Origin of the sequence: Campylobacter sp. BCW_6889, assembly GCF_001762535.1 — a bacterium.
GTDB classification, from domain to species: domain Bacteria; phylum Campylobacterota; class Campylobacteria; order Campylobacterales; family Campylobacteraceae; genus Campylobacter_D; species Campylobacter_D jejuni.
Window position 1 is genome coordinate 1 of sequence record NZ_MJWZ01000065.1, and the last position, 57,671, is coordinate 57,671.

General features: G+C 29.7%; 60 protein-coding genes and 3 pseudogenes (1 of these 63 running past the window's edge). 34 read left to right on the forward strand and 29 right to left on the reverse strand.

What is annotated here, in order from left to right:
- The 3 genes and pseudogenes from AJ939_RS06775 to AJ939_RS06785 form a co-directional block, all read left to right on the forward strand.
- A partial coding sequence (locus AJ939_RS06775) for a methyl-accepting chemotaxis protein (protein WP_250540826.1) occupies positions 1-903 on the forward strand: 903 nt, incomplete at its 5' end.
- A gap of 79 nt (positions 904-982) precedes the next feature.
- Positions 983-1,702, forward strand: coding sequence for a class I SAM-dependent methyltransferase (locus AJ939_RS06780; RefSeq protein ID WP_070233288.1), 720 nt, complete (start codon positions 983-985; stop codon positions 1,700-1,702).
- A gap of 55 nt (positions 1,703-1,757) precedes the next feature.
- Positions 1,758-1,972 (forward strand): annotated as a pseudogene (locus AJ939_RS06785) (hypothetical protein).
- A gap of 31 nt (positions 1,973-2,003) precedes the next feature.
- Here the strand turns inward: AJ939_RS06785 and AJ939_RS10765 are convergent.
- The 6 genes and pseudogenes from AJ939_RS10765 to eptC form a co-directional block, all read right to left on the reverse strand.
- Positions 2,004-2,182 (reverse strand): annotated as a pseudogene (locus AJ939_RS10765) (dihydroorotase); the annotation flags it as partial.
- Between the two features lie 178 nt (positions 2,183-2,360).
- Complete coding sequence (locus tag AJ939_RS06790) at positions 2,361-5,513, reverse strand: type ISP restriction/modification enzyme (protein ID WP_070276433.1); 3,153 nt, start codon at positions 5,511-5,513, stop codon at positions 2,361-2,363.
- Between the two features lie 9 nt (positions 5,514-5,522).
- The gene (gene pyrC, locus AJ939_RS06795) at positions 5,523-6,518 is read right to left on the reverse strand and encodes a dihydroorotase (protein WP_070276435.1); all 996 of its coding nucleotides are present in this window, start codon (positions 6,516-6,518) and stop codon (positions 5,523-5,525) included.
- Positions 6,508-6,753, reverse strand: coding sequence for a replication/maintenance protein RepL (locus AJ939_RS06800; RefSeq protein ID WP_002861043.1), 246 nt, complete (start codon positions 6,751-6,753; stop codon positions 6,508-6,510). The genes pyrC and AJ939_RS06800 overlap by 11 nt, the downstream gene beginning before the upstream one ends.
- Complete coding sequence (locus AJ939_RS06805) at positions 6,750-7,106, reverse strand: diacylglycerol kinase (protein ID WP_044778744.1); 357 nt, start codon at positions 7,104-7,106, stop codon at positions 6,750-6,752. Before AJ939_RS06805 ends, AJ939_RS06800 begins: the two co-directional genes overlap by 4 nt.
- Positions 7,103-8,638: a lipid A/FlgG phosphoethanolamine transferase EptC gene (gene eptC / locus AJ939_RS06810; RefSeq protein ID WP_070276437.1), complete on the reverse strand. Its 1,536-nt coding sequence runs from the start codon at positions 8,636-8,638 to the stop codon at positions 7,103-7,105. Before eptC ends, AJ939_RS06805 begins: the two co-directional genes overlap by 4 nt.
- A 117-nt stretch (positions 8,639-8,755) precedes the next feature.
- Here eptC and AJ939_RS06815 point away from each other — a divergent pair, with 117 nt between their 5' ends.
- The gene (locus tag AJ939_RS06815; RefSeq protein ID WP_002869154.1) at positions 8,756-9,514 is read left to right on the forward strand and encodes an exodeoxyribonuclease III; all 759 of its coding nucleotides are present in this window, start codon (positions 8,756-8,758) and stop codon (positions 9,512-9,514) included.
- 18 nt (positions 9,515-9,532) lie between these two features.
- Here the strand turns inward: AJ939_RS06815 and AJ939_RS06820 are convergent, their stop codons facing one another.
- From AJ939_RS06820 to moaC, 3 genes are read right to left on the reverse strand one after another with little or no spacing between them, the layout of a single operon-like run.
- Entirely contained in the window at positions 9,533-10,693 is a 1,161-nt protein-coding gene (locus AJ939_RS06820; RefSeq protein ID WP_079860515.1) for a hypothetical protein, read from the reverse strand.
- A complete protein-coding gene (locus AJ939_RS06825) occupies positions 10,683-10,946 on the reverse strand; it encodes a DUF493 domain-containing protein (protein ID WP_002869152.1) in 264 nt (87 codons plus the stop codon). The genes AJ939_RS06820 and AJ939_RS06825 overlap by 11 nt, the downstream gene beginning before the upstream one ends.
- Positions 10,924-11,397, reverse strand: a complete 474-nt coding sequence (moaC, locus tag AJ939_RS06830; protein WP_070276441.1) for a cyclic pyranopterin monophosphate synthase MoaC — start codon at positions 11,395-11,397, stop codon at positions 10,924-10,926. The genes AJ939_RS06825 and moaC overlap by 23 nt, the downstream gene beginning before the upstream one ends.
- 92 nt (positions 11,398-11,489) lie before the next feature.
- On the opposite strand from moaC, the gene AJ939_RS06835 reads away from it, so the two are divergent.
- Positions 11,490-11,645 (forward strand): highly acidic protein, encoded by a 156-nt coding sequence (locus AJ939_RS06835; RefSeq protein WP_002851965.1) that lies wholly within the window; start codon positions 11,490-11,492, stop codon positions 11,643-11,645.
- A 61-nt stretch (positions 11,646-11,706) separates the two neighbouring features.
- Here AJ939_RS06835 and cheQ read toward each other — a convergent pair whose 3' ends face one another.
- Complete coding sequence (gene cheQ / locus AJ939_RS06840; protein WP_079860118.1) at positions 11,707-12,186, reverse strand: cheVAW transcriptional regulator CheQ; 480 nt, start codon at positions 12,184-12,186, stop codon at positions 11,707-11,709.
- Between the two features lie 27 nt (positions 12,187-12,213).
- The gene (gene cheP / locus AJ939_RS06845; protein ID WP_070276442.1) at positions 12,214-13,077 is read right to left on the reverse strand and encodes a cheVAW transcriptional regulator CheP; all 864 of its coding nucleotides are present in this window, start codon (positions 13,075-13,077) and stop codon (positions 12,214-12,216) included.
- A 172-nt stretch (positions 13,078-13,249) separates the two neighbouring features.
- On the opposite strand from cheP, the pseudogene AJ939_RS06850 reads away from it, so the two are divergent.
- Together AJ939_RS06850 and AJ939_RS06855 are read left to right on the forward strand one after the other, a co-directional pair.
- Positions 13,250-14,122, forward strand: a pseudogene (locus tag AJ939_RS06850) (FIST N-terminal domain-containing protein).
- A 29-nt stretch (positions 14,123-14,151) separates the two neighbouring features.
- A complete protein-coding gene (locus AJ939_RS06855; protein ID WP_222555548.1) occupies positions 14,152-15,225 on the forward strand; it encodes a methyl-accepting chemotaxis protein in 1,074 nt (357 codons plus the stop codon).
- Positions 15,226-15,278: 53 nt separating this feature from the next.
- Here AJ939_RS06855 and rplT read toward each other — a convergent pair whose 3' ends face one another.
- Positions 15,279-15,632: a 50S ribosomal protein L20 gene (gene rplT / locus AJ939_RS06860; RefSeq protein WP_002861032.1), complete on the reverse strand. Its 354-nt coding sequence runs from the start codon at positions 15,630-15,632 to the stop codon at positions 15,279-15,281.
- Between the two features lie 93 nt (positions 15,633-15,725).
- Positions 15,726-15,917 (reverse strand): 50S ribosomal protein L35, encoded by a 192-nt coding sequence (rpmI, locus tag AJ939_RS06865; protein ID WP_002777995.1) that lies wholly within the window; start codon positions 15,915-15,917, stop codon positions 15,726-15,728.
- A 156-nt stretch (positions 15,918-16,073) separates the two neighbouring features.
- On the opposite strand from rpmI, the gene AJ939_RS06870 reads away from it, so the two are divergent.
- From AJ939_RS06870 to AJ939_RS06885, 4 genes are all read left to right on the forward strand, one after another.
- Positions 16,074-17,240 carry a hypothetical protein gene (locus AJ939_RS06870; protein WP_070276446.1) on the forward strand — a complete coding sequence of 389 codons (1,167 nt, stop codon included), beginning with the start codon at positions 16,074-16,076 and terminating at the stop codon, positions 17,238-17,240.
- Between the two features lie 138 nt (positions 17,241-17,378).
- Complete coding sequence (locus tag AJ939_RS06875) at positions 17,379-17,780, forward strand: hemerythrin domain-containing protein (RefSeq protein WP_044778739.1); 402 nt, start codon at positions 17,379-17,381, stop codon at positions 17,778-17,780.
- A 177-nt stretch (positions 17,781-17,957) separates the two neighbouring features.
- Positions 17,958-19,139, forward strand: a complete 1,182-nt coding sequence (locus AJ939_RS06880) for a NifS family cysteine desulfurase (RefSeq protein WP_070276448.1) — start codon at positions 17,958-17,960, stop codon at positions 19,137-19,139.
- 9 nt (positions 19,140-19,148) lie between these two features.
- Complete coding sequence (locus tag AJ939_RS06885; RefSeq protein ID WP_002861028.1) at positions 19,149-20,120, forward strand: iron-sulfur cluster assembly scaffold protein NifU; 972 nt, start codon at positions 19,149-19,151, stop codon at positions 20,118-20,120.
- A 22-nt stretch (positions 20,121-20,142) separates the two neighbouring features.
- Here AJ939_RS06885 and AJ939_RS06890 read toward each other — a convergent pair whose 3' ends face one another.
- Positions 20,143-22,026: a mechanosensitive ion channel family protein gene (locus AJ939_RS06890; RefSeq protein WP_070276450.1), complete on the reverse strand. Its 1,884-nt coding sequence runs from the start codon at positions 22,024-22,026 to the stop codon at positions 20,143-20,145.
- Positions 22,023-22,658: a carbonic anhydrase gene (locus AJ939_RS06895; RefSeq protein ID WP_002851887.1), complete on the reverse strand. Its 636-nt coding sequence runs from the start codon at positions 22,656-22,658 to the stop codon at positions 22,023-22,025. Before AJ939_RS06895 ends, AJ939_RS06890 begins: the two co-directional genes overlap by 4 nt.
- 160 nt (positions 22,659-22,818) lie before the next feature.
- Here AJ939_RS06895 and AJ939_RS06900 point away from each other — a divergent pair, with 160 nt between their 5' ends.
- The 7 genes from AJ939_RS06900 to AJ939_RS06930 all read left to right on the forward strand — a co-directional run bounded on the left by AJ939_RS06900 (position 22,819) and on the right by AJ939_RS06930 (position 27,978).
- Positions 22,819-23,514 carry a Bax inhibitor-1/YccA family protein gene (locus AJ939_RS06900; protein WP_002851668.1) on the forward strand — a complete coding sequence of 232 codons (696 nt, stop codon included), beginning with the start codon at positions 22,819-22,821 and terminating at the stop codon, positions 23,512-23,514.
- Between the two features lie 103 nt (positions 23,515-23,617).
- Entirely contained in the window at positions 23,618-23,986 is a 369-nt protein-coding gene (gene secG / locus AJ939_RS06905) for a preprotein translocase subunit SecG (protein ID WP_070233472.1), read from the forward strand.
- Positions 23,987-23,995: 9 nt separating this feature from the next.
- Entirely contained in the window at positions 23,996-24,559 is a 564-nt protein-coding gene (gene frr, locus AJ939_RS06910) for a ribosome recycling factor (RefSeq protein ID WP_079460285.1), read from the forward strand.
- A gap of 2 nt (positions 24,560-24,561) precedes the next feature.
- The gene (gene pyrE, locus AJ939_RS06915; RefSeq protein WP_002854423.1) at positions 24,562-25,170 is read left to right on the forward strand and encodes an orotate phosphoribosyltransferase; all 609 of its coding nucleotides are present in this window, start codon (positions 24,562-24,564) and stop codon (positions 25,168-25,170) included.
- Complete coding sequence (locus tag AJ939_RS06920; protein WP_002870659.1) at positions 25,171-25,581, forward strand: RDD family protein; 411 nt, start codon at positions 25,171-25,173, stop codon at positions 25,579-25,581.
- Positions 25,582-25,595: 14 nt separating this feature from the next.
- Entirely contained in the window at positions 25,596-26,618 is a 1,023-nt protein-coding gene (locus AJ939_RS06925) for a ribonucleotide-diphosphate reductase subunit beta (RefSeq protein WP_002870660.1), read from the forward strand.
- Positions 26,605-27,978 carry a nicotinate phosphoribosyltransferase gene (locus AJ939_RS06930; RefSeq protein WP_074470018.1) on the forward strand — a complete coding sequence of 458 codons (1,374 nt, stop codon included), beginning with the start codon at positions 26,605-26,607 and terminating at the stop codon, positions 27,976-27,978. The genes AJ939_RS06925 and AJ939_RS06930 overlap by 14 nt, the downstream gene beginning before the upstream one ends.
- On the opposite strand, the gene AJ939_RS06935 is transcribed toward AJ939_RS06930, so the two are convergent.
- A complete protein-coding gene (locus AJ939_RS06935; RefSeq protein WP_002861022.1) occupies positions 27,947-28,495 on the reverse strand; it encodes a gamma carbonic anhydrase family protein in 549 nt (182 codons plus the stop codon). The two genes, AJ939_RS06930 and AJ939_RS06935, sit on opposite strands and share 32 nt — an antisense overlap.
- An 88-nt stretch (positions 28,496-28,583) precedes the next feature.
- Between AJ939_RS06935 and AJ939_RS06940 the strand changes: the two genes are divergently transcribed.
- Positions 28,584-29,213, forward strand: coding sequence for a protein-L-isoaspartate(D-aspartate) O-methyltransferase (locus tag AJ939_RS06940; RefSeq protein WP_002861021.1), 630 nt, complete (start codon positions 28,584-28,586; stop codon positions 29,211-29,213).
- Positions 29,214-29,232: 19 nt separating this feature from the next.
- On the opposite strand, the gene AJ939_RS06945 is transcribed toward AJ939_RS06940, so the two are convergent.
- From AJ939_RS06945 to AJ939_RS06990, 10 genes are all read right to left on the reverse strand, one after another.
- The gene (locus AJ939_RS06945; protein ID WP_079860136.1) at positions 29,233-30,420 is read right to left on the reverse strand and encodes an aspartate aminotransferase family protein; all 1,188 of its coding nucleotides are present in this window, start codon (positions 30,418-30,420) and stop codon (positions 29,233-29,235) included.
- Positions 30,421-30,423: 3 nt separating this feature from the next.
- Complete coding sequence (gene argB, locus AJ939_RS06950; protein WP_079396354.1) at positions 30,424-31,269, reverse strand: acetylglutamate kinase; 846 nt, start codon at positions 31,267-31,269, stop codon at positions 30,424-30,426.
- Positions 31,270-31,272: 3 nt separating this feature from the next.
- Positions 31,273-31,719, reverse strand: a complete 447-nt coding sequence (locus AJ939_RS06955; RefSeq protein WP_002861018.1) for a GNAT family N-acetyltransferase — start codon at positions 31,717-31,719, stop codon at positions 31,273-31,275.
- Positions 31,720-31,728: 9 nt separating this feature from the next.
- The gene (gene argC / locus AJ939_RS06960; RefSeq protein ID WP_002861017.1) at positions 31,729-32,757 is read right to left on the reverse strand and encodes an N-acetyl-gamma-glutamyl-phosphate reductase; all 1,029 of its coding nucleotides are present in this window, start codon (positions 32,755-32,757) and stop codon (positions 31,729-31,731) included.
- 163 nt (positions 32,758-32,920) lie between these two features.
- The gene (locus tag AJ939_RS06965; RefSeq protein ID WP_002870664.1) at positions 32,921-34,012 is read right to left on the reverse strand and encodes a DNA adenine methylase; all 1,092 of its coding nucleotides are present in this window, start codon (positions 34,010-34,012) and stop codon (positions 32,921-32,923) included.
- Between the two features lie 38 nt (positions 34,013-34,050).
- Positions 34,051-34,569 carry a translation initiation factor IF-3 gene (gene infC / locus AJ939_RS06970; RefSeq protein ID WP_002861015.1) on the reverse strand — a complete coding sequence of 173 codons (519 nt, stop codon included), beginning with the start codon at positions 34,567-34,569 and terminating at the stop codon, positions 34,051-34,053.
- A complete protein-coding gene (thrS, locus tag AJ939_RS06975; protein ID WP_070276452.1) occupies positions 34,566-36,374 on the reverse strand; it encodes a threonine--tRNA ligase in 1,809 nt (602 codons plus the stop codon). The genes infC and thrS overlap by 4 nt, the downstream gene beginning before the upstream one ends.
- A gap of 130 nt (positions 36,375-36,504) precedes the next feature.
- Positions 36,505-37,308, reverse strand: a complete 804-nt coding sequence (locus tag AJ939_RS06980) for an undecaprenyl-diphosphate phosphatase (protein ID WP_070276454.1) — start codon at positions 37,306-37,308, stop codon at positions 36,505-36,507.
- 73 nt (positions 37,309-37,381) lie between these two features.
- Positions 37,382-39,379 (reverse strand): OPT family oligopeptide transporter, encoded by a 1,998-nt coding sequence (locus tag AJ939_RS06985; RefSeq protein WP_079264657.1) that lies wholly within the window; start codon positions 39,377-39,379, stop codon positions 37,382-37,384.
- Between the two features lie 183 nt (positions 39,380-39,562).
- A complete protein-coding gene (locus tag AJ939_RS06990; RefSeq protein ID WP_002880928.1) occupies positions 39,563-40,909 on the reverse strand; it encodes a CitMHS family transporter in 1,347 nt (448 codons plus the stop codon).
- A gap of 316 nt (positions 40,910-41,225) precedes the next feature.
- Between AJ939_RS06990 and AJ939_RS06995 the strand changes: the two genes are divergently transcribed.
- The 5 genes from AJ939_RS06995 (at position 41,226) to purF (ending at position 46,146) form a co-directional block, all read left to right on the forward strand.
- Entirely contained in the window at positions 41,226-41,573 is a 348-nt protein-coding gene (locus AJ939_RS06995; RefSeq protein ID WP_002861010.1) for a hypothetical protein, read from the forward strand.
- Positions 41,574-41,707: 134 nt separating this feature from the next.
- A complete protein-coding gene (locus tag AJ939_RS07000) occupies positions 41,708-42,835 on the forward strand; it encodes a hypothetical protein (protein ID WP_070276455.1) in 1,128 nt (375 codons plus the stop codon).
- A complete protein-coding gene (locus tag AJ939_RS07005; RefSeq protein ID WP_070276458.1) occupies positions 42,835-44,016 on the forward strand; it encodes a replication-associated recombination protein A in 1,182 nt (393 codons plus the stop codon). The genes AJ939_RS07000 and AJ939_RS07005 overlap by 1 nt, the downstream gene beginning before the upstream one ends.
- 62 nt (positions 44,017-44,078) lie before the next feature.
- Entirely contained in the window at positions 44,079-44,807 is a 729-nt protein-coding gene (dapB, locus tag AJ939_RS07010; RefSeq protein ID WP_070276460.1) for a 4-hydroxy-tetrahydrodipicolinate reductase, read from the forward strand.
- A 1-nt stretch (position 44,808) separates the two neighbouring features.
- Positions 44,809-46,146: an amidophosphoribosyltransferase gene (gene purF / locus AJ939_RS07015; protein ID WP_002866352.1), complete on the forward strand. Its 1,338-nt coding sequence runs from the start codon at positions 44,809-44,811 to the stop codon at positions 46,144-46,146.
- Between the two features lie 2 nt (positions 46,147-46,148).
- Here purF and fliI read toward each other — a convergent pair whose 3' ends face one another.
- Both fliI and folE read right to left on the reverse strand, forming a co-directional pair.
- The gene (gene fliI / locus AJ939_RS07020) at positions 46,149-47,534 is read right to left on the reverse strand and encodes a flagellar protein export ATPase FliI (protein WP_002854283.1); all 1,386 of its coding nucleotides are present in this window, start codon (positions 47,532-47,534) and stop codon (positions 46,149-46,151) included.
- Complete coding sequence (gene folE / locus AJ939_RS07025; protein ID WP_002880936.1) at positions 47,534-48,106, reverse strand: GTP cyclohydrolase I FolE; 573 nt, start codon at positions 48,104-48,106, stop codon at positions 47,534-47,536. Before folE ends, fliI begins: the two co-directional genes overlap by 1 nt.
- Before the next feature lie 143 nt (positions 48,107-48,249).
- Here folE and tig point away from each other — a divergent pair, with 143 nt between their 5' ends.
- From tig to AJ939_RS07075, 10 genes are all read left to right on the forward strand, one after another.
- Positions 48,250-49,584 carry a trigger factor gene (gene tig / locus AJ939_RS07030; protein ID WP_070276488.1) on the forward strand — a complete coding sequence of 445 codons (1,335 nt, stop codon included), beginning with the start codon at positions 48,250-48,252 and terminating at the stop codon, positions 49,582-49,584.
- Positions 49,584-50,168, forward strand: a complete 585-nt coding sequence (gene clpP, locus AJ939_RS07035; RefSeq protein ID WP_002861003.1) for an ATP-dependent Clp endopeptidase proteolytic subunit ClpP — start codon at positions 49,584-49,586, stop codon at positions 50,166-50,168. The genes tig and clpP overlap by 1 nt, the downstream gene beginning before the upstream one ends.
- Before the next feature lie 35 nt (positions 50,169-50,203).
- On the forward strand, positions 50,204-50,731 hold the full coding sequence (def, locus tag AJ939_RS07040; RefSeq protein ID WP_002851936.1) for a peptide deformylase: 528 nt from the start codon (positions 50,204-50,206) through the stop codon (positions 50,729-50,731).
- Complete coding sequence (locus AJ939_RS07045; RefSeq protein WP_070276462.1) at positions 50,728-52,233, forward strand: YifB family Mg chelatase-like AAA ATPase; 1,506 nt, start codon at positions 50,728-50,730, stop codon at positions 52,231-52,233. Before def ends, AJ939_RS07045 begins: the two co-directional genes overlap by 4 nt.
- Position 52,234: 1 nt before the next feature.
- Entirely contained in the window at positions 52,235-52,933 is a 699-nt protein-coding gene (locus AJ939_RS07050; RefSeq protein WP_002826913.1) for an NYN domain-containing protein, read from the forward strand.
- Complete coding sequence (locus AJ939_RS07055) at positions 52,917-54,287, forward strand: bifunctional ADP-dependent NAD(P)H-hydrate dehydratase/NAD(P)H-hydrate epimerase (RefSeq protein WP_070276464.1); 1,371 nt, start codon at positions 52,917-52,919, stop codon at positions 54,285-54,287. The genes AJ939_RS07050 and AJ939_RS07055 overlap by 17 nt, the downstream gene beginning before the upstream one ends.
- Positions 54,278-54,844 carry a phosphoribosylglycinamide formyltransferase gene (gene purN / locus AJ939_RS07060; protein ID WP_002854200.1) on the forward strand — a complete coding sequence of 189 codons (567 nt, stop codon included), beginning with the start codon at positions 54,278-54,280 and terminating at the stop codon, positions 54,842-54,844. Before AJ939_RS07055 ends, purN begins: the two co-directional genes overlap by 10 nt.
- A gap of 71 nt (positions 54,845-54,915) precedes the next feature.
- Positions 54,916-55,635 (forward strand): TerC family protein, encoded by a 720-nt coding sequence (locus AJ939_RS07065; protein WP_002851673.1) that lies wholly within the window; start codon positions 54,916-54,918, stop codon positions 55,633-55,635.
- Positions 55,628-55,837 carry an alkylphosphonate utilization protein gene (locus AJ939_RS07070; RefSeq protein WP_070276466.1) on the forward strand — a complete coding sequence of 70 codons (210 nt, stop codon included), beginning with the start codon at positions 55,628-55,630 and terminating at the stop codon, positions 55,835-55,837. Before AJ939_RS07065 ends, AJ939_RS07070 begins: the two co-directional genes overlap by 8 nt.
- 9 nt (positions 55,838-55,846) lie before the next feature.
- Positions 55,847-57,031 carry a metallophosphoesterase gene (locus AJ939_RS07075; RefSeq protein ID WP_002854511.1) on the forward strand — a complete coding sequence of 395 codons (1,185 nt, stop codon included), beginning with the start codon at positions 55,847-55,849 and terminating at the stop codon, positions 57,029-57,031.
- A 12-nt stretch (positions 57,032-57,043) separates the two neighbouring features.
- Here AJ939_RS07075 and AJ939_RS07080 read toward each other — a convergent pair whose 3' ends face one another.
- On the reverse strand, positions 57,044-57,671 hold the 3' portion of the coding sequence (locus AJ939_RS07080) for a hemolysin family protein (RefSeq protein ID WP_070276468.1). Its footprint extends 731 nt past the window's final position; only the last 628 of its 1,359 coding nucleotides appear in the window; its start codon lies off the right edge, out of view; it ends in the stop codon at positions 57,044-57,046.

Here is a 57,671-nt window from a genome sequence, read left to right on the forward strand (position 1 = left end):
ATCCTTGCTACTAAAAAAGGTTTAGAACAAGACAATCAAGCCGTTAAAGAATCAGTTCAAACCGTATCAGTTGTAGAAGGTGGTAATCTAACAGCAAGAATTACTGCTAATCCAAGAAACCCGCAACTTATTGAACTTAAAAATGTTCTAAATAAACTTCTTGATGTTTTACAAGCTAGAGTAGGTTCTGATATGAATGTTATTCATAAAATATTTGAAGAATACAAAAGCTTAGATTTTAGAAATAAAATCTCTAATGCTTCAGGAAGTGTTGAATTAACTACTAATGCTTTAGGCGATGAAATAGTTAAAATGCTAAAACAAAGTTCAGACTTTGCTAATGCTTTAGCTAATGAAAGTGGAAAATTACAAACTGCTGTTCAAAGCTTAACCACTTCTTCAAATTCTCAAGCTCAATCTTTAGAAGAAACTGCAGCAGCTTTAGAAGAGATCACTTCTTCTATGCAAAATGTTTCAGTTAAGACTAGTGATGTTATCACTCAATCTGAAGAGATTAAAAATGTTACAGGTATTATAGGAGATATTGCAGATCAAATCAATCTTTTAGCTTTAAATGCAGCTATTGAAGCTGCACGTGCTGGAGAACATGGTAGAGGCTTTGCTGTTGTAGCTGATGAAGTTAGAAAACTAGCTGAAAGAACACAAAAATCTTTATCTGAAATAGAAGCTAATACTAATTTACTTGTTCAATCTATCAATGATATGGCAGAAAGTATTAAAGAACAAACTGCAGGTATTACTCAAATCAATGATAGCGTAGCACAAATTGATCAAACTACTAAAGATAATGTTGAAATTGCTAATGAATCAGCTATTATTTCTAGTACAGTAAGTGATATAGCTAATAATATCTTAGAAGATGTTAAGAAGAAGAGGTTTTAATTAGTCATTCAAGCCCAAAAAAGGGCTTGAATTTTAAAAATTTATGCTATGATTTTATATATTTTATCAAGGAAAATATATGAATTTATGGGATAAAAAAGCCAAAACTTACACAAGATATCAAAACACTTTAAACACCATACAAAAGCAAACTTTTGAATATTTACAAAATTTAAAGATTTCTTTTCAAAATAAAAGCATTATAGATATAGGATGTGGAACTGGAGTTTGGACTTTACACTTAGCTAAAGAGGCTAAAGAAATTTTTGCCTTAGATAGTGCAAATGCTATGCTTGAAATTTTACAAGAAGATGCCAAAAAACTAAATCTTAACAATATAAAATGCGAAAATTTGAGCTTTGAAACTTGGATGCAAAACAATCCTAATGCTAAATTTGACCTTGCATTTTTAAGTATGTCCCCTGCTTTACAAAATGAAAAAGATTATACAAATTTCTTAAATCTAGCTAAAACAAAAATTTATCTTGGTTGGGCTGATTATAGAAAAAGTGATTTTTTAGATCCGATTTTTAAATATTTTAATACCGAATTTAAAGGTTTTTATAAAAAAGATTTAGAAAGTTATTTACTAGAAAAAAATATATTTTTTCATAAGATTGTTTTTGATGAAACACGCAAAGTTCAAAGAACGAAAGAAGAGGCTATAGAAAATGCTCTATGGCATTTAAACATTAACAAAATCACAGCTTCTAAAGAAACTGTAAGTTCTTTTGTTGAAAATGATATTATTGAAACTATAGAATCCAAAATAAAACTTTTAATTATAAATAACTTATAAAAACATTAAGCTTATACTTATTACAATTTCACCGATTATTTCAAAGGAGTTTTTAATGGTTAAAAATTTAATCATCAAATTTGGACGCTTGATTCTTGATGCAATTGCAGTGATAAGTTTTGTTGTAGCTTTGCTTTATTCTCTTTTTATGATGTTTAGCATTGGATTTTTAGCTGGTTTATTGTCGCTGATAGTCAGTTTTATTGCTTTATTTCTAAGTTTTTTTGTAATCTATCTTGTTATAGATATCAGAGATGCTCTTGTAAATAAAGCTTAAATTTTCCACCTTTAAGGTGGAAAATCAATGTTTTAATTGAAATTTCAAAATTTCTCCGGCCATATAAGGCACGACTTGATTGTATTTATCTTCATAGACATTTGGCACTTGCCATTCTTTTTCTTCTAAAGTTAAATTTTATCTTCTTTAAATTTCAAATCATAAATTTTACAAGCATTATAGCTTAAAAATTTTTGCAAATTTCTTCAGAGCTATTTTAGCTGAAACAGATTTATAAAGGTAATTTTGAAAATCCTTTGCATATTTTATAAATCATCTGATTATTTTTTTAAATATGCAAGAACTACAGAATTAAATAATTATAAATATCTTGACTATAGAAAAACATTCCTGTTAATAAATATATAAAAATCTAACAAATTATGCTAGATTGATTTTTGAAATTTCATCTTGTATTTTTAAAGTCTCATTTAAAGTTTGTATGATCAAAGTAAAATGCTTATGATCTATGTCTTCTTCTTTGTGGCTTTTTAAGTATTTATCTAGCACAACATAACCACCTATTTTAAACTCATAAATTTCAAGACTTACTTCGTTAAAATACAAACTTTCGTTTATGAAAAGTTCTTTTGTGTCTTTGTTATATTTGATTTTTTGTATTTTGAAATTTTTATTTTTAATGTCTTTAAACAAGGCTTCACCTACATTAAAATCTAACTCATTATTTTTTAACAAATGTAAATTTATAAGCTTTAAACCTAGTTTGCTTAAGTTTTTAAAAGTATTTTTATCTTTTGTAAAAGGAATTTTTGGAAAATCAATTTTTAAAAAGTCAAGATATTTTTCTCTATAGTTTTTATGAAAAAGCACAGCATAGATATAGCCTAGTATGTTTTCAGGTGAGAATTTTTCTTTGTAAAGCTCATCTATGAAAGCTCTAAAGTTTTCTTTGAAATTTTCTATTTTTGAAGTGAAATTTTCTTCATTAAAATTTGGATTTTCTTTTTTTAGGAATTTTTTACTTCTAGTTGTAGGGTAAAGATAAAGTGGATAAATATAGCTACCACTACCCACTAAATGCAAATCTATGATTTTGTTACTAATAAAAATATTATTAATATTATTTAATTTTGTTCCTCTGTCACAAATTAATCCTATATTTTCATTTTCTAAAAAATGTTCCATTGTTTCAATTCTAGGTCTTTCCACTTTTTTTATATCATAATAAATTTTTTGTGTATCAAAAGGTCTGTATGCTATTTCTTTTATATTTTTCTTATCAAATTCATTATAATAATCATGAATTTGCTGTTTTAATTTTTCAGTATTGGTTGATATTAATATAGAATCTTTAGCACTAACAATCCCTACGCTTGATAACATAAAAATATCTTTTACGCTTATGCTTTTGTTGTATTCTTCTAACGAGTCATTATTTTGTGGCAAGAAAAGATAAAAAGGCTCGTTGTTTTTAACTAAAGTCCATTTTATAGAATTTAAGTTATTTTCATATAAAAATTCGTATTTATCTTTTCTTTTGCCGTATAAATCATGATAATAAATTTTTGTATTTTTAGCTTTTGAATTTTGTTTTATAAAGATATTTATACTTACTCCTTGCATGATATCAAAGACATTATCATCTTTGCTTCCATCAGGAGCTTTTTCTTTTTTTCTAGTATCGCCGTGTAAATTAAGTATATAAATTTTATCAAAGCTTTGCATTAGAGAATATCTCATACCTCTAAAGGTAGGATTATCTAAAAAGCTATTATTTGAAATAAAAGCAAAAATTCCACTTTCTTGAAAGTCTATTTTGCTTTGGGCAAAGCGTATGAATTTTACATAATCATCTAAAAGCCATTTTGGATTTTTTTCATTTTCTAGTTTGTGTTTTTCGTATATGGCTTTAAAAGTGCTTGTGTTTTGCTTTGTTTTTTCTTGAAAATATAAATTTATATATTCTTTTTGCTCTTTGCTAAGATTTGCTTTGCTTGGTTCTAAACCATAGCTTATTTTAATCTCATCTTCGTATAAGCCTTTGTTACTACTTGCTCCACTATATGGTGGATTGCCTGTGATGATTAGAATTTGTTCTTCTTTTATTTTTTGTGCTTTTTTGAATTCTTTTGTTAGATCAATGAGAGTAAAAAGCGTGTTTTGATCATTTTGTTCTTTAGATATGCTTTTAGAATATAAAGTATTTGTTAGTGCTATTTTAAAACTTTCATCATCGTTTAATGGAGAGTTAAATTCTTCTTTGAAGCTTTGAGAAAGTTTTAAGTGCGCTATAGTATAAGGTGCTATTAAAAATTCAAAACCGCAAAATTTGCCTATCAAAGCTTTTAGATTGTAATTAACGCTATTTTTGTTTATAGGCTCTAAGGCTTTTCTAAAAGCTTCAAGTAAAAAGGTGCCAGTGCCTGTGGCAAAATCAAGCAAGGTTATATTTTTATCTAAAGCTTCACTTAATCCTTTTTTGTGATTGAAATCTTGTTTTAAAACTTCATCAACAGCATTGATGATGAAAATTACTACAGGCGCAGGAGTATAATACACTCCCCTTACTTCTCTAAGCTTTGGATCATAGCTTGCTAAAAATGTTTCATAAAAGTGCAAATAAGGATCTTTGTGAGTAGATAAAATAGTAGGACGATTAAATAAGTCTTTCTCGCCTGTTTTGTTTAATTCTTTAATAATGCTTGTAATGTCTATATGATTTATAATATTTATGATTTCTTCTAAAAGCCATTTTATATTTTCTAAATTTTCAAAACTATCATCTAAAAATCCACTCATAGAACGGATTAATGGAAATGATTTTGGTATGAATTTTTTAGCATTGTTTAGATCAATTTCTTTTGCGGTATCGTTATTTAATTTTGCTAAGAATAAGCTATAAGTTAAAGTTTGTGCAAAAGAATCGCAAAATTCTTCATAGGATAATTCTTTATAAAGTGTTTCTTTGAAAGTATTAAATAAACTTATCAATGCTTCATTTTCAATTGATAATAAAAGCTCATCTTTTAAAATTCTTGTTCTTAGGCTTAGATGATTTGCAAAATCTAAAGCTGAATTTATGGGATTTGGGATTTTAGAAAAAAATATGCTAAAAAGTTCGTTTAACTCTTGTGTTTTAGTATCTAGTAAAGATTGATTTTTAACAATGCTTTTAATCTCATCAAGAGAGCAAATTTTTACTTCTTTACAAATGATAATTTCATTTTTATCATTTAAACTTAATAATATAAATCTTAAATAATCTGTGAGAATGATATTTGGGCTTAATTTTGTGTATTTTAAAATTTGATCACTTGTTATGATGTTATCAAGATTTGCATTTACTCTTTTGTTTTCTATGTAACCTAGTGTTAGAAAATCTTTTGTAATTAAAAAATCTGGAGCGCCTCTACCTTCTTTGTCATTGTTTGGTTCTTGTTTGATAGAGATTTTATTTTGCTTGTCTTGATTGTCTTTTATAGCTTGCAATAAATTTTGCAAAGCTGTTCTATGTGTGTGTTCCTTATCATTGATAGAAATATCTTTTATGTTTTCTAGATAAGCTTTTAGCATTAATTTCCTTTAATTTGCGACTTTGAAATTTAAAGTTTTCCCTGCCATAAATGGCACTACATCGCCGTATTGTTGCGCTACTTGCCATTTTTTTTCTTCTAAAGTTAAAATTTTATCTTCTTTAAATTTCAAATCATAAATTTTACAAGCGTTATCGCTTAAAAATTTTTGCAAATTTTCTTCGGAGCTATTTTGCTTAAATAATTCAGCTAAAACAGGTAAAATCACTGGAGCACTAAAAACTCCAGCCGCACAACCGCAACATTCTTTAGCGTGCAATGGATGAGGCGCGCTATCACTTCCAAACATAGCCTTTTCATAGCCACTAAAAGCAAGCTCGCAAAGGGCTTCTTTATCTTCATAGCGTTTTGCAATAGGCTTACAAAAAAGATGAGGATTCATTTTACCTCCGATAACATCATCTAAAGTGATGATTAAATGATGTAAAGTGATTGTCGCATATAAATTTTCATAATCTTTTAGCAAATCACACAAAACCTTAGTGGTAATATGCTCCATTACAATTTTTAATTTTGGAAAGTTTTTTGCTAATTTTTCATAGATTTTAGCAAAATTTGCCTCTCTATCCATGACAAAATCATTTGTTTCACCATGCACTAGCAAAGGAATATTTAAATCACTCATAGCCTCTAAAGTAGGTTTTAAATACTCTATATCAAAACTTGAAACTCCACCATTTGAATTTGTTGTAATTCCTGCTGGATAAAGCTTAATGCCAAAAATTTCATCTTTGGCAATTTGAAGAAATTTCTCATCATAATTTTTAAAAAAAAGTGTCATTAAAGGAGTGAAATTTTCATCTTTACAAACCTTAATGATACGCATTTTATAAGCTTTTAGATCTTCTAAATTGCAAAGCGGAGGGATTAAATTTGGCATAATCACAGCTGCACAAAAATCTCTTGCACTCAAAGGTGCAATAAGTTCTAGCATTTGATTATCTCTTAAATGCAAATGCATATCTAAAGGATTTTTAAGTATCATTTTTATCTCCTATATTTAGCTGATAAAATCCATTCTTAAGGCGCTTAAAAAGCTTTTTTTCTTCTAAAAATTTAAAAGTAGCAATGATAGTGGGTTTGCTTTGATGTAATTTTTCTTCAAGCTCACTGATTTTAATCATAATAAAACCATTTTCATCGGCATTTTCACATAAAAATTTTAACAATTCAAAACGCTTTTTTCCTAAAATTTCTCGTATTAAATTTTCAAATTTCATAAGTAAATGCTATATAAAATAAAACCCCAAACAAAAAGAGCTAAAAGCACACTAAAAAACACTGCCGCACTCGCACAATCTTTAGCAATTTTTGCCTTTTCATGCCATTCATTTGTAATCAAATCAACACAAGCTTCAATAGCTGAATTTAAAGCTTCTATAATTAAGATAAGTATTAAAACACTTACCAATAACAAATGTTCCAAAAAACTAACTTTTAAGAAAAAACTAAAAACTATCGCAGGGATAATAATGCAAAGTTCAATTCTAAACGCCATTTCATTTTTAAATAAAGCAAAAACCCCTTCTAAAGCATATCTTGCGTTATTTAAAAAATGATATTTAGGCTTCATGGATTTGCCTTAAGTTTAGGATTTAATAAATCATATTCTGGTTCATAAACACTTGTTTTTACATCAAAATATCCTAAAAGAGTACTAAAAAGATTATCTTGAGAAAGTTTTAAACTTTTATGTTCTTTAGCTAAATTCATTAATTTTTCATCATTACTCCAAAAAATAGCAGGAATATGAGTTTGATAACTTGGTGCTATAGCATAAGGCATACCATGAAGATAAATATCATTTTCGCCCAAACTTTCACCATGATCTGAAAGATAAAATAAAGAACTTTCATAATCTTTTTGCTCTTTTAATAGTTTTATAATCTCACTTAAAAGATAGTCTGTGTAAAGCAAAGTATTGTCATAAGTATTGATTAAAGCCTTACTATCACATTTTGAAAGTTCATTGGTATCACAAGTTGGAGTAAATTTTTTAAACTCATTTGGATAGCGTTTATAATAAGTTGGCCCGTGAGAACCTTGCAAATGAAGAACTATTATATTTTGATCACTCAAATGATTTAATTTTTCTTTAAAAGGAGTGAGTAAATTTTCATCCAAATCACTAGAAAGCTTTTGTTTATAAGCTAATCTATCACAAACCCCTTTACAACCACCAGAATTATTATCAAACCATGCAGCATCTACACCTGTTTTATAAAGTATATCCATGGCATTTTCTTGAAATTCTGAACTCGAATAATCTCTACGCTTGGATATAGAAAACATACAAGGTAAACTTACCGCTGTTGCTGTTCCGCATGATGAAAAATTATCAAAAAAGACTACATTATCTTTTTTAGTATAAAAATTGGTATCATTTTTAGTATATCCACCCAAAGAGTAATTTGCTGCTCTAGCGGTTTCACCCACTACCAAAACCAAAATTTTTTTAGTGTGATTATTTTCTCTATAAGCATCATTAGCTATAGTTTTAAATTCTGGCTTAGCTTTTACAAAACGAACATAATAGCGATATACGGCATAAAATTGATAAAAAGGAGTATTATACATTCTTATTTCATTATAGCTTCTAAAAAAAGGCAAGAAAGTTTTACTTAAAGGGATTAAAACTGCACTAACCACAATCAAACCTGATACTATATTGATAATTTTAATTTTTATATGGGATTTAAAACTACCATAATCAATTTTCACTTGAACAACATAAAAAGCCAACAACAAAGCCAAAACAATAAATAAGATCAATTTTAAATTTAACAAATCTTTTACTTCTTTGATATCTGTTTGAACAACATTTTGTATCATATCAGAGTCTATAAGCACTCCATAAAAACTAATAAAATAAACACTTAAAAAAGATGATATTATAAACAGTATAGAAAAAAATTTAGTAAAAAACTTTATAAAAAGTAAAGAGCAAACCACGTGAACTAATGCAAAATAAGCTATAATAAAAACAAAAGTTATAAACCAATTTTGATTGTTTTTTTCATACACAAATTCAAATAAATTAAAATTTAATATTGCAATCATTAAAGAATTTAAGAAAGTAAACCAAAACCAAGTTAATCTAAGCATATAAATCCCACCTTTAAATTTAAGGTTTTAATTTTATTGAATTTTTTTAAATGGATTGTAGTTTTAAATCTTTTTATGTTATGATTTACACTTTTAATGAAAATTTTAAGGAAAATAATGAAACTGCTTTCATGGAATGTTAACGGCTTAAGAGCCATTTGTGATAAAAATGCACTTGATTGGATAGCACAAGAAAAGATTGATTTTATAGGTTTTCAGGAAATCAAAGCACATGAAGATAAATTTCCTAAAAAAATTTATGAATATCCTTTTAAACACATGTATTTTAATTCTGCCAAAAGAGCAGGATATTCTGGGGTAATGAGTCTTTGTAATTTTGATAGCGAAGTAAAAAAATGTGAATTTTTTGATGATGAAGAAGGCAGGGTTTTAGAACACCGCTTTAAAAATATCGCACTTTTTAATATCTATTTTCCAAATGGTCAAAAAGATGAAGAGCGTTTAAATTTTAAGATGAAATTTTATGCAGATTTTTTAGTGTATTTAGATAAGCTTTTAAAGGATGGGTTTGAAATTATCATTTGTGGTGATGTTAATACCGCTCATAAAGAAATCGATCTTACCCATCCAAAAGCCAATGCCAACACTTCAGGTTTTTTACCTATAGAAAGAGCTTGGATCGATGATTTATTAAAACTTGGTTTTATAGATACTTTTAGAGAAATTAATGGCGAAATCAAAGAAAAATACTCGTGGTGGAGCTATAGAATGAAAGCAAGAGAAAGAAATGTAGGCTGGAGGATTGATTATTTTTTCATTTCAAAGGGTTTAAAAGATAAACTTAAAAACGCTTTCATAAGAGATGATATTTTTGGCTCTGATCACGCACCTGTAGGTATAGAAATAGATATTTAATATCCCAAAAATGGGATATTATTTTTTAACAAATTTTTTTGCTTTTTCCCAAAGTCTTACACCGAGCTTTTTAGCTTTTTTAGAATTTAAATCTTTGTATTTTTCACTAGCAATTTTTTCTAATTCAAAAATTTCCTGTTTAAAATGATTTAATTTTCTTTGAGTAAGTTTATTAAAATCATTAATCTTTGGATTTCTCTTAATATCATTTAAAACTAGTATTAGCTGTTCTCTACTTTCACTCGCAAGACGTCTAAATTTAGCAAAAAGATTATCAAGTTCATGTTCTAGCAAATTCTCAACTATACTCTTACAAGGATCATTTTGCAGTTGAATCTCTTTTTTTAAAAGAGCAATAAAATCATCTTCTATACCTATTAGTTCTTTACTTTTTGAACTAACATCTTCTTCAAAATTTGCATAAGTTAATGAAGCTTTAAATTTTTCCATTGCTAAAACAATACCATCTCTTGTACCTTTAATCACGCCTAAACAAAGATCTTTTGCATAAGCCATAGATTCATTAGCTATTTCAAAAGCGGTATTTAAAATAATACTTGAAATTTTTAAAATTCTTTCTTTTTCAAAATGAGCTTCACAAATAGCATTGTATACGAGATTTTTAGCTATTTCGCTACTTGTAAGTTCTATATCTTCAGCCTTTTCTAATGTGGTTAAAAAAGCACTTTCAGCGGTTTCTTTTAAAATTCCAAGCATTTCTATATCAAATAAAATAGCATCATTTAAACCATCGCTAAATTCATTACAAAAAGAATATTCTTGTAAAATATTCTCAAAATCAAAAAAATTATCACTGATTTGATTTTTAATCAAATTCTTTTGATTTTCAATCTGTTTGTTTAATAATTCAGCTTCGCTAATATACTCATAAAGCGAATTTTGAGCATCTGCAACACTTGCTTTTACTAGAGCCTTAATAACCTTTGAAACATTTTCATCGTCACAAAAATCAAGTTTTTTTAAAATAGTTAAAAATTCAACCAAAAGAGAATTTAAAACTTTTTTTGTTTCATGAGGATTATGTGAAATTTGCTTATATGCAAGATTAAAACTCAAGTCTTCAAGTAAATCGCTTGCTTCATCTTTACCGAGATTTGATAAAGAATTTTCAAAAATAATTAAAGTATTTTTCATTTTTCCTTCTTTCTTAAAGTACAAATTTTGCTTTAGCTTTTAATTTATCAAATATATCCAAACGATCTTTTTTGCTATCAACATAAACATTTAATAAATAACTTTGATATTTTCCGCTCGCACTTGAATTCGAATGTTCAAATTTATATTCTCTTTGACCTAAAATTTCTTGAAAAATTTCACTTGCCCTAACATGCACCTCAAAAATTACCTTATAGTCCCAAAAAGTAGGATAATTGATCTGAGGTTCTTTTTTAAGATCGCACAAATTTACCACTTTTGCCTCCTTCTTTGCTTTCAAGCACTATATCCGTAATCCTCATTGATTTATCTACAGCCTTGATCATATCATATATAGTTAAAAGCCCTATACTAACCCCACTTAAAGCTTCCATTTCAACCCCTGTTTTACCTTCACACTTAACTGTTACAATAAGCTTAAACGCACATTCTTTAACAAATTCCACAATATCAGTTTCGACTTTAGAAAGCATCAAAGGATGGCACATAGGAATAATTTCACTTGTTTTTTTAGCCCCCATTATAGCCGCAACAATAGCTGTTTGAAGAACAGGGCCTTTTTTTGCAGTATTGTTTTTAATTACATCAAAAGCTTCTTGACTCATATATATCATACCACTAGCTGTGGCTATTCTTGAAGTAATATTTTTATCGCTTACATCTACCATTTTAGGATGATTGTTTTCATCTAAATGACTTAATTTCATAAATTCACCTTTTAAAAAATTATAAAAATTATAGCAAAACCAAACAAATTTAAGATAAAATAAGCTTTGTATTTTTATTTAAGGAGAAAACAATGGCTTATGAAGATGAAGAAGATTTAAATTACGATGATTATGAAAACGAAGATGAAGAATATCCACAAAATCACCATAAAAATTATAATTACGATGATGATGATTACGAATACGATGATGATAACAATGATGATGATTTTTATGAGATGGATTAAAATACAAAATTTTCATCTTTAAATTACAAGCAATGTCTTCACAGGGCTTGTAATTTATATCTTAATAATACCCAACGCACATACTCTCAGTGATTTTAATACGCTTTTCAAAAGGAGCTGGACTAAAAAAATGGCATTTTTCTATATAAATATGCTGATGATAATTTAGCCCTAAAAAATCATAAAATTTTTTTAGATTAACAAATTTAATCCCACAAATCTCCTTAAGCTCTAAAAGTTTATAAATAGAAGAATTATTTTTTTCCACTAAATGAGAGGGGGCTAACCCAGTAAAAGAACAAAAAGCACTTGCCAATACAAAACCATTTAAACCGCTACATTGCCTTAAAGCTTGCTGATGTTTTTCTAAAATGCAATTCCTATGCAAAAATACAATTCTTGTTCCTTGATATCTACCTATTTCTACATTTTTCCAAAATTTATAAGCATTTTTTGAAATTCCAGCAAAACGATGAAATTCAGCGTTTAAAATATAGTGATCTAAAAATTCATTAGGAGGCAAGATTAAACTTTTCATCACTACAATTTAGAGCCCTAAAAGAGCTCTTTAATCTTCTTTGTTTAAATTTTCCTTAGCTTTTCTAGGAAGCTTAGATAAAAGATTATTTAAATCAAAATTAATTCCTTGAGTTTTTGCCTCTTCAAGTAAAGCAACTGCAGCTTTTGCGTTAAATGGAGAAGAGCCATCATGTGGAGCAAAAAGATGATCTGTTATTGCTAGAGCATAAGCGGATTTTTTCACTTCTTCGCGAGCAGCGTGAGGAGTGCGAACAAAACATATACTTTCAATCAAAACATCATCAAAATTCCAACGATGCAACAAAAATCCCAAGAAAGAAATATGATCTACACCTAAAAATTCATTCTCCGCTAAAGCAATATTTTCAATTTTAGTTTCATTTAAAAAAGTTAAAAATTCTTTCTCTCTGTGATTTTGTATAAGAAAATTTGAAAAAATAACAATGCCAAGTCTTAAAAGCATTGCACAAGGAACTAAAAGATGAGAAAGTTTTTTATCTTCATTATTGAGCCAATTTGTGATAAAAGTTGCCTCTTCGTTGCAATTTCTTAAAAAAACTTGAGTATCCAAACCATATGGTGAAACATCTATTTTAAAACTATCTTTAATAGAATCAGCAGTAACTATGTTGATGATATTACCAACACCTAATAAAGTAATCACTTGATTTATAGTTGTAATTTCTCTTGTAAAACCATAATAAGGAGAATTTGCAAGTTGCAAAAGCTTAGCCGTCATCAACGGATCACTTGAAATGATTTCAGCAACTTTCATGGTTTCTATATTTGAATTAGCCTCGCTCACATATTTTCTTAACTTACTTACAGTATCGGGTAAAGGTGGCAATACTTCAACGCTTTTTAATAAAAGCTCATTCATATCTCCAATCATATTTGATTTATCCTTGAAGTTAGTATTATTATAATTTATGATTATATCTAAATTTTAATTTACTTATTACATTTTTTGTTACTTTAAGATATAATAAAAATTATAAATACTAAAATTTTATATTATTTTTAATTAACTAACAAATTAAAATAATTTTAACGGAGTTTAATCAATGTTTTTTAATTTTAAAAATAAAAGCTCAGCGCAAAAAGAAGAGAGTAAAAAAGCTTTAGAAGCTCTATTTCTTCAAGAAAATGAACTTGAAGAAAAATTAAAAAAAATAAATATCAAGCCAAAGTTAATCATAGGTTTTGTGTCGTATCAACTTAACCTAGCAATCATAGGAAATAAGATTCAAAATTCTATAAATGAGCAATGTGATATCATCTTAAGCAGTGCTACTGATTTATTGTGCAATCTTGATTCTAACTCAAACATTGAAAACAGCCCTTATAAACAAAATATCCAAGGAATAAGTTTGATGCTTTTTAGCGAAGATATGATAGAAAATCTCTGCACAAATAAAATCAAGCTTTTTAGCAATATAAAAGATTATACAGAAAGAAAAAAACTGATAGAAAAAGAAGTTTTATCTATAAATATACCTTTTGAAGCACACTGCACAAATACTTTGCATTATTTAATTTATGATGGTTTAAGTCAAAGCGAAAGTTCTCTTTTAGAACTTTTATACAAACACAACCCCTATCCTTGTGCTTTAGTAGGAGGTGGATCTAGTGGAAATATGGACTTTAGCGGAACATTTATATTTTATAATGGAGAAATATTAAAAAATCAAGCTTTAAGCATACATGTCCAATTTAAATCTAAATATCGTTTTGATTTAATGAAGTCTCAAAATTTCAATCCTCAAAGCAACATTACCTTTACCATACTTGATGCAAGCTTATATGATAGGACGGTACGTGAATTTATTGATAAAAAAACCTTTCAATCCATCAACGCGGTTGAAGCTTTATGCAATTATTTTAACTGTACTTTTGAAGAACTTAAAATAAAATGCAAGAATATACTTTTGCTTTAAAAATTGGAGAAGACTATCTTATTTCCCCCATGGAAATCAACCCAGATAAAACATTATTTAGTTATTGTGATATAGAAAGCGCTCAAGAATTAAGCTTGCTTAAAAAAACAAATTTTATTGAAGCCATAAAAAAAGATTACGAAAAATTTTCTTTTAATAAACCAAAACCACTTGGAGCAATTTTTAACGATTGTATCTTAAGAAGACTTCACAACAAAGAACATTTAAATCAAATCCATTTTAATGATTTTCCTATAGTTGGTTTTTCTAGTTTTGGGGAAATTTATGGAGTGGGAATTGCAAAAAGTTTAGTGGCAATATTTTTTTATGAAGTTGAAAATTTTAATGATTTCAAACCTAGATATTTAAAAACTTTCATACAAAAATACAGCGATTTTAAATACTATTATCTTAATATAAGAGCTCAAAAACTAGAAATGACAAATGAGATTAATAAAATAATTTTAAATCAACTCAAACAAAATACATCAGAAATTGATAAAAATACAAGTATATTTAAAGAAATTTTTGAAGAACTTGAAAATATAAGAAGAAGTCTTACAACCATTAGTAAAAGTTTTACCAATTTCACTAACTACCTAGAATACAACCTTTACCAAAGTGAAGAAAAAATGAATTTAGAAAAAGAAGTGCAATCTTCTTTGAAAAATATAGATCAATTAAATAGTATTTTAGATCTTATTTCAGGGATTGCTGAACAAACTAGCCTTTTATCTTTAAATGCAGGTATAGAAGCTGCTAGAGCTGGAAAACTTGGTCGTGGATTTGCAGTTGTAGCTGATGAAGTTAGAAAACTTTCAGAAAATACCCAAATGGGTCTAGGTGAAATGGAAGGAGCCATTAAATTAGTTATTCAGACCATACAATCCATTGCAAAAAGTTCCAATTCTAGTACTCAAGAAATGAATTTTATAAGGGATAAATCCAATGAATTTTCCAAAATCATTTCAAATCTTATAAATTCAGGTAAAGAAATTTCAGATAAATTAAAACAAAGAAGCAATGTCGGCAAAGATTTTGAAAAAAATGTAAATCAACTCAAATGTTATGAAGATGTTCTAGCTAAATTAAATCAATACTAAAAAATTAAGAATTTCAAGAAATCAAAAATCTTGAAATTCTTACACTAAAAAAATTAAAGTGCTTTTTTTACAGCCTCTGCAATTTTTGCAAAAGCAGCAGAATCATTCATAGCTAAATCTGCTAGAATTTTTCTATCAAGTTCAATGCCTGCTTTTTTAAGACCATTGATAAATCTTGAATAACTTAAATCATTAAGCCTACAAGCAGCATTGATACGCACAATCCAAAGACGACGGAAGTCTCTTTTTTTGCGGCGTCTATCACGATAAGCATAGACTAGACTTCTTTCTAATTGTTCTTTTGCTTTTCTAAAATGTTTGCGGCGTCCACTATAAAAACCACGCGCTAATTTTAAAACTTTTTTATGTCTGCGGCGTCTAACAACACCTGTTTTTACTCTTGCCATTTTTATTTCCTTTCATAAAGTGGCGTCCAAATTTGGAGCTTGCCCTTGAAATTTTATCTCAGAGGGGAGTTTGAATGACTTTTAGTCAAAAACTTAAATTCCTAGCATTTTTTCAACAGCTTTTACATTTGTGCTATGCACATATTTAGCTGTGCGAAGATCACGCATTCTTTTTGCAGGTTTTTTAGTCAAAATATGACTTCTAAAAGCTGAGCCTCTTTTGATTTTATTTTTACCTACTTTGAAGCGTTTAACTGCGCTTTTAACGCTTTTCATCTTTGGCATACGCTTTCCTTATTTAGATAAATTTTTATTTTTCAAATTAAAAGAAAAGCTAAATACTATCAAATTTTTTCTAATTTTTGACTGAATTTAATTTTTAAAAAACTTGGCACACCTTTTGCTTATAAAAAAATCAGCAATATTTTGGAAAGATTTAAAATGACTATAAATTCGGCAAATCCGTATCAAAATTTAACCTTATCTAATCCTTTACAGAATAGCTCTGCTTTAAATTTGATTAAAGATAGCAAAGCTTTAGAACAAGAAGGAAATGAAAATAGCTTAGAACAATTAAGTTATATTTTTAATAATACCACTTATACTAGTGAATTTGGATTTAGAATCAATGAAGAAGGTTTTTTCAATAAAGATTTAAATAAAATTGCCAATATACCAGAATCTTATGACATCAACATTAAAAGCGTTAGAAGCATAGCAAAAGAACTCACGAAACAAGATGAAATTTTAAATTACAATAAAATTGATCTACCTTATCTTTTAAATAGCTATTATAGTTCATTAAAATCCATAAATTCAGAATTTTTACAAGATGATAATGCTTATTTAAGTCGCGATTTTATTTCAAAACTATCATCAGGTTTTTCAACAGATAATGGAGAATTTTTAGGCCAAATTTCAAGAATTTACAACAATCAAGAAGAAATTGATTTGGCATTAAGCAATATCACAAATTTAAATACTTTAATGTTAGATAATAAAATAACTAATTTTCATTTTAATAAAGCCATAGAAAATACTTCTTCTAATGAAATTTTAAAACCTTATTTAACTAAAAATGCAGAAGTATCAAAATCTGGTCTTTTAATGAATTTTATCTACCATGATATAAAAACCCAAAATGAAAAAGAATTTAACTTTTTTATGAAACCTGTCACTCTAGAACTGAGCTCTCATCAAAATTTACAAAAAATTCTTAAAGGCGAAATGGATATAGAAGATTACATTAAAAAAGAAAATGAAAAAAAGATGAGTTTTGATCTTTATCTTTATGTTAATGGCATAGATAAAAAAACAAGTACTCAAGACAAACTATCTGTATTTTTTCAACAATATATTAACTACCAAAAAGATATGGATTTAAGAGAATTTGCAAATTCAAGCTCAATATTTCAAATTTATATCAATCAAACTCGCAATGATTTTGATGCTTTTAAAAAACAATATCAAAACCAAAGTCAAGACACGCAAAGATTAGAAGAGGTAAATCAACTACGCTCTAATTCTATAGAAAATTTTCTAGATCGTCGCCAAAAACAAGCAAATATAAATAAAATTCTAAACTCTTATATGTCTGTGATGGTTTAAAATAATTTTTACAAAAAATATATAAATTATAAATATTTCAATAATAATAATTTTTATATGAGTAATTAATAAAATTTTAAGTATTGTAACATTATAATTCGCTCCCGAAAAAATATAAATATAAAAGCACTCAAAACCATGATTTATAATGAAAAAATTATTTCAATGAATAATGATCTTTTAGATCATCAACATAAAGAACTTTTTGAAATTTCTAAAAAACTCTCTTTAATGAGCCAACGTCATGTTGAAACAAAAGAATTAAAAATTGTCTTAAGAGAGTTGTTGATAATGATCAATAGACATTTTTCAGATGAAGAAGCCTTTATGAGAGAAATAGAATATCCTTATATCAACCATCATACAAGAATTCACAGAAAAATTATCTTAGAAATTGAAGAAATTATCATCAGTGAAGCTAAATTTGTAAATATAATGATTGAAAAGCTAGATCTCGTTGTTCAAGATTTTATCTTTAAACATACAGTCAAAGAAGATTCAAAAATAGTAAAGTATTACGAAGAAAAATTTAAGAAATAGTATTTCTCATTTTTACTATATAAAATTCACAAAATATTTCACTTTAAAATTTTACTTTAACATTTTATTTTTGTTATAATTTTTAACCTAATTTTTATAAATTTTTGTTATTATCCATTTTCGAATAAAGATAAAAAATATCCTAATTAAAGTTAAGGATAAATTAAGGATTTTAAAGTGAAAGTATATTTAGATAACAATGCAACGACGATGCTTGATCCTAATGCTTATGAGTTGATGCTACCTTTTTTAAAGGATATGTATGGAAATCCAAATAGCCTTCATCAATATGGAAGCACAACACATCCTGCTTTAAGAGAAGCTTTGGACAAACTTTATGTAGGGCTTGGAGCAAATGACTTAGATGATATAGTTGTAACATCCTGTGCAACAGAAAGCATTAACTGGGTGCTTAAGGGTGTGTATTTTGATCATATTTTAGATAAGGAACGCAACGAAGTGATTATTTCTAGCGTAGAACACCCTGCTGTTACCGCTGCTGCTTATTTTTTAAAAAGTCTTGGAGTAAAAGTCATAGAACTCCCTGTAAATGAAGAAGGGGTTTCTACTGTAGAAGATTTACGTAAAGTGATTAGCGATAAAACAGCACTTGTAAGTGTTATGTGGGCAAATAATGAAACAGGTATGATTTTTGATATTAAAGCGATGGCGGAACTTGCACATGAATTTGGCGCTCTTTTTCATACAGATGCTACTCAAGCAGTAGGCAAAATAAAGGTTAATTTGACTCAAGTAGGAGTTGATTTTGCTTCATTTTCGGCGCATAAATTTCATGGACCAAAGGGTGTGGGTGGACTTTTTATAAAAAAAGGACTTAAACTTACTCCACTTTTACACGGTGGAGAACACATGGGTGGTCGTAGAAGTGGAACTTTAAATGTGCCTTATATAGTGGCTATGGGCGAGGCTTTGCGTATTGCAAATACTATGCTTGATTTTGAAGATTCTCATATACGCCGTTTAAGAGATAAACTAGAAGATCAAATTTTAGCCTTGCCTGATACAACAGTGGTTGGAAAAAGGGAACACCGTGTGCCTAATACAATCTTAGCAAGTATTAAAGGTGTTGAAGGCGAAGCAATGCTTTGGGATTTAAATAAAAATGGTATAGCTGCAAGTACGGGCTCAGCCTGTGCAAGTGAAGCTTTAGAAAGCAATCCTATTATGGAAGCTATCGGTGCGGAGCATGATTTAGCGCATACAGCTTTAAGACTTTCTTTGTCACGTTTTAACACTGAAGAAGAAATTGATTATGCAGCAAAACAAATTAAAAATGCAACACAGAGATTAAGAGCAATTTCTTGTACTTATGCTTATAATCCAAATAATTACAAATAAGGATGAAAAATGGGAAAAAATAGTTTAATTGGTGGATCCATTTGGGATGAGTATTCACAAAAAGTTCAAGATAGAATGAATAATCCTCAACATATGGGAGAATTTAGCGAAGAAGATGCTAAAGCACGCAATGCAAAATTGATCGTAGCTGATTTTGGCGCAGAAAGTTGCGGTGATGCAGTAAGACTTTTTTGGCTTGTAGATGAAAAAACTGATAAAATTATCGATGCAAAATTTAAAAGTTTTGGTTGTGGTACAGCTATAGCAAGTAGTGATACTATGGTAGATCTTTGCATAGGAAAAACTGTAGATGAAGCAGTAAAAATCACAAATTTAGATGTGGAATTTGCTATGCGTGATAATCCAGAAACTCCAGCTGTTCCACCTCAAAAAATGCACTGTTCGGTTATGGCTTATGATGTAATCAAACAAGCAGCAGCTCATTATAAAGGTATAAGTCCTGAAGATTTTGAAGATCAAATTATAGTTTGTGAGTGCGCTAGAGTAAGTCTTGGAACTATTAAAGAAGTGATTAAACTTAATGATTTGCATAGTGTAGAAGAAATCACACAATATACTAAAGCAGGTGCTTTTTGCAAGTCCTGTATCAAACCAGGCGGACATGAAAAAAGAGATTATTACCTTGTAGATATTTTAGCTGAAACCAGAGCCGAGATGGATAGAGAAAAACTCAAAAATACAATGAAAAGTGATGTGGCTTTTGATGAAATGACCGTAGTAGGACAATTAAAAGCAGTTGAAAGTGTTTTAGATGCTGAAATTCGCCCTATGCTTCATAATGATGGTGGAGATTTGGAAGTGATTGATATACAAAAGGCTGAAGGTGCAGCAATTGACGTTTATATTCGTTATCTTGGTGCTTGTAGTGGTTGTTCTAGTGGAAGTGGTGCGACACTTTATGCTATTGAAACGATTTTACAAGAAGAATTAAGTCCAAATATACGCGTTATGCCGGTTTAAAAAATAGCAAGATAAAATCTTGCTATTTTATAGCTTTTGCTTGCAAATCAAGAGGTGGTAAATTTTCTATATAAATACTGCGACTTGGGAAAGCAAAAGTTAAACCATTTTTTTCGATTATACGCATAAACTCAAGCATTAAGCTTTGTCTAGCTTCCCTAAAATCTTTTGCGCCTATTTTTTTGGTATAAAAATAAAGCTCTATATTAATACTACTATCTGCAAATTCGCTTAAAGCCACATAACAAGCATTTTTATAGCCTTCTAAATCGTTAATAGATACAAGATTTTGACGATATTTTGTCGTATGATCACCATATTTTAATGCACTATCCTCATCGTGAGCTACCAAATCACTTGTATCCAAAAATTCTTTCAAATCTTTTACACATTGATCTAATTTTTCAGGAGTAGCATCATAACCAACACCCAAATACATTCTAACATGGCGACCCATGCGTCTTTTACTCCAATTTTTGATATTAGCTCCCATAATAGTTGAATTTGGTAAAAATACGAGACAATTATCAAAAGTTCTAATAGTAGTTTTTCTAAGTCCTATTTCAACTACTGTTCCTTCTATACCTGAAACCTCTACCCAATCTCCTTGATTAAAACTATTATCAAAAAGTAAAAGTATAGAAGCAAAGAAATTTGCAATTATATCTTTCGCTGCTAAAGCAACAGCTAAACCACCAATTCCCAAAGATGCAATAATAGCTGAAATATTAAAACCAAGCTGAGCAAGGATATATAATAAAGCTATGATAATAATAACAAAATATAAAATTTTAATAATTAAATTTACAACTTCTTTTTTTCCGCTTTTTTGAGCAAGCTTAGAAACTAGTACCATTCCATAACCATCAAGCATTTTTAAAATAAGCCATGCAATCAAAACCGCATAAATTATGTGGAAAAAATTACTCAAATTAATACTTAAAGGTGCAGGATAAGTTGTTATAGTAAGACAAATCGAAATAGCATAAACAATCAGAAAAAAACTCACTGGTTTTTTAATATTCTCAATAAAAATAACTTTAATATCATCTACATCATTTTTATTTCTATAAAAAAGCCGAACAAGGAAAAAATATACTATATTTGCAAAAAAACGTCTTAAAGATATAAAAAATACTAAAACCAAAGCAGAAATTACTATTTTTCCGATATTAACAAAACTTACCCCAATTGCCTCATTTATACGATCTATCCAAACTTGAAGCTCAAGTAGTGAAAAAATATAATTACTTTCAAGCAAATCTGCATTTGATCGTAAATACTTAAGAATTTCAGAATAAGAATCTAGAGCGTTAGCAATATATCTTTCTTTTAGGGTAATTTTTTCCAATTCTTCTGGATTTGTAATTTTGCTTTTAAAACTATCTAAATTTACACTAGAAGAATTTTGTAAATTTTCCATTGCCTTATCAACAGTAGCAATTAAATCTTCACTACTTGCTGTATTTTTAAAAAGTTTTTCCACTTCAAACAAAGAAGAATAAAAACTTTCCACAATGTTAAAATAAACTAGATTAAGAGTGGCATCTGTATAAATGTAAGGCTTATTAATATTCTTTTTTTGAACATCTAGTAATTTTTCTTTTGCTTTTAAAAATCTAGCCACTGCCTCTTCATTAATCTTTTGTCCTACTATCATATCGGGTATTTTTGCTAAAATAGTCTTTTTGTCTTTTTCAAATTCACTTAAAATACCATTAAAAGTGCTTGAATTTTCATCATTGTTTTTCTTAAATTCTTTAATTTGATTGTTAAGATCAACATATTTTTCAACTAAAGCATAAATTCCTTCATCTTCTTTACTAATATTCGCATCAATAAATTTAAATTCTTGTGCTCCAAGGTATAAAATAAAAAAACATAAACTAAAAATAATTTTCTTCATTGAACTTTCCTATCTTGTATTAAAGTAAAAATTTTTGCTTTAAAATCATACTCATAAATTTCACCTGTCTCTATAATATAATACCAAGCATGTACTTCTATTTTTCCTTCATCTAAAGCTTCTTGCACGCCTGGATAAGTAAGTATATTTTGCAAAGAATTTACTAAATTTAATTTTTCTGTAAGCCATGAACGCATAGCCAAATCGTCTCTTGCAAAAATCATCACATCTTTTTTTATCGGATCTAACATAGTAAGCCATTTTTTTACGTTAGGAATTTTATTTAACTCTTCATCAGAATAATAAAGAGCATTGCAACCTCCACAATTACTATGGCCACAAACGACGATATTTTTAATATGCAATGAATTTAAAGCATACTCTATTGCTGAAGTTGTCGCCAAGTAATCTTCTCCAACGCGATAAGGTGGAACTATATTTGCAATATTTCGTATTACAAAAAGCTCACCTGGACCCGTATTAGTGATCAAATTTGGAATTACTCTAGAATCAGAACAACCTATAAAAAGAGTATGGGGATTTTGCTTATTTTTTAGACTTTCAAAAAGTTCTTCATGCTCCTTAAAGTCTTCTTGCATAAACTTAATCGCACCGCTAATAAGATTTTCCATAAAACCAACCTAAAACTAAAATCTTGAAATTATAACAAAATTTCAGCAAAGATTTCATTTAAGCATTAAGATATTATATAAATTAACTTTTTATTTAGTCTAATATGTTAGATTTCGCTCAAGATTTTAAAAAATCTAACAATTTTGCAAGGAGAATTTTATGAGTCTTTATGATAGAGACTACTCAAGATCAAAAGAATTTGAAAATACACGCTCAAGCGAATTAAGTATTTTTATTAAACAAACTTATCAACTTTTTGCTGCTTCATTATTAGCTGCAACAGTAGGTGCATATGTAGGAATTTTTGCTTTAGCATCATTTTTTATACAATCACAAGTAACTTTTTGGATCCTTTTTGCTGTTGAAATCGGACTTTTATTTGCTTTGCAATGGAAAAAAAGAGAGGCTCCATTAAATCTTGTTTTACTTTTTGGTTTTACTTTCTGCTCAGGTTTAACGCTTACACCTTTACTTATTTCAGTTTTAGCTCTACCAGCTGGAGGAATTATCATCGCTCAAGCTTTTGCTTTAACAACGGTTGCTTTTGCAGGACTTAGTGTATTTGCTATGAATACAAAAAAAGATTTTACTGTTATGGGTAAAGCTTTATTTATAGTATTAATCGTTATTGTAGCAGCATCTTTACTAAACCTTTTCTTCCAAAGCAGTATAGTTAATCTAGCTATTTCAGCAGTAGCTGCAATATTATTTTCATTTTACATTCTTTATGATACGCAAAATATTATCCGCGGAAATTATGAAACTCCAATCGAAGGTGCAGTAGCACTTTATCTTGATTTTGTTAATCTTTTCGTATCTTTACTTAATATCTTAAGAAGCTTCAATAGCAGATAAGTTTTTGTGGGATTTTTCTCACAAAAACTTATCAAGTTTCAAAACTTTTCAAGTTTTATTTAGCTAAAATAATCATTTAAAAATTAACTTTTAGGAATTTTCAATGATCACTCTTTTAATCATTTTACAATTTATCATCGTTGTAGTTATTTGTATAGCAGTTTTACTTCAAAAAAGTTCAAGTATAGGACTTGGAGCTTATAGTGGAAGCAATGAAAGTTTATTTGGCGCCAAAGGACCGGCTGGATTTTTAGCAAAATTTACCTTTATTATGGGAATTTTACTTATTGCAAATACTATTGGTCTTGGTTATTTATACAATAAAGCTAGCAAGGACTCTCTAGCAGAGAAAATTAAAGTAGAAAACAACACTACTATTCCAAGCGCTCCTATTGTGCCTGCTACCCCAAACACAAATTCTATCGCTCCAAGTGCACCACAACTTCCAAGCGATGTTAATTCAAGTAAATAATTAAAGGAAATGATAATGCTAAGTGAAATTTTTAACAAACAAAAAACCCAAAGTGAAAAATCTTTAGAAGCCTTAAAAAAAGACTTCACCACTTTAAGAACTGGAAAAGTTAATACCCATATTTTAGATCATATTACAGTGGATTATTACGGAACTCAAACTCCTTTAAATCAAGTAGCAACTGTTTTAGCAAGCGATGCTTCAACTATTAGCATCACTCCTTGGGAAAAACCTTTACTAAAAACCATAGAAAGTGCTATTGCAGCTGCAAATATCGGTGTAAATCCAAACAATGACGGCGAAAGTGTAAAATTATTTTTCCCTCCGATGACTAGAGAGCAAAGAGAAGAAAACGTAAAGCAAGCTAAAGCTATGGGTGAAAAGGCAAAAGTTTCTATAAGAAATATACGCAAAGATGCCAACGATGCAGTTAAAAAACTAGAAAAAGATAAGGCAATAAGCGAAGATGAAGCAAAAAAAGCTTATGATGAAGTGCAAAAACTTACCGACACCTATACAACAAAAATTGATGAGAGTGTAAAAAGCAAAGAAAGTGAACTTTTAAAGGTTTAACGATGAATTTAGAGCAAATTTATAAAGATTGTGGTGCTTATTTAGAAGGGCATTTTTTACTAAGTTCAGGTAAACATTCGCAATTTTATCTTCAAAGTGCAAAAGTTTTAGAGGATCCAAAATTAGCAGCAAAACTTTGTGATGAACTTGCAAAGATTATTGCAAGCTATAAGATAGAATTTGATAGCATTTGTTCTCCTGCTTTAGGTGGAATTTTAGCAGGTTATGAGCTTGCGAGAGCTTGTAGTAAACGTTTTATCTTCACTGAAAGAGTAAATAAAGAAATGACTTTAAGACGTGGTTTTGAAGTAAAAAAGGGTGAAAAATTTATAATTTGTGAAGATATCATTACTACAGGTGGTAGTGCTTTAGAGAGTGCAAAAATCATTGAAAGTTTAGGTGGCATTGTTGTAGGTTTTGCAGCATTAGCAAATCGTGGTTTTTGTGCGGTAGAAAATCTAAAATCTCCAAGAAAAGATAATGCGAAATTACCTGAAAATTTACCACTCTTTACTCTAGGAAATTTTGAATTTGAAATTTATGATGAAACAAATTGTCCGCTTTGTAAAAAAGGGAGCAAAGCCATAAAACCAGGAAGTCGTGGAAATTAAATGAAAACTAAAGCAAAAATTAGCTCTAGATGGTTAAGATTTAGAGCTTTGCTTATAGATATTTTTCTTATTTATGTTCCTATTTTATATTTATTTTATTTTATATTAGGCTCTAAAGAAGCTTTTTTAAACAACCATTTTATCACAACTTTATGTACTTTTTTATTTGGTTTGATTCAAGCTATTTTTTTAACAAAAAAGGCACAAAGCCCAGGTCTTAAAGCATATGATTTATATCTTATTGATATAAAAACGGGAAAGAAACTAAGTTTTCTTAGAATTTTACTAAGATATGTGATATTTATTATAAGTTTTGGCTTACTCTTTGGTTTATTTGTCAGTTTTGTAAGAAAAGATCGTTTAAATTTACATGATATTTTAACTCAAAGTTGTATAGCCACCAAAGCATAAAGAAAGGTTAAAAAATGCAAAGAAAAAGAATTTACAATCCAAGCTCAAACGAAACCCTAGGAGATCGTAAAGTTTTTGATGGTAACCCACATGGAATTTTAAATTTCACTAAGGCAAAATATACTTGGGCTTTAAAACTTTGGGATTTAATGGAGGCAAATACTTGGTTTCCAAAAGAAGTGGATACAACTAAAGATGCACTTGATTATCGCTGTAATTTAACCACAGGTGAAAAAAGAATGTATGATTTAGTTTGGAGTCAGCTTATTTCTATGGATAGTTTTCAAACCAATAATTTAGCAGATAATATCAACCCTTATATCACAGCTCCTGAAATCAATGCGGTTTTAGCACGCCAAGCTTATGAAGAGGCAAACCATTCAAAATCTTACGCTGTTATGGTAGAAGCGATTTGCGATAATACAGATTTGATTTATGAAATGGAAAAGCATGATGAAACTTTGCGTGAAAAAAATGACTTTATTTCAAGCATTTATGAAGAATTAGCAGGCGATGTAGATGATAATAAACTTCTTTTAGCTATGGTGGCAAATCAAATTTTAGAAGGAGTATATTTTTATAGTGGTTTTACTGCTATTTACGCACTTGCACGTGCAGGAAAAATGCTAGGTTCAGCACAAATGATCCGCTTTATCCAAAGAGATGAAATCACACATCTTTTATTATTTCAAAATATGATCAATTCAGTACGCAAAGAAAGACCTGATTTGTTCCATGATGAAAATATCAATAAAATTTATGATATGTTTAAAAAAGCTGGAGATCTTGAGATCAAATGGGGTAAATACATCACTCAAAATCAAATCATGGGCTTTACTGATGATATCATAGAAGAATATATCCATTATCTTGTAGATCAAAGATTAAGCGCAATCAATTTAGACAAGCTATACAATGCAAAACATCCTATTAAATGGGTAGATGATTTTTCAAAATTTAACGATCAAAAGAGCAATTTCTTTGAAAGTAAAGTAACGAATTATTCTAAGGGTAGTATAAGCTTTGATGACTTCTAAAACTTCTTTAGCCTTACTTTGTGATTTTTATGAATTTACAATGTCTCAAGGCTATTTCAAAAACAATAAAAAAGATCAAATTTGTTATTTTGATATATTTTTTAGAAAAATTCCAGATTCAGGATCTTTTGCTATTTTTGCAGGTCTTGAAGATATTTTAGACTTTGTTGAAAATTTGAGTTTTGATGCAGAAGATATAGAATTTTTAAGAAAACAAGGTATTTTTGATACAGAATTTTTAGATTTTTTAGCTAACTTTAAATTTAAAGGTGAAATTTATGCTATGCGTGAAGGAGAAGTGATTTTTCCAAACGAACCTTTGCTATGTATTAAAGCTACAACCATAGAAGCACAGCTTTTAGAAACTTTTTTACTTTTAAGTTTAAACCACCAAAGCCTTATTGCTACCAAAACCAATCGTATCGTGCGTGCAGCTAAAAACAGTAAAATTTTAGAATTTGGCTCACGCAGAGCACAAGGAAGTGAAGCGGCCTTAAAAGGGGCAAGAGCAGCTTTTATAGGAGGTTGCATAGGAAGTGCTTGTACTTTAGCAGGAAAAATTTATAATATCCCTATCAATGGAACTATGGCACATTCTTGGGTGCAAATGTTTGAAAATGAACTTGAAGCTTTTAAAGCTTATGTGAAAATTTATCCAAAAAATCCTGTTTTTTTGATTGATACTTATGATTGTCTAAATAGCGGACTTAAAAATGCAATTAAAGTTTTTAAAGAATTTGGTATCCAAGAAGGCGGTGTGAGAATAGATTCTGGAAATTTATTTGAGTTGAGTTTGAAAATCAGACAAGAACTTGATCAAGCAGGACTTCAAAAATGTAAAATCATAGTTTCTAACGCCCTTGATGAATGGAGCATTAAAAAACTCAAAGAACAAAACGCACCTATTGATATCTTTGGTGTAGGCGAAAGATTGATCACTGCTTCAAGCGATCCTATTTTTAGTTGTGTTTATAAACTCGCAGCCTTAGAAGATCAAGGTATAAAACCTAAAATAAAAATCAGTGAAAATAACGAAAAATCAACCCTACCTCATTTTAAAAAACTTTTTAGAGTTTATGATAAAAACACGCAAAAAATCCTTTTTGATGAGCTTTATGTTTTTGACGAAAACCCAAATCAAGATGAAAATTTAGAACGCAAAGAACTTTTAGAATTAGTCTACAAAGAAAAAAGACTTCTTAAAAAGTCATCTTTAAATACTATTCAAGATTATACAAAAGAGCAAATCTCAAAACTCGATGAGAGTTTTTTAGATCTTGATCGTTTTGTGAAATTTGAAGTAAAACTCTCGCCTAAACTTCAAAATATCACTGAAGATCTTTTAAAAACTCGTTTTTAAAATCCACATAATTTAAAGCGGATTGTTTTAGAAAGCTTATTTCTTCATCGTTTAATTCACGCACAAATTTTGCAGGATTTCCAAGTATCAAAGAGCGTGGCGGAAATTTTTTACCCTTTGTTACAACGCTTCCAGCACCCACTATGCTATCTTCTTCTATCAAAGCATTATCCATGACAACAGCATTCATTCCGATTAAAACACGATTTTTTATCACACAAGCATGGATAACGCAATTATGTCCTATGGTTACATCATCTCCTATTATTGTAGGAAAACCAGCATCTTTTAACTTTCCTTTTTCGTCAAATTCCCTATGCCAAACATGCACCGTGCTAAGATCTTGAATATTGGTTCTTTTGCCAATTTTTATAAAATTAACATCAGCTCTTAAAACACAATTAAACCAAATGCTACTTTCATCTCCTATTTCTATTTCTCCTATGATTTTAGCTCCCTCTGCAACAAAAACATTTTGACCTAGTTTGGGACTATGATTTTTAAATTTTATAAGCATTTTTTTCCTTTTTATTTAAGTATAGCTAAGTTTAACTCTATTTCAACTTTTTTAGTTACAATTTTTATTTAAATTTATAGGAGAAGTAATGAACGCATTTGAACAAAAAAGATGTCAAAATATGGCTGAAGAAATTGCACAAAAAGTTTTTATCAATGAAGAGCTTTTTAATGCTTTTTGTCAAATTCCGCGTGAAATTTTTTCTCCTTTAAAAGCCCATGCTTATCGCCTTGATGCTTTGCCTTTGGCAAATTCTCAATGGATTAGTTCACCTTTAACTGTAGCTAAAATGACTATGGCTTTAGATTTTAAAAATGCTGATAGTATTTTAGAGATAGGTTGTGGAAGCGGCTATCAAGCTGCGATTTTAAGCAAAGTCATAAGGCGTGTTTTTACCATAGAACGCATAGAAAATTTAGCCAAAAAAGCCGCTCAAACTTTCAGAGAATTAGAACTTTTTAATATCAATGTAAAATTTGATGATGGACAAAATGGCTGGAAAAATTATGCTCCTTATGATAGAATTTTATTTTCTGCTTATGCGACACAAATTCCTGAAATTTTACTCGATCAATTAAGCGATGGCGGGATTTTAGTCGCTCCTATTTTACACAATGGCAAACAATTCATCACACGCCTTAGAAAAAATGGCACAAATTTACAAAAAGAAATTTTAGAAGAATGTTTATTTGTGCCTATAGTAGATGGAAAAGAATAAACTTTTTTTACAAAATTTATTAAAAACTCTTTAGAGCCTTTCTTAACTTTTCACTCATTTCATCAATATGTTCTTTTTGCAAAATCAAAGGAGGTAAAAATCTCAAATCATTCTCCCCGCAACTTATCAGCAAAAGTGCATTTTCTTGGCATTTTTGAATGACCTTGGACACTTTTACACTTTTATCAAGACTAAGCCCTTGCATAAACCCTAAGCCTTTGCGTTTTTTACAAAAATCAAATTCTTTTATCAACTCATCTAAACTTTGCTCTAAATAAGGCGTGAGTTTATTGACATTTTCTAAAATTTTTTCTTCTTTAAAAATTTCAAAAACTGCATTCACTCCTGCGCAAACCAAAGGATTTCCCCCATAAGTGCTACCATGATCGCCTGCTTCTAAAGAATTGCTTGCTACTTTTTGATTTATTACAAAAGCACCCACACTAAGCCCACAACCTAAGGCCTTAGCTGAAGTCATAATATCAGGCAAAATTTGTGCGTGCTCATAGGCAAAAAATTTTCCACTTCTACCCATGCCACATTGAATTTCATCAGCGATTAATAATATATCTTTTTCATCGCAAAGCTTTCTTAAGGCTTTGTAAAAATCTTTATTTGCAGGATTTATCCCACCTTCTCCTTGCACGCTTTCTAAGATAATGGCGCAAGTTTTTTCATTTACTAGTTTTTCAACGCTTAAAATATCATTATATTTTGCAAATTTAACCCCTGAAATTAAAGGTTTAAAAGGCTTTTGATATTTTTCATTAGCAGTAAGCGATAAAGCCCCTAAAGTACGCCCATGAAAAGAATGCTTAAAAGCGATAAATTGTCCGCCCTTAATACCTTTGTTAAAGGCGTATTTTCTAGCTGTTTTCATCGCTCCTTCTATACTTTCTGTGCCAGAATTTGTAAAAAAAACACGCTCTAAAGCACTAGCTTTGGCTAAATTTTTAGCTGCAGCGGCTATGTTTTCATTATAATATAAATTGCTAGTATGTAAAAGCTTATCCACTTGAGCTTTGATTTTAGCATTAAATTTAGCATGATTATATCCTAAAGCACAAACGCCTATACCACTTGAAAAATCAAGATATTTTTTAGCCTTATCATCAAAAAGATAAACCCCCTGCCCTTTTTCTAAAACTATATCAAAACGCTTATAAGTAGGGATAATATGACTTTGTTCTTTATAATCCATTTTCATTCTTTAACCCACCAAAGTGCCTATACCTTCATCAGTAAAAAACTCAAGCAACAAAGAATGCTTCACGCGCCCATCTAAAATATGCACCTTTTTAACTCCATTTTCACAAGCATCAATGCAAGATTTTAATTTTACATGCATACCGCCTTCTATTTTAGGAGCTAAAATTTTAGCTTGTTCAAGACTGATTTTAGAAATCAAAGAATTTTTATCATTAAAATCCTCATAAAGCCCTGCAGTATCGGTTAAAAAAGCAAGTTTTTCAGCCCTTAAAGCCTTAGCAATCGCACAAGCTGCGTCATCAGCGTTAATATTATAAGTATTAAAATCCTCATCCATGCCAATAGGAGCAATGATAGGTAAAAAATCTTTTTCTAAAAGCTCTTCTAAAATTTTCGAATTTACCTTTTGTATCGTGCCAACAAAAGCTAAATTTACATCTTTTTTCACACATTCTAAAAGTGCACCATCTTTACCACAAAGCCCTATGGCTTTAACTCCTAAATTTTGCAAACTATGAACTAAATTTTTATTGATATGATTTAAAACCATGCTTGCTACTTCAGTAGTGGCTTTATCACTAACTCTAAGACCGTTTTTAAACTCACTCTTTACGCCTAATTTTTCACACATAGCAGAAATATCTTTTCCCCCGCCATGTACAATGATAGGCTTTAAACCCACAAGTTTTAAAAGAGCTATATCTTGCATCACACAATGCTTTAGCTCTTCATCTTCCATAGCTGATCCACCGTATTTTATAAGTATAATCTTAGAATTAAATTTGCGTATATAAGGTAAAGCTTCGATTAAGACATTGGCTTTTTCTAAATATTTTTGCATGATCATTCCTTAAACATTAAAGCTGGTTTGATTATACTCATTTAAAGAAAGATCGTAATAATTCGCATCCTCTCTTAAAGTAAAACCATAATGTTTCCAAAACTCATTGCCTAAATCATTGTTTTTAAAAGCGATTAAGGCGATTTTATTGATCTTTTGAGCTTTTAAAGCCTCGAGACAAAATTTTGTCATCTCGTGTGCTATACCCTTTTTTCTATGATCTTTATGCACACATACATGATAAAATCCCCCTGTGCGTCCATCATGCCCGCAAAGTATACTTCCTACAATTTCTTCATCAATCACTGCTACAACGCTAAGATTTGGGTTTCTATCTAAAAAATTTTCTATATTTTCTTTGCTATCATCAATGCTTCTTATCCCAAAGCCTTTTATCTCGCACCAAAGCTTATAAACGACTTCATAATCACTTTTTTGCATAGCTCGTATTATCATTTTTATCCTTTACAAATTTGCAAAGAATTTAAGTCCTTCATCTTCATCAAAATCAAACATTAAATTCATATTTTGAACAGCTTGTCCTGCTGCGCCTTTAATTAAATTATCAATAGCACCAAGCACAATAACACGCCTTGTGCGTTGATCTATACTAAAATTTATATCCGCAAAATTGCTTGATTTAACCCACCGAGTCTGCGGAAACGACTGCGGCGGTAAAAGCCTTATGAATTTATTGTTTTGATAGTATTTTGTATAAATATCGCGTATATCTTGTTCTTGCAAATTCTCTTTTAAATTTGCATAAGCACTGATTAAAATTCCTCTTTGCATAGGTACAAGATGAGGGGTAAATTGTAGAGTGATTTTCTCTTTGGCCGCATAGCTTAAATGCTCTTCAATTTCGGGAGTATGGCGGTGCGAAGCCAAACCATAAGCTTTGATATTTTCATTAACTTCGCAAAAAAGATTTTCCATCTTTGCACTTCTTCCTGCTCCGCTTACTCCACTTTTTGCATCAATGATAACTGAGTTAAAATCGATGATTTTTTCTTTAAAAAGCGGATAAAGACTTAAGATAGAACAAGTGGTATAGCAACCTGGATTTGCCACCAAACTTGCTTTTTTTATCTCTTCTTTATAAAGCTCGCAAAGTCCATAAACTGCATTTTGCAAAAGCTCTTGATTAGGATGAGTGAATTTATACCAAAGCTCATAATCTTTAGGATTTTTAAGACGAAAATCTGCACTTAAATCAATGATTTTCATCTTTTTTAACAAATTCTCATTTAAAAGCTTAGCGCTAAATTCATGCGGAGTAGCCAAAAACAAAAGATCAAGTTCAAGTTCATCTAAATTTTTATTTTCAAAACATAAATTTAAAGGGGTATTAGGATAAAGATCTTGATAATTTTGTCCCACGCTAGAACTCGAACCTAAATAAGAAATTTCAACTTTGGGATGATTAAGCAAAATGCGTACAAGCTCATTACCTGCATAACCACTCGCTCCTAAAATCCCAACTTTTATTTTCATCTTTATCCTTTAAATGTAAAAGCAAATATTATAAACAAAAAAAGTTAAAAATTTTAACTATTATTCTCTTTAACCTTATCTTTATTGCTCGAAAATCAAAACATCTGAAAAAATAAAATTAATTTAATCATGCAAAATAAAAAATAATTTTAGCAACAAGAATTTAATTTTTAACTAAAATATAAAGTTGTTCATGAAGATGAATATTACGATTTTTAAGATTGCGAGAAGCTCTAAAAGTATTATATTTTTGTTCTAAAATACGACATTTTCCAAGAGTACTTAAACGCTTTAAAAAAATTTCTTTTTTTATAAAACCTTCGCAATTATAAGAAAGTAAAATCACTCTTGCTTTTAAATCATTAATAAGTTCAAATAAAGCGTCTTGGGCAAATTTTGACTTATTAAAAGTACTACGATTCCAATCTTTTGGAATGCCACTGATTTTGGAAATTTCTTCAGGTTTTTTATAATTTGCGATTAAATTTAACATAAAGTAATTAGAGCTATAAGGATGTTGATTGTAAGGAGGATCAAGATAAACCACATCAAAAAAATCAAGTTCTTTTGCAAGCATGCTTGCATCCTTTTGCATCACTTCAAATTCGCAAGAAAAATTTGAAAAAATAGGCATTTTAAGCTCTATTTCTCCTTTAATGCGTTTAAGTGCATTTTGTCCTTCGCCACCAAATTTTCCGATACCATCCTTACCCTTATAAAAACCTTTAAAAACTCCACTAGTATTTGAATGCACACTAGCTTCATAAATTAAAGGGGCTATAAAAAAATGCTTTAATTCTTTTGGAATTTCATTTTCAATTCTTTGTCTCATAGTATCAAGATATAAAGCATTTTTAAAAGTATAAAAAACCCTTTCATTTTTTTTAATATCATCATCATCTTTTGGAGCATAAAGCTCACTGATAAAACCTTTTTGAAAATCTAAATTTTGGGTTAAATTTTTATAACACTTTTTTAGATTTTGGAGTAAATCTTTGTCTTTATTAGCAAGATAACACTTATTGATAAGTTTTGAATAATCTTCTAAATCATTAGCTAAAATATAACTCGAGTATGCCTTTGCAAAGCGACTTACAATACCTGAGCCACTAAACATATCACAAAAACTAAATTTATCTTTACCAAGTTCTTTTTTAGCTACCTTAAAGCCCTTATTTAAAAAACTTAAAAGTGCTCTTTTATTTCCAAGATAAGTTATAATTTGCTCTTTTAAAAAAGAAGGATTTTCTTTCAAAATTTAAAACCTTTAAAAGCCTTATCCACAAAAGTGGATTAAGCTTTTTTTGGAGTTACAAGCATATTTACATAACGACCTTCAAAATTTGGCTCTTTGTCACGATTAGCTTCATTTTCTATCATAGTCCAAATTTTTTCAAGCAAAACTACACCTGCTTCAGGAGTTGCCATTTCACGTCCTTTTAAGAACACACGAAATCTCACATGCTTACCTTGTTCTAAAAATTCTAAAGCATGTTTTACCTTGTAATTAATATCATTTTGAGCAATTTTTACAGAAAGTTTGATTTCTTTTATATCAATCACTTTTTGTTTTTTCTTTGCTTCTTTTTGTTTTTTCTCTTGTTGATAACGGAATTTACCATAGTCCATGATCTTGCAAACAGGTGGCTTAGCATCTGCAGCTATCATTACAAGATCAAGTCCTAAACGATTTGCAATTTCTAAAGCTTCATCACTACTGATAATACCGTAAACTTTGCCATCATCGCCAACACATCTGATTTCATCCGCTCTTATTTCTTCATTGAGCAATACTTCTTTTTCTTTACTCAAAAGTGTACCTCACTCATTTTCTCCTTAACTAATTTAATAAATTCGTCCAAGCTAAGATTTTTTTGTTCTTTAGCTCTTCTATCTCTTAAAGCAACGCTACGCTTTGCCACCTCATCATCGCCTAAAACTAAAATCATAGGTAATTTTTGCTTTTCAGCGATACGAATTTTTTTACTTAAGCTCTCATTTTTTTCATACACCTCGCTATCGATATTAAGCTCTAATAATTCTTTTTGAATTTCTTTTGCGTAAGCAATATGTGCTTCGCCTATTGGCACTATACCCACTGCGGTTGGTGCGATAAAAAATGGAAACTCACCCGCACAATGCTCGGTTAAAATTCCTATAAATCTTTCAAAAGAACCTAAAATCGCACGATGCAACATTACAGGTTGTTTTTTTTCATTATCACTATCAGTATATTCGAGTTTAAAACGACTTGGCAGGTTAAAATCTACTTGTATGGTTCCACATTGCCACTTTCTTTTTAAAGCATCGGTGATTTTAATATCAATCTTTGGCCCATAAAAAGCCCCGCCACCTTCATCAATACCGTATTTTAAACCTTGTTCATCTAAAGCTTCTTTTAAAGCCTTAGTCGCTATTTCCCAAATTTCATCATCACCTATGGCTTTTTCAGGTTTAGTTGAAATTTCCATTTCATAGCTAAAATCAAATAATTTCATCAAATTATCCACAAAAGCTAAAATTTCTAAAACCTGCTCTTTAATCTGACTTGGCATACAAAAAATATGTGCATCATCTTGAGTGAATTCTCTCACTCTAAAAAGTCCATGCAAAACGCCACTTTTTTCATGACGATGTACCACGCCGTATTCAAAAAATTTCAAAGGCAAATCACGATAACTTCTTACATCACTTTGATAAATTTTAATATGTCCCACACAGTTCATAGGCTTAATGCCATATTCTTGTTCATCAATTTGTGTAAAATACATATTTTCTTTATAGTTTGCATAATGTCCACTGATTTTCCATGCATCTGCTTTTAAAAGTTCAGGCCCACGCACAGGTTCATAACCACGCAAACGATGAATTTTATAAAGCATATGTTCAAGTTTAGATCTAAGCCTTGCGCCATTGCTTAACCAGATAGGAAGACCTCCTCCAATCTCATCATCAAAAGTAAAAAGTTTAAGCTCTGTTCCAAGCTTTCTATGATCGCGTTTTTTAGCTTCTTCGATAATGGTTAAATACTCTTTCAAACTTTCCTTATCTGCAAAAGCAGTCCCATAAATTCGAGTAAGCATTTCTCTTTTTTCATCACCACCCAAATACGCTCCTGCAACACGAGTGAGTTTAAAAAAGCGTAAAAATTTCGTATTTGGTACATGAGGACCACGACACAAATCTTCAAATTCACCTTGCTTATAAATACTTACAGCTCCATCAGGAATACGCAATAAAACTTCTTGTTTTAAATCATCATTTTGAAATTTAGCCAAAGCTTCGCTTTTTGTGATTTCATATTTTGAAATTTCAATCTTTGCTTCAGCAAGTTCTTTCATCTTTTTTTCAATTTTTACTAAATCTTCTTCGCCGATCTTACTTTCTACACGAAAATCATAATAAAATCCATCTTCTATAACAGGACCAACGAAAAATTTAGCTTCAGGATACAAGCTCTTAATCGCCTGCGCCATTAAATGCGCACAAGAATGGCGTATCACTTCTAAACTTTCTTTAGAATTATCAAAATAAATTTCTTTTAAATTTGTATTTTTCACGCTTTGAGAGTCAATTATTATCTCATTGTCCAAATACGCAATAACTTCTTTTTCCATATTTTTAACCCTTTGTCGCTCACTTACCCTGTGAGTGTTTATAAAGTTCTAATTTTAACTTTCTAAGACTTAATTATTTTTGAAATTCAGCTTATTTTTAAAAAAATCTTAGAATAAATTTAATATTTATTTATAGCTTAAATTCACTTCCAGCATTTAAAATCCCACTATAATACACATAAAAGAAAATAAGCCCCAAAATAATGCGATAAATTCCAAAAGGGATAAAATTAAATTTAGAAATAAATTTTAAGAAAAATTTTATAACTAAAACCGCAACGACAAAAGCAGTGATAAAACCTATACTTAAAGGAATTAAAGAATTTGTGTTACTCAGCAATTCAGGCTCTTTATAAATACTATAAGCTGTAGCAATAATCATCGTTGGAATAGCAAGTAAAAAACTAAATTCAGCAGCCACTTTTCTATTAAATCCTAACAAAAGCCCACCAATAATACTTGCTCCACTTCTTGAAGCGCCAGGAATCATGGCTAAAGATTGAAAAATACCTATACAAAAAGCTTGTTTAAAACTTATTTCTTCTAAGGAATTGATACGATATTGTTTATTTTTGTGCGCAAGTTCTATAAAAATAAGCACAACACCACCAAAAATGAGCATTCCAACCACAACCCAACCATTAAATAAAGCATTTAAGTATTTTGCCACAAAAAGCCCTATAACTCCAGTAGGAAAAAATCCCACTGCAAGTTTTAACCAAATATCAAGCCCTTGAAACAATTTACGCCAAAATACAAAAATTACCGCCAAAATAGAACCAAGCTGGATGATAATCAAAAAATTTTTCCAAAACTCATCTATATCAATACCTAAAATAGTCGTACCTAAAATCATATGTCCTGTTGAAGAAACAGGTAAAAACTCAGTCAGACCTTCTATAATTCCAAGTATTAAAGCATATAAATTTTCCATTTTAATCCTTGAATGATAATTGCAAAAGAAAAATTATATCAGAATGGATTAAATGGGGTTTTAACCCCAAAAATTAAGCATCTTTTTTAACAATACGCTTAATGAAATATAATACAACGCCAACAAAAAAGATAAGCGCGAAAAGCTCGCTATCATGAAAATTTGCTAAATTTAAAGCTAAAGGATTTTCACTACCACCCATACTTACTGAAAATACAGTAATTCCTGCGATAATTACCCCAAAAATACTTTCACCCACTATAAGCCCTGAAGCAAAAAGCGTGCCTCTTTGCTCACAACTCGCAAGTTTTTCTTCTTTATGAGAATTTTTTGCATATTTTTTAGTCAAGTATTGCATTACAATATATTTTAAAATTCCGCCTATAACTAAAGGTATATTTACAGCAGGCGGAAGGTAAATACCTATTCCAACGGCTAAAGGCGGCAAAGACATTTTCTGTGTTCTTCTTAAAATTTTATCTATAATAATCATTAAAATTCCTACAAATACACCAAAAGCCATATAACCCCACTCTATATTGTGATGAAAAATTCCTTGAGCGATAGTACTCATTAAATTTGCTTGCGGTGCTGCTAAAGCCGATGAAGCATCCATACCTTCTCTTGGCATTGCCCCAACAAAACCATAGGCTTGATAAAGCAAATTTAAAACAGGAACTATAGCCAAAGCACCAAAAACACAGCCTACAAGTAAAGCAACTTGTTGCTTCCAAGGAGTAGCTCCGACTAAATGCCCTGTCTTTAAATCTTGTAAATTGTCATTCGAAATAGCAGCTGTAGCCAAAATAACACTAGTAGTAAAAATAGCTAACGCTACTGCAAATTTAGAAAGCATAGGATCTTGAAAAAGTTCCACACCTAAAACCAAAAAAACAATAGAAGAAATAATAACACCAATAAGTCCGATTCCAGAAATAGGACTAGAAGAAGATCCTACAAGTCCTGCCATATATCCGCAAGCTGCTGCAACAAAAAAACCTATTAAAACAGAAACTAAAGTTCCAACAAATGAAAATAGCATTTGATAATAAATACTTAAGTTAGCATCTTCAACAAAACTATAAAAAGTAATAAATAAACCCACAACCATTAAAACAAAAAGTATAAAAATACTTTTTAAAGAAAGGTCTATATTTGTTCTTTCATTTTTTTCTTGATTAGTAATTTTAACATTTTTAACAATTTCTTTAATACCTTCAATAACGGGTTTTAAAAGTTCTATTAAAGTCCAAAGCGCTGCTATAGCAATAGCTCCTGTTCCTATAAGCCTTACTTTAGAACTCCATACACTAGAAGCTAAATCTACGGCATTTTTTGCACTATCGAATTCAAAATTTGAAAGATAGGGAGTAAAAATACCCCAAGCTAAAAACATACCTACAAAAAGAGCTATAGCACCTGCTAAACCGACTAAATAACCTGCTCCTAAAAGTGCCAAAGAATATCCCATAGAAAAACCAAAAGCCATTTTATTCCAAATGAAAGCAAAATTACTCTCACTTGCAGCGAGTTTAAAACCATTGCTTAATAAACTAAAAATAGCAGCTATAAAAGAGCCTAATGCTATTTCTTTAATACCTTGTTTTCCTTTTTTATTACTCTGATCTTTATTGGCTACTTTTAAAATTTCAGCTGCGGCCCTACCTTCAGGATAAGCAAGTTTGCTTTCAACTACCATAGCCCTTCTTAATGGTATAGTAAAAAGCACTCCAAGTCCACCACCACAAAGACATATCATAAAAGTTTGCCAAAGTGGAAATTCACTCCAATACCCACACATAAAAAGTCCTGGGATAACAAAAATAACTGATGATAAAGTTCCTGCTGCTGAAGCTTGAGTTTGAACCATATTATTTTCTAAAATATTTGAAGTCTTAAAAAGACTCAAAACCGCCATGGAGATGACCACAGCTGGAATTGATGATGAAAAAGTAAGTCCCACTTTTAACCCCAAATATACATTTGAAGCTGTAAAAATAATAGTTAAAATACTTCCCAAAATCAAACCCCTTAAGGTAAGTTCTGGTAAATTTTGTTTTTTGTACATCATTTCTCCGTTTTAAAATTTACTTTCAACGTTAAAAAATATTCTTATAAGTTTAAATTTATAATTTTTCTCTAAAGCAAAATAAAATAATACAAAAAAACGCTTATATTTTTATAAATTTTTGACTCAAAAATATCATAAAACAATGAACCAATCATTGAAAAATCAAAAGTTTTTTTATTTTAATTATATTATCCCAGCTACCTCAGCAAAAATCAAGCAAATAATACTTATACCCCATATATAAAAAAAGCTTCTTTTGATATGATCTTTAATATTAACCTCTGCTAAACCGCAACCTAGCAAAGTTGCAGGCACAACAGGAGAAATAAATGTCGCACAATTTCTTGCTATCACCATGATAATAGCTATAGTCAAAGGTTCAGCGCCAAAAGCCTTAGTTACACTCAAAACTATAGGCATCACTCCATAAAAATAAGAATCTGTACAAAAAATAATTGCCATTGGAACAGCTAATATCCCTACCATCAAAGGAATATAAGCGCCTAAATAATCTGGAACAAAATTTAAAATCAAAACACCCATTTTCTCCATAATACCACTTTTATCAAATACGCCTATTAATATCCCAGCACCAATTAAAGTAATATACATAAGCATTGCACCAGCACTTGCACGATCTAAAACTTTTTTAGCTATTTTTAAATTAGGATAATTAAGCGGTAAAATTATTGCAAGTCCTATCATAAAGCAAATATAACTAGGAAAAATACCACTAATTAAAAGCCCAATAACCCCAATAGCTACAAGTAAATTTAACCAAAACCATTTTTCATTATGGTGTTCGCTTTTTTCTATATTTAAATTTATTCCCGACAAGTTACCTGCGCCTGCACCTCTTTTTATTTCTATCTTAGCAATCCAAATTGCCAAAAGAAGGGATAATACCAAACCTACAATCTGAATAGGTATAATATGGTGCCAAAGCAAATTTGCATCCATTCCTATATTAGTAGCCGCTCTTAAAGTAGGACCACCCCAAGGAATAACATTCATAACCCCCATAGCCGAAGTAATAATCAATAACATTGAAGTCTTTCTTATACCTAGACGCTCATAAATAGGTAATAATGCAGGTATTACAATAAGAAAAGTAGAAGCACCTGAACCATCTAAATGCACAGCAGCAGTAATAAAAACAGTAAGAATGCAAACTTGATATACATTAGCTTTCATTTTTGATAAAAACGCATTTAAAATTTTAGTAAAAAAACCACTTGCATTTAAAACACTAAAAAAGAGTATAGAAAAAACAAACAAAGCTGCCGTATCCGTTACGCTTTTGACTCCATCTTTAATAAAAGCAACCAATGTTTTAATATCAAAAACACCTCCTTTAACCCCTAAAGCTGCACCCACGCCAAAACCAAGCTGTTCAAGAATAAGTAAAATACAAGCTACGCTAATACTTACACTTATAAAAGCTAATGCCGGAGTAGTATAATCTTTTAGCAAAAGCCAAACTATCAATCCTAATGAGAAAAAACCCAATAAAGCTAAAAAAAATTCCATATCCTATCCTTTTGTATCATTTTTATTCAATAATAAAATGGATATTTTAAGTCCAACTTATATGTGTTTAAATTTATAGCTTTTTGGAAAAAATATATTTTCTAATGTAACTATTTTAAACAAGAATAAAAAATAATTTTTAATTATTTTTGATAAAGTATTCACTCTTTTAAATTTACAACTAGAAGTAACGATAGTCAAAATATAATAAGTTGCATAATATTATCAAAACTAAAAAGTCAAAATTTTAACTTCACATTCACTTCACTTAAAAAGTTTATAATGTTATCACTTTACATTACAAGGAGAAATAATTATGAAAAAAAGTATTTTATTTACATCAGCACTTTTAGCTAGCTCAATGCTTTTTGCAGATAGTCTAAAACTTGAAGGTACTATTGCACAAATTTATGATAACAATAAAACCTTGCTTATTGACTCTATTTATGGCGGACAAATGGCTATAAAAGTTCTACCAAATACCGAAATAGAAATGGATGATTGTGGTATTTTTGGAACAGATAAAGATGGAACTTTTAAAGATTTACAGGTTGGAAATTTTTTAGAAAGTAAAATTTCTTATGGAACACCTGCTACACCAAATACTCAGGCTATTCCAGTAGCTAGAAAAATTGAAATTCAATGTTATAAAAAAGCTTATTAATATAAATCCCTTAACAAGGGATTTATAAAAATCATTCTTTACTAAACTACTTCATCACTCTTAAATAAAAATTTAAACTCTTTTTTAACAAGCAATTTATAAAATAACACTTATATTTTCATCTAAGGCAAATAATGAAAAAATGGATTTTTATTGTTTTTTGTTTTATATTAGGTTTTATTATTCATATATTTTATATAGAATACACTAACGAACTTTTATTTAATAAATTTATTAAAAACAGCAATCCTGATTATACAATTACAGATATTTACTTCAAAAAAGGTTTTTTAACTTCTAAAGGAAGTTTTACTTTAAATCACTCTCATACACAGCTTTCAACCAAAATCAACCTTAAATTTAATAATTATTTTTTCTTAAATAAAATTATAAAAGGAAATTTTACAAATCCTTTTGATTTTTTAGATGAAGTGTTAAAAAACAATAAATTAGGAACTTTTACTCTCAAATTACACGATAACAACTCTAAAATATTTCTAAATATTAAAGATATAAATTTAAGCAATGAAGGCGGAGATACCATCATAAACGGCGGATATATTGAAGCTTTAATGAATAAAAATTTAGAAATTAAAAACATTAAAATACATTTTGATATGATTGATTTTTCTCAATTTTATACTAAATTTGTATTGCAAAATTTAAATTACGAACAATTTTTTAACAATCCTGTACAATTTTATGAGTTAAATTTATTTAGCGATAGCCAACAACAAATCAACTTTGATTATCTTGTGCTAGATAACAATAAAATCAATTCTTTTTATAGCAAAAACCAAGTAAATTTTAATGAAGAAAATTCAACAATAAACTTAAACATACAAGGAAAATCTAATGAAATTGATATTGATCTTAAATCTTTATTGGGTCAAAATTTGAATTTTGACAAAACAAAATTTAACATAACCATAAATAAATTTCTTAACTCAAATTTCAATATTTCTCATTTTATTCAAAAAAATCTTGATCTAAAAATACAAAATTTAATTCTTGAAAAAAATCAACAAAATATCAGTCTACAAGGCAATTTAAATATTAACAACTCTTATCAAGCAAAATTACAAGTTATCAGTTCAGATGAGCCAGATGAAATTTTTCCTTGGACAAAGGATTATGGAGGTTTAAATCAATATTTTTTAAAAGAAAATAATAACTTTTTTCTAAATTTATCTTATGATAGCTTAGCCAATCCTCAGCTAAAAATTAATGGTAGTGAATTTTCAAATATGGATTTAAATTAATGAGCCTAGCTTTAACCTTTCGCCCTGAAAATTTTGATGATATTTTAGGACAATATGAGCTTATAGAAATTTTCAAAAAATTTACTGCTTTACAAAAACTTCCTCATAGTATTTTTTTTGGAACAGCAGGCTCTGGAAAAACAACTTTTGCTAGAGTTGTAGCAAAAGAATTTGGCTTAGATTTTTATGAATTTGATGGAGGAAATTTTAAACTCGAAGAACTAAGAAAAATTTTAGATAATTATAAAAATAGTCTTTATAAGCCTTTAATTTTTATTGATGAAATTCACCGCCTTAGCAAAACCCAACAAGAAATGCTTTTAATTCCTATGGAAAATTACCGTTTAATTTTAATCGGTGCAAGCACTGAAAATCCCTATTTTGTTTTAAGTTCTGGTATAAGAAGTCGTTCCATGCTTTTCGAATTTAAATCTTTAGGGGTAAAGGAACTTGAAACTTTACTCTTGCGTGTACAAGAAAAAATGAAATTTAATATTGATAAAGAAGCTAAAGATTTTCTACTTAAAAGTGCTGATGCAAGAGCTATGCTAAATTTGCTTGAATTTGTCTTGGTTTTAGATGAAAAACATATCAGTCTTGAAAATCTTAAAAAACTTCGCAACACCATAAATAGTGAGGGTGTTAGCTCAAAAAATACACATTATATCTTAGCAAGTGCAATGATAAAAAGTTTACGTGGAAGTGACGTTGATGCAGCTATTTATTATCTTGCAAGACTTATTGATGCAGGAGAAAGTGCGGATTTTATCGCTAGGCGTTTGGTGATTTTTTCAAGTGAAGATGTCGGAAATGCCGATCCAAATGCTTTAAATTTAGCAGTTTCGACTCTGGAAGCTGTTAAAAATATAGGTTATCCTGAAGCAAGAATTATCCTAGCCCAATGCGTAGTTTATTTAGCAAGCGCAATCAAATCCAATGCAAGCTACAAAGCTATCAATGAAGCTTTAAACTATGTAAAAAACAATGAAGCTTTAGAAATACCTAATTATCTTAACAACAATCATCAAGAAAAACAAAACTATCTTTATCCACATGATTTTGGTGGCTGGGTAGAGCAAAAATATCTTAGTAAAAATTTAAAATTTTATCATAGCAAGGGCTTAGGAGAAGAAGCAAAATTGTTAGATAATTTATATAAATTAAAAAATTATAAAGCTTAATTTTATTATTTAAAATTTACAAAATAAATGCTAAAATCAATATTTTATTTTCAAGGAAAAAGATGATTAAAATAGGAATTTATGGCGCTAAAGGACGCATGGGAAAACAGATTGAAGAATGTTTAAAAAGCGAAACGCAAGCACAAATTTCGATACTTTATAATAAGGGTGGAAATTTAGAAGAGCTTTTTGAAAAAAGCGATGTGATTATTGATTTTTCTTCCCCAAGTGGAACTCATGAGCTTTTAAATTATGCAAGAACTATGCCTAAACCTTTGGTAATAGGTACAACAGGACTTGATGAGAAAATTTTACATTTGATGCAAAGTGCTAGTGAAGTGATGCCGATTTTTTATGCGACCAATATGTCTTTAGGTGTTGCAGTTTTAAACTATCTTGCTAGTAAAGCGAGTCAAATGCTAAGAAATTTTGATATAGAAATTTTAGAAATGCATCATCGCCATAAAAAAGATGCCCCAAGTGGTACAGCTATGACTTTAGCCCAAAGTGTAGCAAAAGCTAGAAATTTAGAACTTGAAAAAGTAAGAGTAAGTAGAAGAGATGGCATTATAGGTGAAAGAAGCAAAGATGAGATTGCCGTGATGAGTTTAAGGGGTGGCGATATAGTAGGACGCCATACAGTAGGTTTTTATGAAGATGGAGAATTTTTAGAACTTAATCATACCGCTACTTCAAGGGCGACTTTTGCTAAAGGTGCGATTAAAATCGCTATTTGGCTTAGTAAGCAAGAAGCAAAAATGTATTCAATCAATGATTTTTTAGGAATTTAAAATGTGTGCAGTTGTAGGAGTTATCAATTCAAAAAATGCTAGCACTTATGCGTATTATGCGCTTTTTGCTATGCAACACCGTGGGCAAGAGGCAAGTGGTATTAGTGTGAGTAATGGTAAAAATATTAAGACTATTAAAGCTAAAGGTGAAGTGAGTCAAATTTTTAATCCTGATAATCTAAAAACTTTAGAAGGTGAAATCGCTATAGGGCATAATCGCTATTCTACAGCAGGAAATTCAAGTTTAAATGACGCTCAGCCCATAGCAGCTACTTCGGTTTTAGGTGATATTGCTTTAGCGCATAATGGAAATTTAGTTAATAAAGAAGAAGTAAGATCAAGACTTATTCAAGATGGGGCTATTTTTCAAACCAATATGGATACAGAAAATGTTGTCCATCTTATCGCAAGAAGTAAGCAAGAAAGCTTAAAAGATAGATTTATTGAGAGTTTAAAAGAATGTATAGGGGCTTATTGTTTTGTTTTAGCAAGCAAAGATAAACTTTATGTTGTAAGAGATCCTCATGGAGTACGTCCTTTATCTTTAGGACGTTTAAAAGATGGAGGCTATATAGTTGCTAGTGAAACTTGTGCTTTTGATCTTATAGAGGCTGAATTTATTCGTGATGTTAAACCAGGGGAAATGCTTATTTTTACTCAAGGAAATGATAAATTTGAAAGTATAGAACTTTTTTCTCAAACTCCTAGAATTTGTGCTTTTGAATACATTTATTTTGCTAGACCTGATAGCATAGTAGAAGGCAAAAGCGTGTATGAAGTGCGTAAAAAAATGGGCGAAGCTTTAGCTAAAAAATTTGCTTATAAAGCAGACTTTGTCGTGCCTGTGCCAGATAGTGGAGTAAGTGCAGCTATAGGTTTTGCGCAATATTTACAAATCCCTCTTGAAATGGCAATAGTAAGAAATCATTATGTAGGAAGAACTTTTATAGAGCCAACTCAAGAGCTTAGAAATTTAAAAGTAAAATTAAAACTTAATCCTATGCGTAAAGTTTTAGAAGGCAAAGAAATTGTAGTCATTGATGATAGCTTGGTGCGTGGCACTACTTCTAAAAAAATAATTTCTTTGCTTCGTGCTGCAGGAGCAAGCAAAATCCATCTTGCCATAGCTTGTCCTGAGATCAAATTTCCTGATACTTATGGCATAGATACTCCAACTTTTGAAGAACTTATCAGCGCAAATAAAAATACTGAAGAAGTGCGTGAATATGTAGAAGCTGATACGCTAAGTTTTTTAAGCATAGAAGAATTAACCCAAAGCATAGGCGATGAAAGGAAATATTCTTTAATCAGTTTTGATGGGGATTATTTTATTAAATAATTTTATTTTAAATTAGGATTAGGCAAGGTTGCACTTGCACTTCCTACATTTATATTTTGAGTTGGTGGCAAAGGAGTATTTGGTGTATCAATTTGACTTAAAAGCTCTAAAGTTTGATTAAATTCGAAGCTTTCTTCAGGATTTTGCCCTAAGAATTTTTGCATAAATTCTTTTTTAGAAATAGCTTCATCAAGTTCTTTATCACTTCCTTTTTGATAGGCACCGATGCGAAGCAATACTTCATTTTCTTTTAAAAGCGAGTTTAAACGCTTAAATTTTCTTGCCCAAAGTTTATGTTCAGGACTTATAATGTCACTCATCACCCTTGAAGCAGAGTTTTGTATATTAATAGGAGGATAAATTCCAAAGTCTGTTAATTCACGACTTAAAACAATGTGTCCATCTAAGATAGAACGACTTTGATCAGCAATTGGATCGCTCATATCATCTCCATCTACCAAAACGGTAAAAAAGGCTGTTATAGTGCCTTTACCTTCTTCTTTACCCGTTCTTTCCATGAGTTGAGGCAAAAGACTTAAAACACTTGGTGGATAACCTTTGGTTGTAGGAGGTTCTCCAAGAGCTAGTCCTATTTCTCTTTGCGCCATAGCAAAACGCGTTACACTATCCATGATAAAAAGTACATCTTTACCTTGTTCTTTAAAGTATTCTGCCACACTCATTGCACAAAAAGCACCGTATTTACGCATCAAAGCACTATCATCACTTGTAGCAACAATAATCACTGTATCATCGAGCTTTCCGCCTAAATTTTTTTGTATAAATTCAGGAATTTCACGCCCCCTTTCTCCTATGAGTGCCACTACCTTTATAGGAGCTTTGGAATTTTTAACTATCATTCCCATAAGAGTGGATTTTCCTACCCCGCTTCCTGCAAAAATACCAAGTTTTTGCCCTACACCACAAGTTAAAAGTGCGTCTATGGTTTTAACACCCACGGGAAAAACTTCTTCTATAAGCCCTCTTTTCATCGCATCAATAGGTGCACGCATTATAGGCATATATTTACTTACTTCTATAGCTCCTTTACCATCTTTTGGACGCATAAAAGGATCTACTACTCTGCCTAAAAGTTCATCGCTAACGCCTATTTGCATACCTGCATCACTTATGAAAGCACGATCGCCTATCTTAAAACCTTCTATAAAAGAAAATGGGCTTAAATAGCTAAATTGTTCTTTGATTTCTACAACCATAGCTAGAGTGTTTAAATTTTCATTTTCATTGGAAACTAACTTCACTATATCTCCAACCCCTGTTTTAAGCCCACGAATTTCTATACTTGTAGCAGAAATTTTTGTAATCTCTCCAAAAATAGCACTTAAATTTTCTTTACCAAGTTTGGAACGTAGTTTTTCAAGATTCATTAAAATCTTACCTGTTTAGCAGAGTTTATGAGAGAAAAAAATTCCTCTCTAGTTTTTTCATTTTTCAAGAAAATTCCACGCAAAGCTGAAGTTGTAGTGGTGGAATTAGCTTTTTGTACTCCACGCATTTCAACACACATATGTCTTGCTTCTATGACTACACCCACACCTTTTGCATCGACATTTTCCATTAAAGCTTGTGCGATTTGTTCGGTAAGTTGTTCTTGAATTTGAAGTCTTCTTGCAAACACTTCTACAAGGCGTGGAATTTTGCTTAAACCTACTACTTTTTTATTAGGGATATAGGCTACATGAGCACGCCCAAAAAAAGGTAAAAGATGATGTTCGCAAAGACTGTAAAATTCTATATCACGCACCAAAACCATTTCATTATTAGAGCTTTCAAATAAAGCATTATTTAAAATATCTTTGACATTTTGCGTATAACCACTAGTAAGAAATTCATAAGCTTTAAAAACACGATTTGGTGTTTTAATCAGTCCTTCACGATTTGGATTTTCTCCTATAATTTCAAGCATAGTTTTAACACAATCTTCAAATTTTTTTTGCAAACTTTTCTCCAAAAATATTTTTATTATTTTAATAATAATGTAATATTGCAATTTTATCATAAATTACTTTAAAATTTTATGCAAGTAATAAGGAAAAATTTGCTATGATTGAAAGCAAATTTTATTTTATAAGGAAAAAAACTATGGAAGTAAAGGCAAAGCAACTAGATTCTGTTAATGCGACTGCTAGTGTAAAAATTCCTTCAGGAATCATTAAAAATGAAGTAGAAAATTTAGCAAAAAAAGCTTCTAAAAGCGTAAAAATGGATGGGTTTAGACCAGGAAAAGTTCCTGTAAGTGCTGTACTTAAAAGATATGAAAGAGAACTCACTCAAGACGCAGAACAAAATCTTTTTAAATCTGCTGTAAATAGTGCTTTACAAGAACTTAAAAAAGAAAGTAAAGAGCTTGTAGGTGAGCCATATTTTGAAAAATTTGATCGTAAAGATGGAGAAATTATTGCTGAGTTAATACTTTCTTTTAAACCTGAAATTAAACTTGAGGGTTATGAAAAACTCATCCCTGAATATCAAACTCCAAAAGTAAGTAAAAAAGAAATTGATGAGAAAAAAGATGAACTTTTAAAGCGTTTTGCTACTCCTGAAGCTATAAAAACAAAAAGAGCTTTAAAAGAAGGTGATTTTGCAAAATTTGATTTTGAAGGTTTTGTAGATGATAAAGCTTTTGAAGGTGGTAAAGCTGAAAATTATGTTTTAGAAATTGGTTCTAAGCAATTTATTCCAGGTTTTGAAGATGGTATGATAGGAATGAAAATAGGTGAAGAAAAAGATATCAAAGTAACTTTCCCTAAAGAATACGGTGCAGCGCATTTAGCAGGTAAAGATGCGGTATTTAAAGTAAAACTACATGAAATTCAAGAGCTTAAAATTCCAGAGCTTGATGATGAAATGCTTAAAAAACTTTTACCAGGAGAAGAAAAAACTAGTGTTGAAGTTTTAGATGAAAAATTAAAAGAGCAAATCAAAAATGAAAAGCTTTTTAAACTTGTAAATGACGAATTAAAAGGTAAATTTGCAGATGCTTTGATTGAAAAATATAATTTTGATTTACCTAAAAGCATAGTAGAACAAGAAACTGATATGCAAATGCGTGCAGCTTTTAATACTTTTAGTGAAAAAGAAATTGAAGAGCTTAAAGCAAGTAAAGAAAAATATCAAGAAAAACGTGATTCTTTTAAAGAAGAAGCGCAAAAAAGTGTAAAACTTACTTTTATTATTGATGAGCTTGCAAAATTGCGCAAGATTGAAGTAAATGATCAAGAATTGATTCAAGCGATTTATTTTGAAGCATATCGCTATGGTATGAATCCAAAAGAGCATTTAGAAAACTATAAAAAACAAGGAGCTTTACCTGCTGTGAAAATGGCTTTAATTGAAGAAAAACTTTTTAATGATATTTTTATGCCAAAAACAGAAAAATTGGAAAAAACGAGCAAAAAAGAGAAAGAAGATAAATAATGTTTATTCCTTATGTTATTGAAAAATCCAGTCGTGGTGAAAGAAGTTATGATATTTACTCACGCCTTTTAAAAGATAGAATTATTATGCTAAGTGGCGAAATTCATGATGAACTTGCTGCTTCTATCGTAGCACAACTTCTTTTTTTAGAAGCTGAAGATCCTACAAAAGATATTTATCTTTATATCAATTCTCCAGGCGGTGTCATTACAAGTGGTTTTAGTATTTATGATACTATGAACTATATCAAACCTGATGTTTGTACGATTTGCATAGGACAAGCTGCTTCTATGGGAGCATTTTTGCTTAGTTGTGGCGCAGAAGGAAAACGTTTTGCTTTGCCTAATTCACGCATTATGATTCATCAACCTTTAGGTGGAGCTAGAGGTCAAGCCACAGATATTGAAATTCAAGCTAAAGAAATTTTAAGACTTAAAACTATACTTAATGATATTTTGGCAAAAAATACTAAGCAAAAAGTTACAAAAATAGCAAAAGATACAGAAAGAGATTTTTTCATGTCAGCACAAGAAGCTAAAGAATATGGACTGATTGATAAGGTTTTGGAAAAAAGTTTTAAATGATTTCTTTGGAGATCATTTAAAACAAAGGTTTTTTAATGGTTAGAAAAATTATCACTTATCCTAATCCTAGACTTTTTTTAAACTCTGAAATTGTAAATAAATTTGATACAGAACTTCACACCTTGCTTGATGATATGTATGAAACTATGATAGCAAGTAATGGGGTAGGTTTAGCAGCTATTCAAGTGGATATTCCTTTGCGTGTTTTACTTGTAAATATTTTTGATGAAAATGATGAACAAAAAAAAGAAGATTTGCTAGAGATTATTAATCCTGAAATTATTCCTTTAGATGAAGAAATGATCACTTGTACCGAAGGGTGTTTGAGTGTGCCAGATTTTTTCGAAGAAGTAAAACGCTATAATCATATCTTACTTAAATATCAAGATCGCTTTGGAGAATTTAAAGAACTTGAAGCAAAAGGTTTTTTAGCTGTGGCTATTCAACACGAAAATGATCATTTGAATGGACATTTATTTATAGAAAAAATTTCTTTTGCTAAGCGTCAAAAATTCGATAAAGAATTTAAGAAAAAGAAGAAAAATCATAAAAAAGAGAAATGAAAAAACTAAAGTGCATAAGCTTTCATGAAGGCTTAGACATTATAGAGGTAGAATCCACTTTTACAAGAGGTTTGCCAAATTTAAGCATAGTAGGACTTGCAAGTGTAGCGATTAAGGAAAGTGTCGAACGCATCAAAGCCATGCTTTTAAGTTGTGATTTTGCTTTTCCTGCTAAAAAAATTACTATCAATCTTAGTCCTTCAGGCATCCCAAAAAAGGGATCTCATTTTGATTTGGCCATTGCTTTATTAATCCTTTTACAAAATGAAGAATTAGATGACTTTTTTGTAGTAGGAGAATTAGGACTTGATGGAAGTATTAAAAGCACAAATGAGCTTTTTTCTTTGCTTTTGTTTCTTTCTGCTAAAATTAAAAAAGCTAAAATCGTTGTTCCAAAAAGTATAGCACAAAAAGCTTCCATGATACCGAATTTAGAGGTTTATGGACTTGAAAATTTAAATGAAGCAATAGAGTTTTTTAAAGAAAAAAATTATGAAAATTTTCGTTTTTCTCACAATCATCCTTTATTCGCAAGTCCTTTACAAATAGAAAATGAAATTTTTTTACAAAATATGGATTTTAAACTTGATTTTAAAGATATCAAAGGGCAGGAAAAAGCTAAAAGAGCTTGTATAATAGCTGCTTTAGGTATGCATAATATCTTATTTGAAGGAAGTCCAGGAAGTGGTAAAAGTATGTGTGCTAAACGCCTTGTTTATATCATGCCTCCTCAAAGTTTAAGTGAAATTTTAATGCAAAATGCTTATATGTCTTTAGATTCAAAAGATTGTGAATTTACTAAAATTCGTGCTTTTCGTCATCCTCATCATACTTCTACAAGAGCAAGTATTTTTGGCGGAGGAACAAAAAATGCTAGAATTGGAGAAGTCGCACTTGCAAATGGCGGAGTATTGTTTTTTGATGAATTTCCACATTTTAACAAGCAAATCATAGAGAGTTTAAGAGAGCCTTTAGAGGATCATAAAATTCATATTTCAAGAGTAAATTCTAAAATCACTTATGAAACAAAATTTAGCTTTATAGCCGCTCAAAATCCTTGTCCTTGCGGAAATTTATTTTCTAAAAATCTTTCTTGTGTTTGTAGTGAAAATGAGATTAAAAAATACAAAAATCACATTTCAGCTCCTATTATGGATAGGATTGATCTTTATGTAGCTATGGATGAGATCAGCAAGGATGATAAAACGAGTATAAGTTCTAAAGAAATGAGTGAAAAAATTTTACAAGCTTTTATTTTTGGTAAAAAACGAGGGCAAAAAGAATTTAATGGGAAATTAAAAGATGAAGATTTAAGTCGTTTTTGTGTACTAGAAAAAGATGCCAAAGATACGCTAGATTTAGCAATTTCACGTTATAATCTTTCTTTGCGATCGCTTAATAAAATTTTAAAAGTTTCAAGAAGTATAGCGGATTTAGAACAAAGTCTTAATATTAGCAAAACCCATATTTTAGAAGCTTTAAGCTTTAGAGCAAGGAATTAAAATGGAAAATAAAAGTATAGCTATCTTTATAGATGCAGAAAATATCCCTGCAAAATACGCTAAAAGTATTTTTGATATCGCTTCAGATTATGGAGAGGTTATCATTAAACGCATTTATGGGGATTGGACTCAAAAAAATATACAAGGTTGGAGAGAGCAAATTGCTGAATATTCTTTAATCGCTATGCAACAATTTAATTTTGCAGCCAACAAAAACTCAAGCGATATGTATTTAATCACTGAAATCATGTCCATATTTTATGAAAAAAATATAGATATTTTTGTTATTGTTTCAAGCGATAGTGATTATACTTCACTCATTCAAAAATTAAGAGAAAATAAAAAACAAGTTATAGGAATGGGGCTTGAAAAGTCTATAAAATCCTATGTAAATGCTTTTAGTGAATTTTTTTATTTAGATAAAGATGAGAGTAAAAAAGAAGATATTTTAAGTAAGGATTATTTAAGAGCTTTAATCAATATCACCGAACAGCTTATCGATGAAAAAGGGCGTGCCGAATACGCACAAATCCGCACTAATATGAACCGCAAATACTCAGATTTTCATCCGCAAAATTATGGTTTTAAGAATTTTCGTGCTTTGATCCAGAAATTTTTACCTAAAATGAAAAAATTTGAAGAAGAAAGAGAAAAAAATATATATTTTTTGGTGAAAAAAGATTATGAAAGCTATTATTGATAATATAAAAATTTTAGAACAAAATGCTATAAATAAAGGCTTAGATGAGCTTATTTTAATGGAAAATGCAGGATTAAATTTAGCCAAGCTGATTAAAAAAGAAGCTAAAAAAATCTGCATTCAACGCAAGATTAAAAAAGTAAAAATACTTTTTTTATTAGGCGGGGGTAACAACGCTTCAGATGGCTTGGTGGCTTTAAGAAATTTAAAACACGCTAAAGCTTATAAAATAGGCTTTAAAGAAAATACGCTTTTTAAAAAACAAGAGCAAATTTTACAAAATTATGCTTTTAAATTTTGTAAAAAAGAACCCAATTTTAAAAAATTTCATATTATTATTGATTGTATTTTAGGCACAGGCTTAAATCGTTGTTTAGATGAAAAAACAAGTTTAATAATTCAAAAAGTTAATCAAAGCAAGGCTTTAAAAATAGCTTGTGATATGCCTACAAATTTGGGATTTTATCCTTGTTTTAAAGCTGATATTACACTTTGCATGGGAGCTTTAAAGGAAATTTTACTTGAAGATTTTGCTAAGGAATTTGTAGGAAGGATTAAAATAGCCAATTTAGGCATTAGCTCTAAGAAATTTTACCCTAATTCTCAAGCTTTTTTGCTTGAAAAAAAAGATTTAAAAACTATAGATAGAAAAATCAACGCTAATAAAGGAAATTTTGGCCATATTTATATAGTTGCCAATGCAAGCGCTGGAACTTTAGCAGGACTTGGAGCCTTAAATTTTGGAGCAGGTCTTGTTTCTTTAGTAGCACAAAAAAGCTTCTCACCTCTTTTGATGTTAAAAGAAAAAATTGAAAATAATGCAAGTGCTATTGCTTTAGGTATGGGGCTTGAAAATTTGGATTTTCTAAAAGATGAAATTTTGCAAAACACTCCTTTGATCTTGGATGCAAACTGCTTTTTAAGTGAAGCTTTGCTTTGGTATTTAAACAGAAAAGATATTGTTATAACCCCTCATCCAAAAGAATTTATAAAACTTTATAAAATGTGCTTTGATGAGAATTTAGATATAGAAACATTGCAAAAAAATCGCTTTTTCTATGCTAGAAAATTTTCACAAAATTATGATTGTGTTCTTGTTTTAAAAGGAGCAAATCCTATTATTGCACAAAAAGAAAAATTATTTGTTGTAAATTTAGGAAATCAAGCCTTAGCTAAAGGTGGGAGTGGAGATGTTTTAAGTGGAATGATTGCTGCACATTTAGGTTTTGGTTTTAGCGCTTTAGAAGCAGCAAAAAATGCTACTTTAGCTCATGGACTTGTTGCAAAAAAATATAAATTTAATAAAAATAGCTTTGACGCTTTAAAACTTATCAAAGGATTAAAATGCTTGTAAAATTAGCTGTACTTTTTAGTGGAAATGGAGGTAATTTAGAAAATATTTTAGAAAAACTTCATAAAAAAACCATAGGGGAAAATACCTATGAAGTAGTACTTTGCCTTTGTAACAAAAAAGATGCTTTTGGTATACAAAGGGCAAAAAAATTTGGTCTTGATACTGCCATTGTTGATCATAAGGCTTATAATACTCGTGAAGAATTTGATACGATTTTGGTACAAAAAATCAAAGAAAGTGGAGCAAATCTTACTGTATTAGCAGGTTTTATGAGAATTTTAAGTCCTGTTTTTACAAAAAATATTAAGGCAATTAACCTTCATCCTTCTTTATTACCCCTTTTTAAAGGAGCACATGCGATTAAAGAAAGTTATGAAAGTGATATGAAAGTGGCTGGTGTGAGTGTGCATTGGGTCAGTGAAGAACTTGATGGTGGAATGATTATAGCTCAAAAAGCTTTTGAAAAAAGAAATTTGAGTTTTGAAGAATTTGAAGAAAAAATTCATAGCCTAGAACATGAAATTTTACCCTTAAGTGTGATTGAAATTTTTTCTTAAAGAATTAAAGGTATTTGCTTTAAAACTATAAAATATCGCTTTAAAAAATTTTAAAATTTTCAAGGAAATTTATGTTTGAATGGATATTTAGTATTGATGCTTGGATTACTTTAGCTACTTTAAGTGCTCTTGAAATTGTACTAGGGATAGATAATATCATTTTTTTAGCTATTTTAGTAAGCAAACTACCCCCTGAACATCGTGATAAAGGACGTATCTTAGGTTTAGCTTTTGCAATGATTACAAGAATTTTACTTCTTTTATCTCTTTTTTGGGTGATGAAACTTGTAACACCTTTGTTTAGTGTATTGGGCAATGAAATTTCAGGAAGAGATCTAGTTCTTTTACTAGGTGGGCTTTTCTTGATTGTAAAGTCTATTAAAGAAATTAAAGAGCAAATTTCTCATCAAGAAGAAAGTCAAAGTCATTTTAAAGCAAGCAATAAACTTTGGATAGTTGTAGCTGAAATTGCTGTGATTGATATAGTATTTTCACTTGATAGTGTTATTACCGCAGTAGGAATTGCTCAAGATGTAACCATCATGATTATCGCTGTTATTATCGCAGTAGCTGTGATGCTTTTTGCTTCTAAACCTATAGCAGATTTTGTTGAAAAATATCCAAGCATTAAAATTTTAGCCTTAGCTTTTTTGGTGTTAATAGGCGTAGTTTTAGTTGCTGAAAGTTTTGATATTCATATTGATAAGGCATATATTTATACTGCTATGGCTTTTGCTTTAGTGGTGCAAATTTTAAATATTTTAGATCAAAGAAAGGAAAAAAATGGCTAAAGACGCTAATGGAACAGAACTTAACGCAGGTAATAGCGTGAGTGTAATAAAAGATCTTAAGGTTAAAGGCGCAAGTACAACTTTAAAACGTGGAACTACTATAAAAAATATTAAGCTCACTTCTAAAGAAGGTGAAATTGAGTCTAGAGTAGATAAATTTGGCGTTATTGTTTTAAAAACTGAATTTTTAAAGAAAATCTAGGCAAAGAATGTGCGAATCTTACTTGTTTTAAGAGGGAATTATTACGCAGGACAAGAAGAATTTATCAAAAATAATAAACTTCAAAATTATACACTTGATTTAAATGCTTTGCGTCTTTTATCAGGAAGCGTTAAAAATATAGTCAGTGAATATAAAATTTTAAATGTTAAAAATGATGAAGATTTGAGTAAAATTTTACTCAAACTTCTAGAAATGCGTATGCAAAAAGGTGAGTTTTGCATCATAAACGCTTACAATGAAACATTAAAAATTTACAAAGACTTAGCTAAACAATATCGCTATAAAATGTATGTTATTGTTTTTGATAGCTCTTTAAAACAATGTCAAGAAAAAAATCTTTTAGAAGCTAAAAAAAATGGATATATCATCCCTTATGCTCTTTTGGAAAAAACTCAAGATTTACTCAAAAAAAATCCAAAAAAATACCCAATTTTAGACTCGAGCGACTGGAAAAAATGTCTTTACCAAATGCCAAATTTAAGCAAATATAAAAAAATTCATCATATAGGAGATTTACAAGGTTGTTATAGTGTTTTAAAAGAATACATTAAAACAATCAAAGAAGATGAATTTTATATATTTTTGGGAGATTATATCAACAGAGGTATAGAAAATGGCAAAGTAATAAAATTTCTTTTAAAAATTTGCGAAAAAGAAAATGTATGCTTATTAGAAGGAAATCACGAAAGACATCTTATAAAATGGGCTAATGGAGAATTGTCAAATTCCAAAGAATTTAATGAAAATACTTTAAAGGACTTTAGAAAAGAAAAACTTACTCCAAGAGATGCTAGAAAACTCTATCCTCATCTAAAAGAATGTTTATACTACAAATTCCAAAATAAATTCATATTTTGTTCACATGGAGGAGTAAATTTTATACCCTCCAAACCTGAAAAAATAAGTTTTATACCAAGCCATGATTTTATTTATGGTGTAGGTGGATATGAAGACAGTCAAAAAGTAGCAAATCAATTTTGTAATTTCACCTCGGACAATCTTTATCAAATCTTTGGACACAGAAATAAAGAAAAACTTCCTATGAAAATAGCCAAAAGAGTATTTTTATGCGAGGGTAAAATAGATGGTGGTGGATATTTACGCGTAGTTACACTAGATAAAAAAGGTTTTGAGTGTATAGAAATTAAAAACCAAATTTACAAAAAGAAATAAGCCTAAAGAGGCTTATTCTTCATCTTTATTTGTTTTTTTAACCACCTTAACACGCTCTATAGAATTCCCGTCCATTTTTTTAACTTCATAGTAACAAAGTTCATCTTCAATGCGATCTCCTACCATAGGCAAGCGTCCTAAAAGATTAAATACATATCCACCTATAGTAACTTGTTCTAAATCCTCATCATAGTTTATTGCAAGCATTTCTTCAACAGTTTCTATATCGCATCGTCCTTGAAATTCATAGATATTTTCAGCAAGTTTTTTATAGCTGTCTTCTTCATGCTCGCTTTTAATTTCGCCAATAATTTCTTCCATGATATCTTCCATGGTTAAAATTCCAGCAGTTCCACCATACTCATCAACTACTAATGCAGTATGAGAGCGTTCTTTATTCATCATTACAAGTACTTTTGAAATACTGATATTTTCAGGAACCAAAATCAAAGGTTTAACAAAAGTATCTAAATTTTGACTTTTATGGCTTAATTCATTTTGTATTATATCTCGTATGTGTATCATCCCTAAAATAGTATCTTTAGAACCGTCAATATAAGGAAAGCGAGTATGTTTATATTCACAAATGATTTGCATATTTTCTTCGTAACTTTTTTGTTTATTTAGACAAATCATATCT

Coding starts and splice junctions, on each gene's coding strand:
- AJ939_RS06780 (WP_070233288.1), top strand. CDS start 983: ATGAATTTATGGGATAAAAAAGCCAAAACTTACACAAGATATCAAAAC.
- AJ939_RS06790 (WP_070276433.1), bottom strand. CDS start 5,513: ATGCTAAAAGCTTATCTAGAAAACATAAAAGATATTTCTATCAATGAT.
- pyrC (WP_070276435.1), bottom strand. CDS start 6,518: ATGATACTTAAAAATCCTTTAGATATGCATTTGCATTTAAGAGATAAT.
- AJ939_RS06800 (WP_002861043.1), bottom strand. CDS start 6,753: ATGAAATTTGAAAATTTAATACGAGAAATTTTAGGAAAAAAGCGTTTT.
- AJ939_RS06805 (WP_044778744.1), bottom strand. CDS start 7,106: ATGAAGCCTAAATATCATTTTTTAAATAACGCAAGATATGCTTTAGAA.
- eptC (WP_070276437.1), bottom strand. CDS start 8,638: ATGCTTAGATTAACTTGGTTTTGGTTTACTTTCTTAAATTCTTTAATG.
- AJ939_RS06815 (WP_002869154.1), top strand. CDS start 8,756: ATGAAACTGCTTTCATGGAATGTTAACGGCTTAAGAGCCATTTGTGAT.
- moaC (WP_070276441.1), bottom strand. CDS start 11,397: ATGAAATTAAGTCATTTAGATGAAAACAATCATCCTAAAATGGTAGAT.
- AJ939_RS06835 (WP_002851965.1), top strand. CDS start 11,490: ATGGCTTATGAAGATGAAGAAGATTTAAATTACGATGATTATGAAAAC.
- cheP (WP_070276442.1), bottom strand. CDS start 13,077: ATGATTGGAGATATGAATGAGCTTTTATTAAAAAGCGTTGAAGTATTG.
- AJ939_RS06855 (WP_222555548.1), top strand. CDS start 14,152: ATGGAAATCAACCCAGATAAAACATTATTTAGTTATTGTGATATAGAA.
- rplT (WP_002861032.1), bottom strand. CDS start 15,632: ATGGCAAGAGTAAAAACAGGTGTTGTTAGACGCCGCAGACATAAAAAA.
- rpmI (WP_002777995.1), bottom strand. CDS start 15,917: ATGCCAAAGATGAAAAGCGTTAAAAGCGCAGTTAAACGCTTCAAAGTA.
- AJ939_RS06870 (WP_070276446.1), top strand. CDS start 16,074: ATGACTATAAATTCGGCAAATCCGTATCAAAATTTAACCTTATCTAAT.
- AJ939_RS06875 (WP_044778739.1), top strand. CDS start 17,379: ATGATTTATAATGAAAAAATTATTTCAATGAATAATGATCTTTTAGAT.
- AJ939_RS06885 (WP_002861028.1), top strand. CDS start 19,149: ATGGGAAAAAATAGTTTAATTGGTGGATCCATTTGGGATGAGTATTCA.
- AJ939_RS06890 (WP_070276450.1), bottom strand. CDS start 22,026: ATGAAGAAAATTATTTTTAGTTTATGTTTTTTTATTTTATACCTTGGA.
- AJ939_RS06895 (WP_002851887.1), bottom strand. CDS start 22,658: ATGGAAAATCTTATTAGCGGTGCGATTAAGTTTATGCAAGAAGACTTT.
- AJ939_RS06900 (WP_002851668.1), top strand. CDS start 22,819: ATGAGTCTTTATGATAGAGACTACTCAAGATCAAAAGAATTTGAAAAT.
- secG (WP_070233472.1), top strand. CDS start 23,618: ATGATCACTCTTTTAATCATTTTACAATTTATCATCGTTGTAGTTATT.
- frr (WP_079460285.1), top strand. CDS start 23,996: ATGATAATGCTAAGTGAAATTTTTAACAAACAAAAAACCCAAAGTGAA.
- pyrE (WP_002854423.1), top strand. CDS start 24,562: ATGAATTTAGAGCAAATTTATAAAGATTGTGGTGCTTATTTAGAAGGG.
- AJ939_RS06920 (WP_002870659.1), top strand. CDS start 25,171: ATGAAAACTAAAGCAAAAATTAGCTCTAGATGGTTAAGATTTAGAGCT.
- AJ939_RS06925 (WP_002870660.1), top strand. CDS start 25,596: ATGCAAAGAAAAAGAATTTACAATCCAAGCTCAAACGAAACCCTAGGA.
- AJ939_RS06935 (WP_002861022.1), bottom strand. CDS start 28,495: ATGCTTATAAAATTTAAAAATCATAGTCCCAAACTAGGTCAAAATGTT.
- AJ939_RS06940 (WP_002861021.1), top strand. CDS start 28,584: ATGAACGCATTTGAACAAAAAAGATGTCAAAATATGGCTGAAGAAATT.
- AJ939_RS06945 (WP_079860136.1), bottom strand. CDS start 30,420: ATGAAAATGGATTATAAAGAACAAAGTCATATTATCCCTACTTATAAG.
- argB (WP_079396354.1), bottom strand. CDS start 31,269: ATGATCATGCAAAAATATTTAGAAAAAGCCAATGTCTTAATCGAAGCT.
- AJ939_RS06955 (WP_002861018.1), bottom strand. CDS start 31,719: ATGATAATACGAGCTATGCAAAAAAGTGATTATGAAGTCGTTTATAAG.
- argC (WP_002861017.1), bottom strand. CDS start 32,757: ATGAAAATAAAAGTTGGGATTTTAGGAGCGAGTGGTTATGCAGGTAAT.
- thrS (WP_070276452.1), bottom strand. CDS start 36,374: ATGGAAAAAGAAGTTATTGCGTATTTGGACAATGAGATAATAATTGAC.
- AJ939_RS06980 (WP_070276454.1), bottom strand. CDS start 37,308: ATGGAAAATTTATATGCTTTAATACTTGGAATTATAGAAGGTCTGACT.
- AJ939_RS06985 (WP_079264657.1), bottom strand. CDS start 39,379: ATGATGTACAAAAAACAAAATTTACCAGAACTTACCTTAAGGGGTTTG.
- AJ939_RS06990 (WP_002880928.1), bottom strand. CDS start 40,909: ATGGAATTTTTTTTAGCTTTATTGGGTTTTTTCTCATTAGGATTGATA.
- AJ939_RS06995 (WP_002861010.1), top strand. CDS start 41,226: ATGAAAAAAAGTATTTTATTTACATCAGCACTTTTAGCTAGCTCAATG.
- AJ939_RS07000 (WP_070276455.1), top strand. CDS start 41,708: ATGAAAAAATGGATTTTTATTGTTTTTTGTTTTATATTAGGTTTTATT.
- AJ939_RS07005 (WP_070276458.1), top strand. CDS start 42,835: ATGAGCCTAGCTTTAACCTTTCGCCCTGAAAATTTTGATGATATTTTA.
- dapB (WP_070276460.1), top strand. CDS start 44,079: ATGATTAAAATAGGAATTTATGGCGCTAAAGGACGCATGGGAAAACAG.
- purF (WP_002866352.1), top strand. CDS start 44,809: ATGTGTGCAGTTGTAGGAGTTATCAATTCAAAAAATGCTAGCACTTAT.
- fliI (WP_002854283.1), bottom strand. CDS start 47,534: ATGAATCTTGAAAAACTACGTTCCAAACTTGGTAAAGAAAATTTAAGT.
- tig (WP_070276488.1), top strand. CDS start 48,250: ATGGAAGTAAAGGCAAAGCAACTAGATTCTGTTAATGCGACTGCTAGT.
- clpP (WP_002861003.1), top strand. CDS start 49,584: ATGTTTATTCCTTATGTTATTGAAAAATCCAGTCGTGGTGAAAGAAGT.
- def (WP_002851936.1), top strand. CDS start 50,204: ATGGTTAGAAAAATTATCACTTATCCTAATCCTAGACTTTTTTTAAAC.
- AJ939_RS07045 (WP_070276462.1), top strand. CDS start 50,728: ATGAAAAAACTAAAGTGCATAAGCTTTCATGAAGGCTTAGACATTATA.
- AJ939_RS07050 (WP_002826913.1), top strand. CDS start 52,235: ATGGAAAATAAAAGTATAGCTATCTTTATAGATGCAGAAAATATCCCT.
- AJ939_RS07055 (WP_070276464.1), top strand. CDS start 52,917: ATGAAAGCTATTATTGATAATATAAAAATTTTAGAACAAAATGCTATA.
- purN (WP_002854200.1), top strand. CDS start 54,278: ATGCTTGTAAAATTAGCTGTACTTTTTAGTGGAAATGGAGGTAATTTA.
- AJ939_RS07065 (WP_002851673.1), top strand. CDS start 54,916: ATGTTTGAATGGATATTTAGTATTGATGCTTGGATTACTTTAGCTACT.
- AJ939_RS07070 (WP_070276466.1), top strand. CDS start 55,628: ATGGCTAAAGACGCTAATGGAACAGAACTTAACGCAGGTAATAGCGTG.